The sequence below is a fragment of the Thermodesulfobacteriota bacterium genome, assembly GCA_040755095.1.
GTDB lineage: Bacteria > Desulfobacterota > Desulfobulbia > Desulfobulbales > JBFMBH01 > JBFMBH01.
Genome location: JBFMBH010000008.1, coordinates 1 through 56,535 on the forward strand (window position 1 = coordinate 1; position 56,535 = coordinate 56,535).

The window sequence follows — 56,535 nt, forward strand, 5'->3', positions numbered from 1 at the left end:
CCGATTCCGGACTAACGGCCCCTGGCCCACGGGTGCCAAAGAGCTGCACCGCCTCTCCTGTGTTGCCACGCAGGAGAGCAAAGGGAGAGGTGTTGCCGAAATCGGCCAGCGCGGCCGCGATTTCAGGCGATCAGGCTCAGACCACCGACTGTCGGGGCTCCCTTGGGCACGAGACAACGGGGATCTGGGCACTCAGACGGTCAACTCCCTGCTCAACTTGGCCAAATCGGGAATTGCTGGCCGAACCCAACCGAATATTGTGACCATAGGAAAAAATCCTCGACCTGGATCACGGCCATGGGCTTGAGGCCAGAAAGTTGCTATCCAGGCGGATGCCATCTTTATACCGGGTGAACACGGGTGACTTGGCTCTTCGAACGACGCATGTTGTCGGTACTGGTCTTCATCCTGCTGGCCACGTGCCCCGCGGCCGGGGCGGCTTCGCCGGCCGCGATCTACAGCTCGGCCCGCCAGCAGGTGGTGGCGGTCGAGGTTCTCGACGATGACGGCGAGATGGTCGCGGCCCTGTCGGCGGTGGTCGTTGCCCCGGAGCAGTTGGTCACTCTGTGCAGCCTGGTGGACGGCGCGGGTGGCCTGCGGCTTGTTTACGGCGACCACCGGGCGCAAGCGGTGGTGACCGGGCGGGACCCGGGCCGCGACCTGTGTCAGCTGGGGGCTGCGGAATTGCCGGATGTCACGCCAGCGGTGGTGGCGGCGGAGGATCCTGCAGTCGGTGCCTCGGTCTACGCGGTGGGCAATACCCTTGGCCTGGGAGTCGGTATCTCGGAGGGGGTGGTGTCGGCGGTCTGGAGCCAGCCGGCGGCGGGCGAGGCCGCCATCCAGTTCACCGCACCCATCGGCCCTGGCTCCGGGGGAGGCGGGCTCTACGACGCAGCCGGCCGGCTGGTGGGCATCGTCCAGTTCCGGAATCTGGACGGCCAGAACATCAACTTCGCTTGCCCGGCCCGCTGGATCCACGAGCTGTCGTCCCGGGCCGCGGCGACGGCGACCCAGCCGGCCTGGCGCGGGACGGCCATGCGGCTGGCAGCTGCCTCTGACTGGACCGCCCTGGCGGAGCATGGCCGGGCCTGGACCGCCGCCCTGCCTGACCACGCCGAAGCCTGGTACTGGCTGGGCACGGCCGCCAACGCCATGGAGGAGTGGCCGGCCGCCGAAAAGGCGTTCCGGATGGCCCTGGCGGAGAACCCTGCTGCCGTTGCCGCCGGTCATGGCCTTGCCGTGGCCCTTGTCCGGCAATCCCGGCCCGAGGAGGCACTGGAGGTGACGCGCGGTCTCTTGGCCTTTCGGCGGGAGGACGCCGCGGTCTGGCTGGACATCGGCCTCATCGAGATGGCCCTGGCACACCCCACCCAGGCCAAGCAGGCCCTGGCGCAGGCAGCCCAGCTGGCGCCGTGGGATCCGCGCCCCCAGGGCGGCCTGGTGGATATCGCCCGGGGCGAAGGCAACTGGATCGGCGTGGTGGCGGCCCTCAACCGAGTGACTCATATCGATCCCGGAGCCGTCCAGGTCTGGATCGAGCTGGCAGAAGCCTTGTGCAAGCTGCACCGGTACACCCGGGGGCTGGCGGCAGCCGACCGGGCGCTGGCTCTCGCCCCCGGCCAGCCCGATGCCCTCCTGCTCAAAGGTATGGCCCTGGCGGCGCTGGGGCGCATGCGGGAGGCCATCGACACCCTGCGCGCCGGGCTCGATGGCCAGCCGGCGAATCCGGCGTGGGGCTGGAACAGTCTTGGTCGCATCTATTCCTTCCTTGGCCTCTGGCCCGAAGCCATTGAGGCCTTCCGCGAGGCAGTACGACTGGACCCGGCCAACCTCGCCTGGACCGGAGAGCTGGGGGTCGCCCTCAAGGATGGCGGCCTTCGCCAGGAGGCGCTCTTTCTCTTCGAAAGGCTTGCCGACCAGAAGCCGGAGGACCCGTTTCCCTGGCGTCAACTTGGCTACACCAATGCCCTTCTCTTCCGGCCCGAGGCGGCTATCCCGGCCCTGGAGCGGTCCCTGGCTCTCGACCCCAGGGATCCCAAGGTCTGGAACGCCCTCCTGGAGATGTACCACGCGGCCGGCCGGACGGACGATGTCCGCCGGGGCTTCCAGCGCCTCTTTGTCCTGGATCGAGCCTGGGCTGACGACGCGTACCGCCGGCTGCTGCTGCCCTACGAGGCCCGGCCATGAAGGGCCTGGTGCTGCTTGTTCTGGGAATAGCCACGCCGGCCGCGGCCGGTGAGGCCGAGCTGGTCTTCGACCAGGTGCGGCGCTCCGTGGTGACCGTCACGGCCTTGGATGAGCGCGGGCAGGCGGAGTGGGAGGGCAGCGGTGTCGCCGTCGCCGAGGGCCAGGTGCTCACCAACTGCCATGTGATCGACGACGCCCAGGAGGTTCGGGTGCACCTGGCGGATCAGGATCTTCCTGCCCGGCCGCATCTCGCTGACCGGCCGCGGGACCTGTGCGTCCTTGCCGTCCCGGGCCTCGCCGCCGCCCCCGTTCGGACGCGGCCGTTCGCCGCCGTGTTTGTCGGCGAACGGGTCTATGCCGTGGGCAACCCTCTGGGGTTGGGCCTGGCGGTGAGCGCTGGTCTCATTGCGGCGCTGGACCAGGAGGAGCCAGGCATCTACACCACGGCTCCCTTGTCGCCCGGCTCCAGCGGTGGTGGTCTCTTTGACGCCCAGGGCCGGCTGGTCGGCATCACCACCCGGGTTCTGGCCTTTGCCCAGAATTTCAACCTCGCTCTGCCCGCCGACTGGGTGGCCGAAGTCGCCAGCCGCGGGGTCGTGGTGACAGACCCGCCGGCACCGCCCGAGCCGGACCCCAACTGGCTCGCCCGGGCCGAGGCCCTGCGTCTGGCCGCTGAATGGCCAGGGCTGGTCGACTGGGCCGCCCGCTGGCGCAGCGAGTATCCCACCTCAGCCGTGGCCGCCACCTTTCAGGGGCAGGCCCTGTCCAACCTTGGCCGCCCTGTGGAGGCCAAGGTCGCGCTCCTGGAGGCGGCAGGCCTTGAGCCCAGGAATGAGCTGGTCTGGCCGTACCTGGCGATCGTTCGCCGCACCCTGGGGGAAGAGGAGGCCGCCCAGGACCTTGGCCACGCCATGGCCCTGGCGCCAAAGCTCGGCTATCTCTGGCGGATTCAGGCCGAGTGGCAGCTGCAGGATGGCGACCTGCCGGCGTCTCTGGTCTCCCTGCAGGAATCCCTGCGGCGAGAGCCGGGTGACCCGGAGACCTGGGCGCTCCTGGGCCAGGTCCAATTCAGGCTCGGGGATCAGACAGCGGCGGTCGAGGCCTACCGGGCAGCGGTGCGCCTCAAGCCGGCCGATGCGGTTGCCCAGAGTGGCCTGGCCATGGCCCTGGCCGCCGCGGGACGCCTGGACGAGGCCCGCTCGGTGCTGGCGGCCGCCGCCGGGCTGCCCGAGCGCGATGCCAGGGTCTGGCTGCGGATTGGCGAGCTGCTGGAGCAGCAGAGCTCCCACGGGCAGGCGGAGGAGGCCTTCCGTCAGGCCTTGTCCCTGGATCCCGCGCTCGTGGAGGCGGCACACCGATTGGCTGGATCTTTGAGGAAGACCAGACGCCTGGCCGAGGCGGCCGCAGTGCTCCGGCAGGCCCTGGGCAGCCAGTCGGAGAACGCGTCTCTGTGGATGGACCTGGGCCGGACCCTCCTGGGGCAAGGGGACCCGGTCGCGGCCATGGCGGCCCTGGAACAGGCCTGCGCCCTCGACCGCAGCCTTGCCAGCGCCTGGCGTCTCCTGTCCGAGGTCCGATTCGACACCGGGGACCTGAGCGGCGCCTTGGCGGCCCTGGAGCAGGTGACCCGGCTGCGGCCCCAGGACGCCCAGGTGTGGGCCGAGCTGGGGCGGGTGCAGCAGCGCATGGGGCGGCCCGAGGAGGCCTTCGTGGCCTTCACCGAGGCCGCCCGTCTCGACCCGGAGAACGAGATGGCCCTGCAAGGACTGACCGCTCACCACGGCTCGCGCCAGGAGCATGAGCGGTCTTTGGCCTATGCCGAGCGGAGCGTGGCGCTGTCCCCTGGCTCACCTGCGGCCTGGAGCAACAAGGGCTATGCCCTTCTCAAGCTGGGGCGCTATGCCGAGGCCGCCGAGGCCTTGGAGACAGCGGTCAGGCTGCAGCCGGACAGGAGCAACAGCCTGATCAACCTGGGTGAGGCGTTCTTGCGCCAGGGACAGCTGGGCCAAGCCATCACCACCCTGGAGAAGGCCATCCGCGTGGCGCCTGCGGCCCCGGACGCCCGCCTCTTTGCAGCCCAGGCCTATGCCGCCAGCGGGCAGCTCGGCCCGGCAGCCCAGCATCTGACCGCCCTGACAGAGATCACCCCAGGCTTCGCACCGGGCTGGGCCATGCTGACCCTGGTCCTCCTGGACCAGAACCGGCCCCAGGAGGCGAAGACTGCCTACGGTCGCCTCCGGGACTTGAGCGCGGCCCTGGCCCAGGAGACACGGAGCCGGGCCCTGACCCAGGGCCTGCCCGGGGCAGCCGCGCTGGCGGAGTAAGAGACGTGGTAGCCAATGCCGGCGTGAGGTGCTATCATGATGGCATTCAGACGCCAGCACAGGAGGTGAGCCCATGCCCAATATCAGCATCCGCGGCATCGATGCCGAAACCGATCGTCTACTCAGACAGGCGGCGAATCGCCGTGGGAAAAGCGTCAATGCCCAGGTGATCGAGCTTATCCGTCAGGGCTTGGGGGTCGGGAATTCCGCCAAGGGAATAACCTTGCATACCGACCTGGACCATCTGGCCGGAACCTGGAGCCAGGAAGATGCCGACGAGTTTTCTGCGCGTATCACGACCTTGTCGGAAGTGGACGAGACCCTGTGGAGATGAGACAGGTGCTGTTGGACACCAATGCCTATGTGGCCTTCAAGCGAGGCATGCCGGAGGCCGTGAGCATCGTTCAGATGGCGGACAGGATCGGTCTGGCCAGCGTGGTCCTTGGTGAGCTGCTGGCCGGATTCTTGGGCGGGCGGCAGGAGGCCGTGAACCGGAGCGAGCTTGCCGAATTCGTGGCCTCCTCCCGGGTGCTTTGCTTGCAGGTGGGTGAGCGGACAGCCGAGTACTATGCGGCGGTCTTCCACAGCCTGCGTCGTAAGGGACGTCCCATTCCCACCAACGACTTGTGGATCGCAGCTACCGCACTTGAACACGGCTTCAAGCTCTTCTCCTTCGACAGCCATTTCTCAGCCATCGATGGGCTGTTGGTGGCCTGCCATCCCGAAGGCTTCCTCCCTTGACTCCCGCACCATCCTCCCGCCGTAGCTCCAGCCGGCCCGGAGGGCTCACCAAATCTTCTGGAGAATGATTCCATCCATCGGCTGGAGTGTACGTGGGACACCGGGCTGCCATCATTGTAGCGCCCTTGTGATTCGAGATTGACCGCGTCCGCGACACATGGCTTGCCGGCACAGCGCAGCCGCACGAAAGAATTCTCTGCTGGTTGCAGCGGCACCGTCGCGATCTGCTTCCAGCGATCACCAACTTGGGTCTGGTCGATGACCTTGGCCGCCAGCACCTGCCCTTCGCTGACGATCTCGTAGGCTGCCGCGGGATGCCATGTGGATGCCGCCGGCACGGCGGGAACCCAAGCCGACACCGTGTAATAATCAGCCTGCTCGCTGGGAAGCTGCCAGCGGGCCTCCCCGGCAGCGCTCACCAGCTCGTGCGGATCCGACACCAGTCGTGGTCGAAAGATCCCACTGCCTGACAATTCCGTCCCCTGCCCTTCATCCCTGTCTCCTCCCCGACACCCGCCGACTCCGACTTGGCCGCGAGGAAGGCCGCTACCAGCGGACCGTCGAGACAACACACCGTAATCACGCGATAAATCCAGGCAGAATCCTCTTGGCATGCGGGTTGCTCTTTCGGGATCGGCAACCACAACCCGAGCCCCGAGGAGCCAGCCATGGCCAAAGCCCCCATTCCCATCCTTGCCGAGCGTGCCCGCCAGATCATGGTCAGCGGCGATCCTGGCGCCGCCATGGACTGCAACAAGGACAGCCTGGCCGGGGCGGTGAGCCAGCGGGCCTGCGTCTTCTGCGGCTCCCGGGTGGTGCTCTACCCCATCGCCGATGCCCTCCATCTCGTCCACGGCCCCATCGGCTGTGCAGTCTACACCTGGGACATCCGCGGCGCCCTGTCCTCGGGACCGGAGCTGCACCGGCTGTCCTTTTCCACCGACCTCGCGGAGCGGGACGTGATCTTCGGCGGCGAGAAGAAGCTCTACCGCTCCCTCATCGAGCTCATCGACCGCCATCAGCCCAAGGCAGCCTTTGTCTACGCCACCTGCATCGTCGGCCTCATCGGCGATGATCTGGCAGCGATCTGCCGGCAGGTGGCCAAGGAGAGAGGCATCCCGGTGCTGCCCGTGCAGTCGGAAGGCTTCAAGGGCAACAAGCGGGCCGGCTACCAGGCGGCCTGCAAGGCGATGTTCCAGCTGGTGGGCACCGGCGACCCGGCCGGCATCAGCCCGCACAGCATCAACATCCTGGGCGATTTCAACCTGGCCGGCGAGACCTGGCTGATCCGGGACTACTTCGCCCGCATGGGGGTGGAGGTGGTGGCCAACATCACCGGTGATGGCCGGGTGGATGCCATCCGGCGCTGCCATGGCGCGGCCCTCAACGTGGTGCAGTGCTCGGGGGCGACCATGGAGCTGGCGCGGATGATGGAGGAGCGCTACGGGGTGCCGTCCATCCGGGTCTCCTATTTCGGCATCGAGGACATGAGCGATGCCCTGTACCGGGTGGCGGCGTTCTTCGGCGAGCCGGCGATGCTGGCCCGGACCCGGGAGCTGGTCCGCACCGAGACCGCGGCCCTGCTGCCGGAGCTGGAGCATTACCGCCAGGCCCTGGCCGGCAAGAAGGCGGCCATCTATGTGGGCGGCGCCTTCAAGGCCTTTTCCCTGGTCAAGGCCTTCCGGCTCCTGGGCATGCAGGTGGTGCTGGTAGGCTCCCAGACCGGCACCGCCGAGGATTATGCGGAGCTGGCCGCCATCACCGATCCCGGCACCATCATCGTCGACGACGCCAACCCCCTGGAGCTGTCCGGCTTCCTGGCGGCCCGGGGAGCGGACATCTTCGTGGGCGGGGTCAAGGAGCGGCCCATCGCCTACAAGCTGGGGGTGGCCTTCTGCGACCACAACCACGAGCGCAAGGAGTGCCTGGCCGGCTTCGCCGGTATGAGGAACTTCGCAAGAGAGGTCTACGCCTCGATCATGAGTCCGGTGTGGCGCCTGGTGCCCCGGCAGGAAACGGCGGAGGCCGCGGTGGCCAGCGAGGAGGTGCGGTGATGGCAACGATGGCAGTCAAGACTGGTGCGGCGGTCTCCACCACCAACGCCTGCAAGCTGTGCGCCCCCCTGGGCGCGGCACTCGCCTTCCGGGGCATCGAGGCCACGGTCCCCTTCCTGCACGGCTCCCAGGGCTGCGCCACCTACATGCGGCGCTACATCATCAGCCATTTCAACGAGCCCATCGATATCGCCTCTTCCGCCCTGGGCGAAAAGCAGGCCGTGTTCGGCGGCGGCCCCAACCTCATGCAGGGGCTGGCCAACGTCATCCGCAAATACCGGCCGCGCCTGATCGGCGTCGCCACCACCTGCCTCACCGAGACCATCGGCGACGACGTGCCGCGGCTCCTGAAGGATTTCGCCCGGGAGCAGGGGGACGATTCGGAGCTGCCGCTTCTGGTGCCGGTCTCCACCCCCAGCTACGTGGGCACCCACATGGAGGGCTTCCACGCTGCCACCCGAGCGGTGGTGGCAGCCCTGGCCGAGCCTGGGCCGCGGCATGGCGGCGTGAACCTGCTGCCCGGCCTGGTGTCGCCCGCTGACCTGAGGCATCTGACGGAGATCTTTCGGGAGATGGAGACGAAGGTCACGATCCTGCCGGACTTCGCCGCCACCCTGGACGGCCCAGCCCTGGCCCACTATCCCCTGATCCCGGCGGGCGGCACTCCGCTGGCCGCCATCCGCCGGTCCGGTAGCGCCGCAGCCAGCCTGGAGCTCGGCCGCACCCTGGCCGGCAAGGACACCGCCGGCGGCCTCCTGCAGCAGGCCTGCGGCATCCCCTGCCTGCGCCTGGGATTGCCCATCGGCATCCACGAGACCGACCGCTTCCTGGCCGAGCTGACCAGGATCTCCGGCCGGCCGGTGCCGGCCCGGATCAAGGAAGAGCGCGGCCGGCTGGTGGACGCCTACGTGGACGGCCACAAGTATGTCTTCGGCAAGCGGGCGGTGGTGTACGGCGAAGAGGATCTGGTGGTCGGGCTTGCCGCCTTTCTGGCCGAGATCGGGGTACAGCCGGTGCTGTGCGCCTCCGGCGGCACCAGCGGTCAGCTCGCCCAGGCGGTCGCGGCCGCCACCGCCGACCTGACCCGGGAGGCACCCGTGGTGCGGGAGGGCGTGGACTTCTTCGAGATCGAGGAGCTGGCCGCCGCCCTGGAGCCGGATCTCCTGGTGGGCCACAGCAAGGGCTATTCCCTGGCCCGGCGGCGGCGGATTCCCCTCATCCGGGTGGGCTTTCCCATCCATGACCGGCTGGGAGGGCAAAGGATCCTGCATCTGGGCTACCGGGGGGCCCAGGCCCTCTTCGACACCGTGGCCAATGCCCTGATTGCTGCCAAGCAGGACGGAAGCCCGGTCGGCTACAGCTACATGTAAACCCCATCTCCCCAGGAGACGGCCATGAACGAGATCAAGCGCGATTCCTCCCGGCACCCCTGCTTCAACCCGCAGGTGAAGGGCGAGTGCGGCCGGGTGCACCTGCCGGTGGCCCCCAGCTGCAACATCCGCTGCAACTACTGCAACCGGCGCTTCGACTGCGTGAACGAAAGCCGGCCCGGCGTCACCAGCGCCCTGCTGCGGCCGGAGCAGGCCAGGTCCTACCTGGCCGAGGTGCTGGCCCGGGAGCCCCGGATCACCGTGGCGGGGATCGCAGGACCCGGCGACCCCTTCGCCAACCCCCAGGAGACCATGACCACCCTGCGGCTGGTGCGCCAGGATTTCCCGGCCCTTCTCCTGTGCCTGGCCACCAACGGCTTGGGGATCATGCCGTATGTGGACGAGCTGGCGGAGCTTGGAGTGTCCCACGTCACCGTCACCGTCAACGCGGTCGATCCGGCGATTGGCGCCAGGATCTACGGCTGGGTGCGGGAGGGCAAGGTGATCTACCGGGGTGCGACCGGGGCCCAGCTCCTCCTGGCCCGCCAGGAGGAAGCCATCCGGCGCCTCAGCGCCCATGGCCTCACGATCAAGATCAACACCGTCATCATCCCCGGCATCAACGATCAGCATGCGCCGGCGGTGGCGGCCCGGATGCGGGAGCTGGGGGCGAGCCTGCACAATTGTATGGCCATGGTGCCCAACGCCGACACGCCGCTCGCCGAGGTCGTTCCCCCGGCCCCGGCGGCTCTGGAGGCGATTCGAGAGAAGTGCGGCCAGCATCTGCCCCAGATGCGCCATTGCACCCGCTGCCGGGCTGACGCCGTCGGCCTGTTGGGCGACGACCGGCAGCAGGAATTCGGTGCCTGCCTGGCCACCCATTCCCGCCGGGTGCCGGCGACCGCCGATCGTCCCCACGTGGCGGTGGCCACCATGGAGGGTATGCTGGTCAACGAGCACCTCGGCGCGGCGGGGCGCTTCCAGATCTGGACCCGGACCGCGGATGGCTTCCAGCTCCTGGAGGAACGGCCAGCGCCGGCCCCCGGTGGCGGTGAAGGCCGCTGGCAGGCCCTGGCCCGCACCCTCGGTGACTGCCGAGCCGTGCTGGTGAGTGGCATCGGCGACACCCCCGAAAGGATCCTGCGCGCCGCAGGCATCGAGCCGGTGACCATGGCCGGCTTCATCGCCAGCGGCCTGGCGGCGGTGTATGGCGGCGGCAGCGTCAGCCACCTGCGGGTACGGCGCGCCAGCGGTGCCGGCAGTGGCTGCAGCGGCAAGGGCGGCGGCTGCCTGTAACCGAACGAAACCTCCATCACCCGCGCCGCCCCCTCTCTTGCCGGAGGGAGCGGCCCCCAGGGAGAACGACCATGCGCATTGCCGTGGCAACATCCGACACCGTCCACGTGAACGAGCACTTCGGCCGCGCCGACCGCTTCCTCATCTACGACCTCGTGGGCCCGACCCCGCGCTACATCGAGACGCGGCCGGTCACCCGCCTGTCCACCGGCGACCCGGATCACCCCTTCGATCCCGCCCGGCTGGCCGCCATCGTCCAGGTGCTGGCAGACTGCAGCCGGGTATATGTGACCGCCATCGGCGAGCGCCCCGCCGCCGAGCTTGCGGCCCGCGGTATTACGCCGGTGCTCTACGAGGGTGCCATCGCGACCCTGGCCTGAGCCCCTGCCCGGACGGGGCCTGGCCGCGCTCGGCCCGATACCCGCCGCGGCGGGCCGGGCGCGGCACCCCGTGCGGGCCGTTGCCACCGGCGTCTCATCCGGCACCTGGTCCCAGACGATCCGGAGCAGGCCGAGAGGGCGTTCCCGCCCATCGACGGGGCTGTCCCCCCGGCGAGAGGATTTCCCTTTTCTGTAACATTCTTCCCCGCCGAGTCTTACAAGAATGTGCTAGGCCAGCAACACGGCCCTTCGCACCCCATCGAAAAGAAGAGCGTGATCACAGCCGGTTAGCATACCCAGCCAGGCCTGGCACGGCCGTTGCTTTTTGCCTGCAGCAGGACAGCAACCGGTGGCCAGCCGCTTCTGCGGCCCGGCCAACATCTTGTCGCTCAACTACGGGAGGAAGACCTCATGGACAAGGGAAACATCGCTTTCATGCTGGTGGCCTCGGCCCTGGTCATGTTCATGACCCCGGGCCTGGCCCTGTTCTACGGCGGACTGGTACGGGTCAAAAACGTCCTCGGCACGGTGATGCAGAGCTTCATCTGCCTGGGGATCGTCTCGGTGCTCTGGGTGGCCTACGGCTACTCCCTGTCCTTCGGCACCGACCTGGGCGGCTTCATCGGCAGCCTGGAATGGGCAGGTCTGGCGGGGGTTGGCCTGGCGCCCGGACCCTACAGCGACAGCATCCCGCATCTTTTGTTCTGCGCCTTCCAGCTCATGTTCGCCATCATCACCCCGGCCCTCATCACCGGCGCCTTTGCCGAGCGGATGAAGTTCTCCGCCTTCGTGCTCTTCGTGATCCTGTGGAGCAGCCTGGTCTACTTCCCGGTCTGTCACTGGGTCTGGGGAGGAGGCTGGCTGGCCAAGCTGGGGGCCCTGGATTTCGCCGGCGGGACGGTGATCCACATCAACTCGGCCGCTGCCGCCCTGGTGGCGGCCCTGGTGATCGGCCGCCGCCGGGGCTACGGCAAGGAGGCCTTCCATCCCCACAACCTGCCCATGACGGTGCTGGGCGCCGGCATCCTCTGGTTCGGCTGGTTCGGCTTCAACGCCGGCTCCGCCCTGGCTGCCAACGAGACCGCCACCCTGGCCTTCTTCACCACCCAGGTGGCCACCGCCTGCGCCGCCTTGTCCTGGGTCGTGGCCGAAAAGCTGATCCAGGGCAAGCCCACCACCCTGGGCGTGGCCTCCGGGGCGGTGGCTGGCCTGGTGGCCGTGACGCCCGCCGCCGGCTTCGTCTCGCCCTTGTCGGCCATGGCCATCGGCCTGGCGGCCGGTGTGCTGTGCTACCTGGCGGTGCTCCTCAAGAGCCGTCTCGGCTATGACGACGCCCTGGATGTGGTGGCGGTGCACGGCGTCGGCGGCCTGTGGGGGGCGCTGGCCACCGGCCTCTTCGCCTCCGCGGCCCTCAATCCGGCCGGGGCCGACGGCCTCCTTCTCGGCAACGCCAAGCTGTTCTTCGCCCAGGCGGCGGGGGCCGGAGCCGCCGTCGCCTACTCCATGACGGTCACCTTCATCATCCTCAAGATCGTGGACGCCGTCGTCGGCCTGCGCCTGAGCCCGGAAGACGAGCAGCAGGGATCGGACCTCAGCCAGCACAGTGAGATCGGCTACAACCTGTAGGCCACGCACCGCAGACGCCAACAACCAGGAACCCCCCATGGGAGGTGGGCTCATGAAGAAGATTGAGGCCATTATCAAGCCGTTCAAGCTCGACGATGTCAAGGATGCCCTTAACCGGCTCGGAGTCAAGGGCATGACCATCTCCGAGGTCAAAGGCTACGGCCGCCAGAAGGGCCACAAGGAGATCTACCGGGGCGCCGAGTACGTGGTGGACTTCATCCCCAAGACCAAGATCGAGGTGATCGTCGAGGCCGCTCAGACAGCGACGGTCGTGGATGCCATCCGGGAGGCGGCCCTCACCGGCAAGATCGGGGATGGCAAGATCTTCGTCCTGCCTGTGGAAGAGGTGGTGCGGGTGCGCACCGGCGAGAAGGGCCCGAGCGCTATCTAGCCTTCTGGCCACCGGCCAAGAGACCAAAGGCTCCCTGGGCAGCGCAAGACTCGGCCCAGGGAGCCTTTGCATTTCTGGCCACATGCCCGTAAGGTATGGCCACTGGAGGCTCCCATGACCGTTCGCAGCCAAAGCGGCATCGTGTTGATCCTGGACCAGGATGGCCCCTTCGCCACCCGGACCGCCCCGCCGGGCCATGCCCCCTTCGGCCGGGAGGCGCGCTCCTGGTGCCGCGCCATGGCCGCCGCCGACCTGGCCACCCGCTACCGGATCATCCGCAACCAGATCTTCGAGTTTCTCGACGTGCAGTCCTTCGCCGACATCCAGATCCTGATCCGGGACCAGCCCCGGCGGCGGCTGGTGAGCCAGCGGGCCAACCGCCTTCTGGCCAACCTGTTCGGCATCGAGGGCACGGAACGGGAGATTCTTTCCAAGATCGGGGCCTATTCCCGCACCGCCGACGCGGTCATCCGCTACCTGCAGGGCAAGGTGCTGTCCCGCTACGCCCCCCACATCGAGATGACCAACGAGATCGACGCCATGAGCTCGCCGGTGGATCTTCTGCTCATCGTCTTCGACGATCGCTACCACCAGAAGGCTCGCTTCGAGGCCAAGCGCAAGCTGGTTCTCATGAGCCTGGCCGGCTCCATCGACCAGCGGGAGCGGGAGACGGACATCGAGGCCAAGTTCTTGCAGTTTCTGGATTTTTTGAACGACCAGGTCTGGAGCCAGGAGGCGAAGATCGGCGAGCTGGAGGTCGCCTACCTCCTGTCCCACCACGACCCGGAGACCTTCGCCTGTCAGGAGGTCCGGGTGGTAAGCCTGGACGAGGGGCCGTCCCTGCGCCAGCCGGGAGCCAAGCTCACCCTCATCAAGCGCCGCCGCTTCCGGGCCAACGGCCGCCAGGTCCCCATCTACGTCAGCATCCGCAAGAAGGCACCGGAGGCCAAGGTGCTGAAGCTCCTCAGGAAGCGGGAAGAGAATCCGGCGGTGGCGGTGGACGACGAGCTGGGCCTGATGGCGGTCCTGGATTCACCCATGGAGGTGAAGCTCTTCCAGACGCATCTGACCAGAAGCGCCATCCGTGCCTCGTCCTTCATGACCCTGGAGGAGGTGGCGGACACCCTGGGCGGCGGCCGCTACGAGAGTCGGGCCGTGGGCAGCTCCGCCCACACGCCGATGTTCAAGTTCTTCGCCCGCATGGGCGGCATGCGCGTGGAGTTCATCGTCCACACCAACCGCTCCTACCTCAACTACATGTACCAGCGGGGCGTGGCCCACGACGAGTACGAGGTGCGGCGGATCTTCGACTCCGGGGTGGCCAGGCTCCTCTTTCCCCAGGCGATCTACGACCTGGACATGGACAGCCTCCGGGACGAAATCCTGGGCTGGTTCCGCCATCGCCTCGAACGGCCCTGACTGACCCTCCAAAAAGGATACGGCCGGCGGGACCCCCTGGTCCCGCCGGCCGCACGCGCACCGGACCGTCCCTCTCCCGGGATCAAGGCTTGTTGGCAGGCACGTTCACCGTCTGGGTCGCCAGCTTGGCCGCCGCCGGCACCACCCGCCGGCGCCAATCCACAGCCAGCAGGCGACGCCAGGACAACTGGGGCATGGCGTTGGCCAGGGAGGTGGCCAAGGCGCTGCCGTAGGGGGCCGACTGCACGATCAGCACCGCGCTCCACAGCACCGCTTCCGGGAAGTCCAGACCATAGCGGAAGAGGATGCACAGGGCCGACAGCCAGAGGATGCCAAAGAGCTCCAGCTCCTCCCAGGCCATGAGGAAGCCTTTGACCAGCGCCGGCTTGTCCTCGGCCTTGGGGGTGCGCAGGAAGGGACGGCCGTTGGTGGTCAGACCGGTCAGGACCGCCCGGGCGATGATATGGGTCAGCCCCATGCCCGCCACGGCTGCCCCCAGCCGCTGCTTCACCGTGCAGCGCACCCTGGCCCGGTAGAGCACCAGGGCGTGCAGCATCTTGCCCACAAAGACAGCAAAGAGCGGCACGGTGAAGACCGTGAGCGGGAACTCGAAATGCTTGGGCCACAGGAGAATGCCCACCGTCCAGAAGACGCCGCCCATGGCAAAGATGAGATGCACGGCATCGGCGAACCAGGGCAGCCAGCCGGCCAGAAAATGGAACCGCTGGCCAGCCGTCAGGCGCCCGTCCCGGCCGGAAAGCAGGCTCCGCCAATGCCGCTTCACGATCTGTACCGCCCCGTACACCCAGCGGAAGCGCTGGGTCTTGTAGCCGGCAAAGGTCTCCGGCGTAAGCCCCCGGCCGAACTCGTGGTTGACGTAGACCGCTTCATAGTGCTCGGCCATCAGCCGCAGCCCCAGCTCGGCATCCTCGCAGATGCACCACTCGCTCCAGCCGCCCAGCCTGTCCATGGCCGCCTTGCGGATCAGGGTCATGGTGCCGTGCTGGATGATGGCGTTGCGCTCGTTGCGCTGCACCATGCCGATCTGGAAGAAGCCGTTGTACTCCCAGTTGATCATCTCCTTGAAGGTGTTGCCCTCCCAGGCCCGGTTGTCCTGGGGGGCCTGGACGAAGCCCACCGAGGCCTTCTCGAAATAGGGCACCACCGCCCGCAGCCAGTTGGGCTCGACCACGTAATCCGAGTCGACCACCCCGAAGATCTCCGCCTCGGGACTCGTCTCCTTGAGGGCAAAATTGAGGGCGCCGGCCTTGTAGCCCGGCCACTTGGGCAGATGGAAGAAGCGGAAGCGGGGTCCCAGGGCGGCGCAATGCTCGGCCACCGGCTGCCAGAGGGCATCGTCCCTGGTGTTGTTGTCGATCACCAGGACCTCGAAGTTGGGATAATCCAGCCGGGCCAAAGCGCTCAGGGTCTCCTTGACCATCTCCGGCGGCTCGTTGCAGATGGCCAGGTGCAGCGATACCATCGGTGCCGCGCTCAGCTCATCGGTGCGGGCCGGGAAGAAACGGCGCCAGGTGCGGGTCCAGAGCATCTCGGCCAGCTCCAGGCCGTTGATGAGCACCACCGCCAGGAGCAGGAGCTGGGCGGGCAGCAGGAAGGCCCACACCACCTTGCCCACCGTGGTCAGGTCGTAGGTGAAGGGCACAAAGGCGCTCCAGACCACCAGGGAAGCGGTGGCCTGGATGAGAAAGGCCATGAAGAGCCGGCCCTGCTGCCGCAGGTTCTGGAAATGGATGAGAAAGAGCACCATGGGCACCACGGCCAGCAGGCCGGCGGCACCGGCCTGCCACGGCCACAGCGCCACCTCCACCACCTCGCCGACCATGGGGAACTTGGCCTGGCGGTTGACATCGAAGATGCCCCAGTGGCAGCCCACCACCCCTTCCAGGGTCCGCTTCCAGGGCTGGTCGAAGGCCTCCATGATGAAATAATCGTAGCCCCGCTCCTGGGCCAGGTTGAAGAAGGCGCGCAGGAACTTGGCCTCGCTGACCAGGCTGGCCCGGGCCTTGCCGAAGCGCTCGCCCTCGCTGGGCCAGCCCACCTCGCCGATCACCACATGCTTGCCGGGGAAGGCCTCTTTCACCCGATCGTACTGGGCGATGACCCACTCCAGGGCCTGGGGGGCCGGGATGGATTCCCAGTACGGCAGCAGGTGGATGGTGATGAAATCCACCTCCCGGGCCAGCTCCGGATACTTGAGCCACACGTGCCAGGGCTCGGCGGTGCTCACGTCCAGCCGGGTGGCCTTGCGCACCTTGCGGATGTGGCCGATGAGCTCCCGCACCGGCATGTCCGCCCGCAGCATCACCTCGTTGCCCACCATCAGCCGGTCGATGTTGCTGGTGCCCCGGGTGCTGGCGATGAGGTTTTCGACCTCCTTGTCGTTGCGGTCCTTCCGGCGGTCGAGCCAGGCCCCGGCGGTGACCCTGAGACCGTGCCTGGCCGCCAGGGCCGGCACCTGGTCAAAGCCGTCGGTGGAGGTGTACGTCCGGACCGACGCCACCTTGTCGGCCAGGAAGGCCAGATCCTGGTCGATCTCTTCCGCGCTGGGGAAGCGGTTGGCAAAGGGACTCTGGCCCTCGTGGTAAGGGCTGAAGGAGACACCGCGGATCGTGCCGGCCCAGGGCATGGCCGGCTGGGGGCGGTTGAAGAACGCCCAGACAAAGAGGTTGAGAGCCGCGACCACCGTGATGATGGCAATGGACGACTTGGAGCGCATACCGGTACCTGTCGAAGAAGAGGTGTTGGCGCAACGCCGGACGTTCGGCCGCGGGTGAAGACGCACTTCACCTTCCGGAGCTGGGGAGATCATGACGGCATGGGAAACAGGGCTGACCAGAACGGCCAATCCGTGGCAGAGGGCTCCGCAAGAGGAGGGGTGGGGGCTGACTTCTTCGCTTGTGACCGCAGCAAAGGGAACCAACTGCCAAAACAATGATGTTGGCAGACTATACCCCGAAAACCGCAATTGTCAAGAGCCAGCCCGCGGCCCCGATCGGGGACAACGCGGGGACGCCCGGCACACCTCCGCCCCTCGCCCCGCGGCCAGCTGGATGCGCTCCAGAAGGTCCCCGAAGTCGACCGGCTTCCGGCGGACGCCTTCCGCTGAGCCGCTCGGGATCAGGCCGCCTCTGTCCGGCTTTCTTGCTTCTGCCGGGGTGATAGGCTATGATGGGCTTACCGGTCAGGCCTCGGAAGCAGGGCGCAGGGCGCCAGCCGTCGCGGACTCTGCGGCCGGCCGTCTTGCCCCATGACCACACCCCCTCCCCCCCCTGACCTGCGACTCAAACGGCTCCAGGATGCCATCGACCGGATGCCAAGCCTGTCGACCACGGTGACCCGGGTCCTGGAGATCTGCAACAACCCCACCACTTCCCCGAACGATCTCAACCGGGTGATCTCCCTGGATCCGGTGCTCACCGGTCAGGTCCTGAAGCTCATCAATTCCGCCTATTACAGCCTGCCCAACCAGGTGACGTCGCTGACCCGGGCCATCATCATGCTCGGCCTCAATACGGTCAAGAACCTGGCCTTGAGCACCGCGGTGCTGCACAGCCTGGGGGGGGCCCGCTCGTTCCAGGCCCTGACCATGGATGAGTTCTGGACCCACTCCATCGGCGTCGGCGTGCTGGCCAAGGCGATGGCGGCGGCCCTGGGCGTTCCGGCCGCCGAGCGGGAGGAGTATTTCGTGGCCGGCCTGCTCCACGATCTGGGCAAGATCCCCATGAACAACCGCTTTGCCGCCGAATACGGCCAGGCCGTACAGCTCGCCCGTCTCGAACAGGGGGCTTTGCTCCGGGCCGAGCTGACCATCCTCGGCCTCGAGCACTGCCAGGTCGGAGGACTCATCGCCGACAAGTGGCAGCTGAGCGTCCCCTTGCGGGGAAGCCTGCGCCACCATCATGACCCGGCCCAGGCTGACCAGGCAGCGCGTCCCCTGGTTGCCGTGGTGGGCCTGGCCAACCTTTATATCAACGCCTTTGAGATCGGCTCGGCCGCAGATCCCCATCCCGACCCTTACCTCCTGACCGACCTCCTGGGGCAGGTCGGGGTGACCTGGAGCCAGCTGACCGACCTGCACCCCACCGTGCTGGCCCAGATCGACAACGCCAAGATCTTTCTCAGAATCGCCCAACGGGGGTAGCTCGATGCGGGTACGCTTCTGGGGGGTACGGGGCTCCATCCCCTGCCCTGGACCGACCACGGTGCGCTATGGCGGGAACACCCCCTGCCTGGAGCTCCGCCTTCCCGACCGGGACCGGCTGGTGATCATCGATGCCGGCAGCGGCCTCCGGGAGCTGGGCAATGCCCTCCTGGGCCGGGATCTGGCCCGGGGGCCCCTGGTCACCCAGCTTTTCCTCACCCACACCCACTGGGACCACATCATGGGCTTTCCCTTCTTCGTGCCCATCTACATCCCAGGCACCAGGCTGACGGTATACGGCCCGGCCACCTACGAGGACGAAAGCCTGGCGGACATCGTCGGCGGCCAGCTCACCTACCGCTACTTCCCGGTACGCCAGACCGATCTGGCGGCCAACATCCAGTACGTCCATCTCCGGGAGGGCCGCTACGACCTCGGGGAGGGCCTGGTCGTGTCCACCAAGTATCTCAACCATCCGGTGCTCTGCCTGGGCTACCGCTTCGAATACCGGGGGCTGACGCTGTGCACCGCCTACGACACCGAGCCCTTTGCCAATGTCTTCTGCACCGACCCTGGTGACCCGGCTTTCGACGAGGCCATAGCGGAGGAAGGGGCCCGGGCGGCTGCCGAGGAGAATGCCCGGGTTGAGGCCTTTTTTGCCGGCGCCGACCTGTTGATCTACGACGCCCAGTACACCCGGGAGGAATACCAGGCCAGCAAGCGGGGCTGGGGCCATTCGCCGATGGACCACGCCGTGGCCGCCGCCCGCCGGGCCGGCGTCCGGCGGCTGGCCCTCTTCCACCACGAGCCCCTGCGCACCGACGACCAGCTGGACGCCCAGGCCGCCATCCATGCCTCGGGTCCGGATGACCCGGGACCCGAAATCTTCTTTGCCCGGGAGGGGACGGAGATTGACCTCGCCACCGGCTCTTGAAACCGCTGCCGCCCCCCCTGTCGAGATCCAGGGGGTTCTGGAGCGGATCACCTTCCAGAACGAGGACAGCGGCTTCACGGTGGCCCGCCTGGCCGAGGCCGGGAAGCCCTCCCGGGACCTGACCACGGTGGTGGGCACCCTGGCCGGCGTGCCGGTAGGCTCAACCGTGGCCCTTTCCGGCTGGTGGGTGAAGGATGCCCGCCACGGCTGGCAGTTCAAGGTCAACACCTGGCAGCTGCTGACCCCCAACACCGTCAACGGCATCGAGCGCTACCTGGGCTCCGGCCTCATCAAGGGGGTGGGCCCCCGCTTCGCTGCCCGCATCGTCAAGGCCTTCGGCCTCGACACCCTCACCATCCTGGAGAACGAGCCCGAAGAGCTCCTCAAGGTGCCTGGCCTGGGAGCCAAGCGGCTGGCCGGCATCAGGGCGGCCTGGCAGGAGCAGAAGGCGATCCACGCCATCATGATCTTCCTCCAGGGCCACGGGATTCCTGCCACCTACGCGGTCCGGATCTGGAAGACGTACGGCCAGGAGGCCCTGGTCAAGGTCACCGAGAACCCGTACCGCCTGGCCGAAGACATCTGGGGGATCGGCTTTGTTACCGCCGACAGGATCGCCCAGGCCCTGGGCATCCCCAGCCAGGACCCGCGCCGGGCCAGGGCCGGCATCCTCCACGCCCTCAACGAGGCGGCCGGTGACGGCCACTGCTTCCTGCCCGCGGACGAGCTGCTGGCCAGCGCCGAGCAGCTCCTGGCCGTGCCGCGGCACCTGGTTGCCGACCAGATCGCGCCCCTGGCCGCCGATGGCCGGCTGGTCGTCGACCAGGACGCCGTCTATCCCGCGCCCCTGTACCATGCCGAGCGGGGAGCCGCCCGCAGCCTCGGCGCCCTGGTGTCTGGCGGCACCACCTTTGCCATCAACCCGGCTCAGGCCATACCCTGGGCCGCGACCCGTCTCAAGCTGGCCTTTGCGCCAGAGCAGGCGCAGGCCGTGGAGGTGGCGCTCAGCCACAAGGCGGCGGTCCTCACCGGCGGTCCGGGCACCGGCAAGACCACCATCCTCACCGCCCTGCTCCTGATCCTGGAGGCCAAGGGCGCCACGGTGCAGCTGGCGGCCCCCACCGGTCGTGCCGCCAAGCGGCTCGCCGAGGCCACGGGCCGGGAGGCCAAGACCATCCACCGGCTCCTGGAGTTCGATCCCTCAGTCCGCGGCTTCCGGCGCCAGGCCGACAACCCGTTGTCCGTGGACCACCTGGTGGTGGACGAGGCGTCGATGCTGGACATCGTCCTGGCCAACGCCTTGTTCCGGGCGATACCGCCGGCCGCCTCGCTGCTCCTGGTGGGAGACGTGGATCAGCTGCCCTCGGTGGGCCCCGGGGCAGTGCTCCGGGAGATCATCGCCTCCGGCCGCCTGCCGGTGGTGCGCCTGACCCGCATCTTCCGCCAGGGGGAGGGATCGCTCATCAGTGTCAACGCCGCCCGCATCAACCGGGGCGAGCCCCTGGAGCTGCTCCCGGACTTCAAGGGCGACAAGGACTTCTACGCCATCTTCCGGGACGAGCCGGAGGCCATCGAAGCCGAGATCCTCTCCCTGTGCCGAGACCGGCTGCCCCGGCGCTACGGCTTCGATCCGGTGGCTGAGATCCAGATTCTGGCCCCCATGCGCCGGGGGCTGGCCGGCACCGATCATCTCAACAGCCGTCTCCAGGAGGTGCTCAACCCCCGCGGGGCCACCCTGGGGGGCCGCTCCGTCTTCCGGGTCGGCGACAAGGTGATGCAAATCCGCAACAACTACGATAAAGAAGTGTTCAATGGTGATCTCGGCCTGGTGCAGGCCATGGACCGGGAGGAGGGTACCCTGACCGTGAGCTTCGATGGCCGGCGGGTGACCTACGAGCTGTCCGAGCTGTCCGAGCTGGTGCTGGCCTACGCCATCACCGTCCACAAGTCCCAGGGCAGCGAGTTTCCGTGCATCATCCTGCCCATCCACACCAGCCACTACCCGATGCTGCAGCGGAACCTCCTCTACACGGGGGTCACCCGAGGCCGGCGGCTGGTGGTCCTGGTCGGCAGCGCCAAGGCGGTGCGGATGGCCATCCGCAGCCAGCGGGAAGACTGCCGCCACACCCGCCTCGCGACTCGGCTCAAGGCCTGACCGCCGCAGCCCTGGCGACCAGGCGAGCCTGTCTCATGGTGGACTACCCGGAAATCCCGGTGCCGCCGCCGGTTGGCCAGACGCCGCTGGTGCTGCCGGGCCAGGTCCGGCTCCGGATCTTCCGCCGGCCCCGGGGCCAGGGGCAGCCAGCCGGGCCCCGGCCGGAGCGCCGCGGCCGCAGCGGCGCCGACCTGGCGGCCGAAGACCTCCGGGAGACCGTGCAGGCGCTCAACGCCGCCATGGAGGACCGGGGGGTGCCTTTGCACCTGACGCTGTTGGCAACCGCCAGCGGGCTGGTCCTGGAGATCTACGACTGCTCCGGCCAGGAGCTGTGCGCGGTGATCAAAGAGGAGAGGGTCGCCCTGGCCGAGCTGCCCGAGCTGCTGCGCCGTCTGGAGACCCGGGCCGGCCTGCTGGTGGACACCACGTCATAAGGCATACACGAAGGAGAGCACCCATGTCCTTTCATCCCCTTGGCATCCCCCTCCACCGGCAGCCGGTCTGCAGCCTTCTCCGGGAGCTGGCCCAGGAGCCGTTCGATCTCACCCGGCCCGGGGCCCTGTCGCCGGAGCGGATCGCAGGCCTCATCTGCCGCTCCGGGCCGGTGGACGTGCTGTACGCCTGCCAGCGGGTCGACGGCGCGGTGCTGGACGCCCTGCAGGAGCTGGCGGACAGCAGCCGGGCCGTGGACCAGTTTCTGCTCATGAAGGCCGGCGTGGTCATGAACCGCATCGAAGGGGTGGAGAGCGAGAACCGGCAGGTGCTGCACACCGCGGTCCGGGACATCTTCCAGGACCGGCCCGCCGAGCCGGCGGCCACGGCCAAGGCCCGGCAGCAGCTGTTCCGGCTGGCCACCTTCCTGGATCGCCTGGACTCCGGCGGCCTGACCAACGCTGCCGGCCAGCCCTTCACCGACCTGGTGCAGATCGGCATCGGCGGCTCCGATCTGGGCCCCCGCGCCCTCTGCCACGCCCTGGCCGCCTTCCGCCGGCCGGAGCGGCGGGTGCACTTCATTGCCAACGTCGATCCGGACGATGCCGCCGGAGTGCTCGCCAGCCTGGACCTGTCCCGGTCCCTGGTCCTGGTCGTCTCCAAGAGCGGCAGCACCCTGGAAACCCTGACCAACGAGGCGCTGGCCCGGGAGGCCTTCCAGCAGGCCGGCCTCGATCCGGCCCGGCATTTCCTGGCCGTCACCGGCCCCGGCAGCCCCATGGACGACCCTGGCCGCTACCTGGAATCCTTCCACATGGAGGAGTCGGTGGGCGGCCGCTTCAGCGCCACCTCCATGGTGGGCGGGGTGGCGCTGGGGTTTGCCCTGGGCTACGACGCCTTTCTCGATATCCTGCGCGGGGCCAACGACATGGATCTGGCCGCCGAGGAGCGGGACCTCCGCCGCAATCCGGCCCTGCTGCTGGCGCTTCTGGGCGTCTGGAACCGCAGCTTCCTGGGCTGCGAGACCCTGGCGGTGCTACCCTACAGCCAGGCCCTGCACCGGTTCACCGCCCACCTGCAGCAGTGCGACATGGAGTCCAACGGCAAGGGCATCACCCGCCAGGGCCAGCCCGTGGTCGGGGGCACCGGACCGGTGGTGTGGGGGGAGCCGGGCACCAACGGCCAGCACGCCTTCTACCAGCTCCTCCATCAAGGGACAACCCTGGTGCCGGTGGAATTCATTGGCTTTCGCCACAGCCAGCGCGACATTGACCTCCTGGTGCAGGGCACCACCTGCCAGGACAAGCTCCTGGCCAATCTCCTGGCCCAGGCCCAGGCCATGGCCTGCGGTCAGAAGAGCGCCAACCCCAACCGGGCCTTTGCCGGCAACCGGCCAAGCTCCATCATCATGGCCGAACGGCTCACCCCTTACACCATGGGCGCGATCCTGGCCCTCTACGAGGCCAAGATCGTCTTCATGGGCTTCATCTGGGATATCAACTCCTTCGACCAGGAGGGCGTGCAGCTGGGCAAGAAGCTGGCCTCCCGCCTGCTTGGCCATCTTGAGGCCCGGCGCCAGAATCCGCGCCACGATGGCGCGGCCGGAGACCCGGTGGGCTGGGCCCTGCTGGCCGCCGCCGATCTCGTGCCCCCCTCCAGCCAACCTAGCCCGACACGGGAGCCTTGACGATCCATGGGCGACGAAAACGTCATCTCTTCGACCAAGAAGGAACTGCCGCTGGCCATCGGCCTGGCCTTGAGCCTCAGCCCGATGAAGCAGCAGAACATCCGCGGCCAGACCCTGGTCATCGGCGCCAAGGTCAAGGAGTTCATCCTGGTCGAAACCCCGAAGATCGGCTTCAGCGAGCGGCTGGTGATCCCCATCGAGGAGGATTTCCTCCACTGCATCTTCACCAATGGCGGCTGGTCCTACAATTTCATCAGCAAGTATGTACGGACGTTGGACGATGAGCGGCTGACCCTGATCGAATACCCCAGCCGCTACACCGCCAGCCGGCTCCGCAAGCACGACCGGATCCCCATCCATCTCAAGGGGCAGGCCGTCTTCCCCAACCACCGGCCGGTGCCGATCACGGTCCGGGATCTGTGCGAAACCGGCTGCGGGCTCACGGCGGCAGGACTTCTGGCCGTGACCAAGAACATGGACTGCCAGCTGGATTTTCCCCTGCCCAACGGCCGCAAGGTGACCGGCATCCCGGCCAAAATCCGGAAGATCGAGCGATCGGATCTCAAGAGGACCACAACGGTGGGCGTGGAGTTCGTGGCCGGCCATGAAGAGCTGGAGAAGGTGATCGGCTTCTGCCAGCTCTACCGGACCTTCTTCGAGGCCGGGGAGTGAAAAAGACTGTTGGGAGGCCTATTCCCGGCACGCCTCCTCGAAGCGCGACCAGAAATCAGGGAAGGACTTGGCCACACACGCGTCGCCGGTGATCCGCACCCCGGGCACGAAGAGGCTGGCCACCGCGAAGCTCATGGCAATGCGGTGATCGTTGTAGGTCTCGATGGTCGCCCCGGCAAGGGGGGTGGCACCACCGGCACTGCCCTCGATCACCAGGCCGTCCGGCAGCTCCTCCACCCGCACCCCCAGCTTGCCCAGCTCCACCGCCATGGCGTGCAGGCGGTCGCTTTCCTTGATCCGCAGGTGGGCGACATTCCGGATCACCGTCCGGCCCCGGGCCCGGGCTGCCACCACCGCCAAGGTGGGGACCACATCCGGCCAGTCCCCCATGTCCACATCGATCCCCCGCAGGACCGGCGGCCCGAACACCGTCACCCCCCGGCCCTCGTGCATCACCCGGCAGCCCATCCGGGCCAGCAGGCGAGTGAAGGCGGCGTCGCCCTGCAAGGACGGCTCCGGCACGTTGGCCACAGTCACCCGGCCACCGCTCACCGCCGCCGCAGCCCAGAAGTAGGAGGCGCTGGAGGCATCGCCCTCGATGCAGTAGTCCTGGGCCCGATACGAGGCCGGCTCGATCCGGAAGAGGTCGAAGGCGGGCCCGGCCTGCACCTGCACCCCGAACTGCGCCATCACCGCACAGGTCATGGCCACGTAGGGACGGGACAAAACCTCCCCTTCCACCACCAGCTCCGAGGCCGTCCGGGCGCACGGCGCCACCAGGAGGAGGGAGGACAGGTACTGACTGCTCCTGCCGGCCGGCAGCACGGTCCGGCCGCCGGCCAGTCCCTGGGCGCGGATCTCCAGAGGCGGGCAACCGGTGCCCCGGAGCGAGCGGATGTCCACCCCCCAGCCGGCCAGGGCTCGCAGCAGGGGGCCAATGGGCCGCTGGGCCATCCGTTCGTCCCCGGTGATGGTGACGGTGCCTGAGCTCAAGGCCGCCACCGAGGTCAGAAAGCGGGTGGCGGTACCGTTGTTGCCGAGGTAAATCGCCTCGGCCGGAGCCGTTAAACGGCCCCCCTGACCGTGCACCCGCCACAGCTGCGGCTCCTGCTCAATGGCGACCCCAAAGGCCCGGAGCGCGGTTACCAGATGGGCGGTATCCTCGCTGGCCAGGGGGCCGTGCAGGCTGGAGACCCCGTCCGCCAGGGCGGCAGCGATCAGGGCCCGCTGGGTGATGCTCTTGGAGCCAGGCACCGACACGGTGGCGTCGACGAAGCGGGCAGGGGTGATCTCCTTCATGGACTTCTTCTGGCCTCTTCCGGTTTCTGTTGGGTCCCATGGGACGCCATGGACGGAGCACGGACCCGATGGACAAAACGGGCCTCTCCCCGGTCCATGCCGTCCATCGTGTCCGCACCGTCCAGGCCGTCCATCCACAGCCTGATGCAATCGCGGTTGCCTGCGGTCGGGGGGGGGGCGGTCAGACCCCAGCCGCCCGGGCCGCGAGGCCGTCCTCCAGGGCCTGGCGCATCACCGCCACTGGCGCCGCCAGACCGGTCCAGAGCTCGAACTGAGCCACGCCCTGATACAAGAGCATGCCCAGACCGTCCACGGTGCGGCAGCCCGCCCGCCCGGCCTCGGCCAGCAGGCGGGTCTGACGGGGTGCGTAGACGATATCCATCACCACCGGGAAACGGTCCAGGAGCGCTGCCGGCACCGGGCTCTCCTCCTGCCGGGGCGCCATGCCCACCGAGGTGGCGTTGACGAGGCCATCGGCAGCCAGGCTCCCCACCTGGCCCAGGGGGCACCATTCGGCCTCCAGCTGTCGGGCCAGATCCTCGCCCCGCTCCCGGGAGCGGCTGGCCAGGACCACCTGGGCGCCGGCGGCTCGGAGTCCGAAGCCCACCGCCCGCGCCGCTCCCCCCGAGCCCAGCAGGCAGAAGCGCTTGCCCGCCAGGGCCGTGACCTCGGCCAGGGCGCGATTGGCTCCCAGCCAGTCGGTGTTGGCCCCCAGGATGCGCCCCGCCTCCAGGCAAAGCGTGTTGACAGCGCCGATCCGCGCCGCCACCGGCTCCAGCTGATCACACAAGGGGAGGATGGCCTGTTTGTGGGGCACGGTCACCGAGACGCCGGCAAATCCCAGGGCGCGCAGCCCGGCCACTGCCGGCGCCAAGTCACGGACCGCCAGGGCCACGTAGAGCTTGTTGAGCCCCAGGGCCCGGAAGGCGGCGTTGTGCATGGCCGGGCTCAGGGAGTGACCCACCGGTTGGCCGATGATGGCGTAGACCTCGGTATGGCTGTCCGGGATCATGACGGGAAATGGGCCAGCAGCGCCAAGAGGGCATCCACCGTCAGCTGGCCAGGGGCGGTGGCCCGTTCCGGCGTTGGCGCGGCATAGGTCATGGCGCTGCCCAGTCGCAGGCAGGCCAGGCGGCTGATGGCGCCCAGCGGCCCCATGGCAAAGGCAATGAGAGGAAAGCCCAGGGCGGCGGCCTCGGTCTGCAGGCCGAGGACGCGCAGCACATCCAGATGGTGGCAGGCCATGGTCACCACCTTGCCCAGGCTGGCACCGGTGGCCTGCTGCCGGCGGAGGATGGCGGCCAGCGCCTCCTGGCCCGGGGTGCTGGCAAAATCGTGCCAGGAGACGATGACCCGGGTGGCGCTGCCCGCCGCCGCCTGCACCAGCCGCTGCCGCACCGGCTCCCCGCATCCCAGCTCCACATCCACGTAGGCCGCGCCCAGCGCAATGGCCTCATGGAGCGGCGCCAGCCGCTGGGCATCCGGCAAGGGGCTTGCCCCCCCTTCCCAGTTGGGCCGGTTGGTGAACAGGAGCGGCCGGGCAAGGCCGGAGACGAACGGCGCCACCGCCGGCTGGTCCAGGGCGTCGAGGCGGATCTCCAGCAGGTCCGCCCGGTCCTGGACCGCGCGGGCTGCCGCCAGGGCGGCGGGCACCGTCGGCTCGGCGATGGAGACGCAGATCATGGGCTGAGCCAGCGCGCTACCGCTCCTGGATCGTCTCCTGGACCTGGAAGCCGAAATGGCGACCCGCCGCCTCCCGGGCCACCAGGATCTCGTCGCCAGCGACGAGCTCCACCACCGAGATCGGCTGGCCGTCCGGCCTGGTGAGGCGAATGGTCTCGGCGTTCTGCAGGATGGTGGCGCAGGGGGTCCCTTCCACCTCCGCCTCCACCAGAAGCAAAGGCCGGCGCTCGATCTTCACCCGGCCCACCACCACCGGCAGGGCGCGGCCGGTGTGGTCCACGGCCAGCACCTCGTCGCCGGCCGCCAGCTCGCTCAGATACCGGGTCCGGTCGCCCGGCACCCGGATATAGGCGTGCACCGCGCCGGCATTGACCCGGAAGGGCCGGGTGGCCACGTACGGGTTCTCCACCGTCTCCGCATGCACCAGAAACAAGGTCTGGCTGGAGTTGCCCACGAGCATCCCCTGCCCTTTCCTGAGGTTGGTGCAGGTGTCCACGCAGACCCGATCCCCCATCCCCAGGGCGCGGACCCGGAGCACCCGGGCGCAGGTCAGGCCGACCTGGCCGCCCATGCCCTTGAGGCTGGCCAAGTCGCGCTTCAGGGCTCCCGGGCTTTCGGCGGCGAGGATCACCCCGGCTACCCCCTGTTCCAGGATGCCCAAAGCGGTACGCGCCTCATCGGCGGAACGGACCCGGGTGAAGACCGCCGCCCCGCGGGCGATGAGGTTCTCCAGCGGGATGATCGTCCAGTCGAAAGCCTCGACCACCACGGTCTGCTGCCGCGCCAGGCGCACGATCTCGTCCTCGTCGGCGCTGCCGGTGATGGTGTGGATGATCACATCCCGGCCCGGCACCAGGTCGCCGTCCGGGGCCACCACCGTAATCCGGCCCAGGGCCTTGGCCTCCTCGGCGTGGCCGTCCGGCAGAACCAGGGCATCAGCGCCACCCTCCAAGGCGGTGGTGACGAGCTTCTTGTCCCAGGGGTCGATCGCAACCCAGATCGGTCTGTCCATTAAGCGTGCCTCGCACACTGGGCGCCGCTCCCCGACTACCGCCGGCCGGTGCTGGCCAGGTAGCCCAGGGCGTCGTCAACGCTGGCTTTGCGGTTGATGATCCGGGACATGGCGCCGATCATCCGGGCAGGATCCTCGTGCTGGAAGACGTTGCGGCCGATGGACACCCCGGCGCTGCCGGCGGCCATCGCCCCGTGCACCATCTCCAGGATGTCCCGGTCCGAGGTCATCTTCGGGCCGCCGGCGATCACCACCGGCACGTGGCAGCCCTCGATCACGGTGCGGAAGCTGTCCGGGTCGCCGGTGTAGGGCACCTTGACGATGTCGGCTCCCAGCTCCGCCCCCAGACGGGCGGCGTGGCGGATCAGCTTGACGTCGTATTCGTTAGTGATGTTCTTGCCCCGGGGGTACATCATGGCCAGCAGCGGGATGCCCCAGGACAGGGCGCTGCCGGCCGCAGCCCCCAGGTCGTTCAACATGTCCCGCTCGGTATCGTCGCCGATGTTGATGTGCACGGATACGGCATCGGCACCCAGGCGGATCGCCTCCTCCACGGTGCAGACCATGGTCTTGGCGTTGGGGAAGGGGGAAAGGGTGGTGCTGGCCGACAGGTGGATGATGAGGCCGACGTCCTTGCCCCGGCCCCGGTGTCCGGCCTGGACAATGCCCTTGTGGATGACAATGGCGTTGGCACCGCCGGCGGCCATGGCATTGACGGTGGTCTTCATGTCGATCAGGCCCTGCACCGGGCCGATGCTCACCCCGTGATCCATGGGCACGATGATGGTCTTGCCGGTATTGCGGTTGAAGATCCTTTCCATGCGAATCTGTTTGCCAACCATAACGAGCCTCCTGACGGAGCGGGCCGAAAAAGGTTTTGTGCTCGCCCGGGAAACGAGCTAGAAAGGGCCTGAACTGGCGCAACCTAGTCCACTCGGGCCATCATTGTCAAGCGCGGCCGCCGGCCGCCACCACCGTTGAAAGGGTTGTCCCCATGCCAAGACTGTTCGTGGCCATCGATCTGCCGAAGGCCGCCAAGGAAGAGCTGGCCGGCCTGGCCCAGGGGCTGCCCGGCGTCCACTGGGTGGAGACGGAGCAGCTGCATCTGACCCTGCGCTTCGTAGGCGAGGTGGACGACCCGATGTTCCGGGCGTTGCGGGCCCGGCTGGCCGAAATCCAGGCCCCGGCCTTCTCCCTGGGCCTGACCGGTCTTGGCACCTTTCCGCCCCGGGGCACCCCCCGGGTGCTGTGGGTGGGTCTGACGCCGGTGCCGGAGCTGTTCGCCCTGCAAGCCCAGATCGAGGCCATGGTGCAGGCCGGTGGCCTGCCAGCCGAGGAGCGACCGTTCACCCCCCATATCACCCTGGCCCGCCTGCGGCCAGAGGAAGGCCACGGGCAACCTGGCCGGCGGGAGCGCTTCCGCCCACCCCGCCGGGAGCGCAGCCGGACCGCGGAGCTGGTTGCCAGGCTCCTGGCGCGCCACCAGGCCTTCGGCAGCCCCCCCTTTCCAGTGGCGGAGCTCCACCTCTACTCGAGCCTCCTGACCCCCCGTGGCGCCCTGCACCGCCGAGAAGCCAGCTACCCCCTGGCCGAGCCCCCGTCCTCCCCGGAAACCGGCTGAGCGTCCCAGGGCCAGCTCACCCCTTGACTGGCCGTTTCGAACCGCGGTATGAAGGCACATGCAGGTCACGGACCGGGCCGTGGCCACCCGGAAGCAGGCTCGGCCCCCGCCACCGAACCCAGGAAGCCTCTGACCCGGGAGGGACGACCATGGGCCATACACGTGAGCACCCCCGCCTGGCCACGCCACCCAACATGATCGTCTTCCGACAAGTCGCCCGCCGCGGCCGCGGCGAGCTGGCCAACATCTCCCTGGGTGGCCTGGGCATGCGCACCTTGGACCGGACCGAGCTGGGGGCCATCGACATGACCTTCAAGCTGCCAGCCACCCGGGAGCCCCTGGCCGTAACCGGCGAGGTGGTGCGGGTGCAGGAGCGGCCCTCGGGGGAGCTCGAAGTGGGGATCCGCTTCCATCTGGTCAATCCCCCGGCTCGGGAGGGTATCTCCCAGTTCATGGCCTGGGCGCGGTCCTCCGACCGATGACGACCCGGCCAGGGGGGCAGGACGAACAGCCTGATCACACGAGACAGGAGGGGTTGTCATGAAACGATTTCCGATCTTCCTGGTAGGAATGCTGCTGGCAACAGCGCCGGTGGTGACGGCAGCCACGGCCGACAGGGCCGGCAAGCCGATGCCGCGCCTGTTCGGCACCTTCGCTCCGGAGCTGGGGGTGTGGGCCGAGTACGACATCGCCGACAAGGCCACCAGCCATCACGCCAGCATGCGCATGGCCATTGTCGGCCAGGAGGGGGAGGCCTTCTGGTACGAAGTCACCAACCAGGAGGGGGACGCGAAGAACATCGTCAAGATGCTGGTCAAAGGCGATCCCAACGAGCCGGACAACATGCAGCGGCTGATCATCAAGAGCGGCGATGCTCCGCCCCTGGAGATGCCCAAAGACCTGTTCATCATGGGCCGTCGCATGGCCCAGGCCATGTTCGAGCGCCGTAGCGGCGTGCCAGCCCAGCCGGCCATGGAGCTCAAGACCGAGGAGCTGGGCAAGGAGTCGGTCAACGTGCCCGCTGGCACCTTCGAGGTTTCGAAGCGCCGGATCGTGGATGGGAGCGGCAAGGTGTACGGCACCTACCGGTTCTCGCCGGCCGTCCGCCCCTTCGGGGTGATCAGCTCCGACACCGACACCACCACCATGACCCTCACCGCCCATGGCAAGGACGCCAAGACGGCGATCACCGAGGAGCCGGTGGCCCTGGAAGCTCCCCCGGGGATGCCGGAGGGCATGCCGCGGGGCATGCCGCCGGGCATGATGGCGCCGCCCCGGGGCATGCCGCCCGACATGGCGCCGGGCATGATGGCGCCGCCCCAGGGTGGGTCACCGCCGGCTCCGCCTCCTGCTCCGCCGGCCAAGTAGGACCCGGAGTCCCTCAGGAGGGCGGTGGGGTGGTGAGGCCTGGCGCCGGCTGCGGCGCCAGGCCTTTCTTATGGCCGCCCCTCCCCGGCACAGGGGATGCAAACAATGCGGCCCTCCCGCACCCGGGCGCGGGTCTCCATGACCTGCTCGCCGCAGCGCTGGCAGGTGCGGCTGGGCAGGATGACCGCGGGCGGGGGAGGGTCGGCGACCACAGTGCGGACCGTCAGCAGCTCGGCCTCGCTGGCGGCCAGGATGGCGGCCAGCTTCCGGGATTTGCGCTGCTGCACGAGGTCCGTGACCGCCGGCGAGCGGTCACCGGCGGCGTAACGGACCCAGGCCTCGGTCTCGGCCGCCGACTCGGGAGGCGGCTGCCAGGAGACCACGATCCGGAGGGCTTCTCCCTGCGGGCGGGAGAAGAAGGTGTAGACCTGCTTGCCCAGGTCCCGGAAGATCAGGTTGCCCTTGCCGAAGGTGCAGCCGGTGAGAACCTGGATGGCGTCCACCGCGCAGGAATTGTTCTCCACCACCGCCACCAGCTCTTCGTCCCGGGGCCGGGGACCCAGCCGGCCGAGCGCCAGCAGCCCCACCCGGAAGCCCAGGGCCAGCCCCGGGCAGGCATGGCCGTGAAAGCGCACCACCTCGTCGAAATCGGGCATGGCCACGGGCTAACGGCGCTGGTAGGTGCCCATCAGCTCGGCCTGCGCGAGAATCCGGCCCTTGATGGCCGACAGCACCTCGCTCCGGGTGGCACCCGGGGCCAGATCCAGGAGGCTGTCCAGGGCATAGAGCCGGAAGAAGTAGCGGTGAGACTTGCCCCGGGGGGGGCACGGCCCCCCGTAGCCGATCCGCCGGAAGTCGTTGAGGCCCTGGCGGGCCCGGTTGGGCAGCTCCTTCTTCGCCGGCACCCCCTCCGCCAGCCCGACCTCTGTAGCCGGCAGGTTGAAGAGCAGCCAGTGCGTCCAGGTGCCGGCCGGCGCATCCGGGTCGTCCACCACCAGCACCAGGCTCTTGGCTGCTGCCGGCACCCCGGCCCAGGTCAAGGCCGGCGACTGGTCGGCGTCGTCGCAGGTATGCTTCTCGGGAATCTCTCCGTTGGCGACAAAGGCGGTGGTGGTCAAGCTCAGCTTCATGGCCTTCTCCCTCCTGTCCAGATCGGGACTGACCGCGACCGCCTCCGGGGGAGCGGTCGCGGCAGCACCTGTCCGGGAGCCGGGCGCAGGGGGCCGGTCCCCGGGCAGGGTCGCCTCGCCACCGGAGGCCAGCTGAGGGCCGACAACCAGCGTCAGGCCCAGGAGCAAGCCTGGCAGCCCCGGCCAGCGCCGCCGGCCCCAGGCTGCCAGGGCCTCGGGGAAATGCCGTCTGTCCACCAAGTCCGTCATCACTCGCCTCATGAGCTACTTGCTGGTAGCGCTGGCCCCCGGGGCCAGGGACCATTCGGAAAGGGTGAACATCTCCGAAAAGGAGAAGCCGGGCAGCCAGGAGCGCCAGGAGCGGGACGGCGGGTTGCCGGCCTTGAGGTCGGCCAGCAGGTCCCTGGCCAGGGGCGCCACCGTGGAGTCGGGATAGTTGGCCAAGAGGGACTCGAGCCGGGCCTCGGCCTGGGTGTGGCTGCCGGTGCGTACGTAGAAGCCGACCACGTACATCTCATGGCTGGCCAGGTGATCCCGAGCCGCGGCCAGCCCCTCCCGGGCCTCCGCACTGTACGGCGAGTCGGGATAGGTCTTGAGGAGACGGCCGAAGGCCTGGACCGCCTGAGCCGCAGCGCCGGTGTCCCGATCGATTGTCCCGATCTGTTTGGCGTGCGAGAAGGCGATCTGGAAGAGCACGTAGGGCATGGCCTCGTTGGCCGGATGCCGCTCTTCGAATTCCCGGTAGAGGCTGCGGGCCTCTTCGTAGTGCTCCTGGTAGAAGTGGCTGTCCGCCGCCTTGAGCTCGGCCATCATGGCCAGGGGATGAAACGGGTAGGAGGATTTGAGGTCCTCGAAGACCTTGGCCGCCTCGTAGTAGCTGCCCTGGGAAAAGAACTCCATGCCCTCGTCGGCCATGGCCTCGGCCGATGGCGTCGCCCGCTCCCCATCTTCCCAGATCTCGGCCCACCAGCGATCCGCCGTGGCGCAACCGGACAGGGCGACCAGAAGGATGAGACCGACGAGGGCGGCAACAGGCTTGCCAAAGGGACAGGTGCGCGGAAGCATGCCGGAATCTCCGGTAGGGTCAGGGGGTCTTGGGGGAGACAGACCGGGCCAGAGCGTGGCCTTCGGCGGCCAAGGCTGCCACCGCCGCCTCGCCGACCGCGGTACTGATCTGACGAACATTCTTGCTGCGGATGTCCCCGGCGGCGAACACCCCCGGCACACTGGTCTGCATCTCGGCGTCGGTGATGAGAAAGCCCCACGGATCCACGGCCAGCGCACCGGACGGCAGGAACTCGTTGTTGGGGCGGATGCCGATGAACACGAACACCCCGTCCGCCGGCAGGATGGAGCGTTGGCCGGAGGGAATCGCCTCCAGTTCCACCCCTTCCACCTCTGTGGAGCCCAGGATCCGGATGACGCGGCTGTTCCAGCAAAAGGCGATCTTGTCGTTGGCGACGGCCCGCTCCTGGAGGACCTTGGCGGCCCGGAGGCTGTCCCGCCGGTGCACCACCGTCACTCGGCGGGCAAAACGGGTGAGGAAATGGGCCTCCTGGACGGCCGTGTCGCCGCCGCCCACCACCACGATCTCGCGGTCCCGGAAGAAGGGGCCATCACAGGTGGCGCAATAGGAGACGCCGCGGCCCCGCAGCTCGGCCTCGCCGGGCACGCCCAGGGCGGTTGGCCGGGCGCCGCTGGCGATAATCAGACTGCGGCAGGCCAGTGTCTCGGCCTCGGCCAGCCGGATCTGCGGCTGCGGCCCGGTCAGATCCAGGCCCTCCACCTCGGCCTGCCGGATGGCGAGCCCGAAGCGCTCGGCCTGGGCCCGCATCCGTTCCACCAGATCGGGACCGGCGATCCCGTCCGGGAAACCGGGGTAGTTGTCCACCCATTCGGTGACCAGGACCTGGCCCCCCACCCCGACCTTTTCCAGAAGCACTAGCTCCAACCGGGCCCGCGCCCCGTAGAGCCCAGCGGTGAGCCCTGCCGGGCCGCCGCCGATGATGACCAGGTCGAGCACCCGCTCCGTCATCGCGACGGCCGGCTACAGGGCCTTGTTGAGCATGGCCACCAGGGCGCTCTTGCCCACCACCCCGGTAACCTGCTCCAGCACCTGCCCCTTCTTGAACAGGATCAGGGTGGGGATAGCCCGGATGGAGTACTTGCCTGGGGTGGCCGGGCTCTCGTCGACATTCATCTTGGCGATCTGGATGCGGCCTGCATACTCGTCGGCCAGCTCCTCGACCACTGGCCCGATCGCCCGGCAGGGGCCACACCACGGGGCCCAGAAGTCCACCAGGGTGGGGAGGTCGGCATCGAGAACCTGGGCCTGGAAGCTTGCATCCGAGACAACGACTGCCTTGCCTGCCATGGCTGTCCACTCCTTCAAGATCGATGAGGTGAGATCAATATGGGGCCAAGCTCACCGGGCCAGCGAGGGGGGGCACGGAATCCTGAAGCCCTCTTCCAGCGCCGGACACGGGGCCGCACGAGGCTGCCCCATACTACCGGCTCCCGGGAGGGCTGACAAGGGAAATTGGCCTATCGCTCCCGCTTGCCTCCCTGCGCCTTGTATGGTACCGTGCCCCTCTTAGGCGCTGCCGGCCGCTCTGGCTCCGGCCGCTTGGAGCGCTTGCAAATGCACGCCCAGGGGATGCCCGGCATCCCCCCATTGGCGACCACGACTGACCGTCCGGCATGAGGAGAGGAATGGCCTTGAAGAAGAGAATCCTTGTCGCCAACCGCGGAGAGATCGCCCTCAGGATTATCCGGGCGATCCAGGAGCTGGGGCACACCGCCGTGGCCCTCTACGAAACGCCAGACAGCGAGGGCCTGCACATCCGCAGTGCCGATGAGGCGGTTTGGCTGGGGGACGGACCGCGGGTGGACTATCTGAATATCGACAAGGTGATGAAGGCGGCCAAGAAGACCAAGGCCGACGCCATCCACCCCGGCTACGGCTTTCTGGCCGAGAATCCGGCCCTGTCCCGAGCCTGCGAGGAGGCGGGCATCATCTTCATCGGCCCCACCTCCGAGGTGATCCACAACCTGGGCAACAAGGTGATCGCCCGCCGGCTGATGCGGGATGCCGGCATCCCGGTGGTGCCGGGCACCGAGGACCTGGTCCATGGCGAAGAAGGCCTGATGCAGGCCCGGGCCTTCATATCCCAGCACGGCTTTCCGGTCATGCTCAAGGCCACCGCCGGCGGCGGCGGCCGGGGCATCCGCCGGCTGGACAGCGACGCCCAGCTGGTCGCCGAGCTGCCGGTGGCGCGCAACGAGGCCCGGGCGGCCTTCAACGACGATTCCGTCTATCTGGAAAAGATGGTGGACAAGCCCAAGCATGTGGAGGTGCAGATCCTGGCCGACAAGTTCGGCAAGATCGTCCACCTGGGCTCCCGGGACTGCTCCATCCAGCGCCGCAACCAGAAGCTGGTGGAGATCGCACCCTCCCTGGTGGGGGACCAGGAGGTCGTCGACCGGATCTGCGCCACCGCCGTCAAGGCGGCCCAGGTGGCCGGCTACACCAACGCCGGCACCGTCGAGTTCCTGTTTGACCGCACCACCAAACAGTTCTACTTCATGGAGATCAACACCCGGCTGCAGGTGGAGCACACCGTCTCCGAGATGGTGACCGGCATCGATATCGTCCGCGCCCAGATCAAGCTGGCCCTGGGCCGTCCTCTCGCCTTCGGCCAGGCGGATATCAACATCCGCGGCTATGCCATCGAGATGCGGATCAATGCCGAGGACCCCAAGAACAACTTCATGCCTGAAGGCGGCAAGACGGTGACCGTCTACCGGTCGCCGGGTGGCTACGGCGTCCGTCTGGACGGCTTCGTCTACCAGGGCTTCACGGTGCCCCAGGTCTACGACTCGCTCCTGGTCAAGCTCACGGTGCACGGCTTCTCCTGGAATGAAACCGTGGACCGGCTGCGCCGCTGCCTCAGGAACTTCGTCATCATCGGCCCCAGGACCACCATCCCCTTCTATATGAATCTGGTCCAGGACAAGGACTTCCGGGACGGCAACTTCGACACCTCCTATCTCGACACCCACCCCCACCTCCTGAACTACCGGGAGCACAATGTCGAGGTGAACAAGCTGGCGAGCCTCATCGCCGAGATCCACCACAAGGGCTTCAACCCCCACGGCATCTGACCTGTGGCTCCGGCCTTGCAGCCGGGCGGCCATCACCCTTTCGAGGAGCAGCCATGGAGCGTATCGTCCCCGGCATGGGCGCCAGCGAGGTGTTGGCTCGCCTGCGCGCCGCAGACGGCTACTTCGTCACCAACACCATCCGCGATCTGTCCCAGGCCGACTTCAAGAATCGGATCCTCCTGCACACCGATTTGTTGGCGGCCCCCAGCCGCGATCGCGTCGGTCTCTTCTCTCTGGAGATCACCGGCGGCGCCTCGGTGCACGTGGACATCCTGCGCAAGCAGGTGGATCCGTTCTTGAAGCTGGAACTGCTCCGCAAGGAGATGCCCCACACCATGTTCCAGACCCTGTGCCGGGGGGTCAATCTTTTCGGCTACCGGCCCTATCCCCAGAACGTCATCCGCCTGACGGTGCGGGAATTCGCCCGCTACGTGGACGTCTGGCGGGTCTTCGACTTCCTCAACCACGTGCCCAACATGCAGGCTGTATTCGAGGAGGTGCAGCGGGCCGGCAAGATCCTGGAACCCAGTATCTGCTTTTCCACCGGCCCCGAGCACACCGATGCCTATTACGTCAAGAAGGTGGCCGAGATCCTGGCCGTGACCGGCCCGGAGATCACCCTGTGCATCAAGAACCACGGGGGGCTGGGCTCCCCGCAACGGATCGGCGAACTGGTGGCGGCCCTGAAGCAGGCCTATCCGGATCTCGTCATCCACTACCACGGCCACAACACGGACGGCAACGACATCGGCCGCATCACCGCCGCGGTGCTGAACGGCGCCACCATCATCGATGCCTCCGATCATGCCTTCACCGGCTACTACGGGCCGCCGCCGCTGCTCACCGTCATCCAGACCCTGAAGGCTTACGGCAAGAAAGCGGTGGGCCTGGACGAGAAGGCGGTGATCGAGACCTCGGAAGTCCTGCGGCCGGAGCGGGAGCACTACGCCTATTTCGAGTCCCAGTTCAAGGGCTTCTCGCCCACGGTGCAGATCCACAAGCTGCCTGGCGGCGCCATGGGCAGCTCCTTCGAGCAGGCGGTGAAGGGCAGGTTCCTGCATCTTATGCCCCAGATCCTCCATGAGGAGCTGCCCAAGGTCCAGGTCGAGCTGGGCAACTGGTGGAGCGTCACCCCGGGCTCCCAGATCCTGTGGACCACGGCGGTGACGAACGTCCAGACCGGCGATCGCTACGCCAATGCCTCCGGCGATCTCCGGAACCTCCTGCTGGGTCGTTATGGACCGTTCCCCTTCTACCGGCCCGCAGACTGGATCTACGAGAAGGTCTTCGGTCCGGACTGGGAGAAGGTGGTGGGCGCCGAGGGCGGCATCGCGATCATCGAGGACGTGGATCTGGACAAGGAGTGGCAGGCCCTGGCGGAGAAGCTCAACTTCGAGCCGACCACCCAGCAGCTGGTCACCTATCTCCAGCATCCCAACGACGCGGTGGCCTTCTTCAAGTTCGAGGAGCAGTACGGCCGCAGCTATGTGCTGCCGCCCAGTGTCTGGTTCCGGCGCGGCGGCTTCCGGCTCGGCGAGACCCTGGCCTTCGATGATCACTTCGGCAAGTCCCACCTCCTCGAGATCGGTCCCAGCCACCAGGCGGAGAACGGCCAGTGGCTGGTCTACCTCAAGGTGGACCACCACCAGGAGATCTTTGGCCTGGAGCCGGAGGAGAAGGTGGGCGGTCCCGCCAAGCAGCCGGCCCTGTCCAAGGAGGAGATCGCCGAGCTGGCGGCGGTGGGCGACATCCGGGCGCCCTTTGCCGCCACCGTCTGCCAGATCGACATCCTGGCCGGCAAGGAGATTGCCCGGGAAGACCGCCTGCTGATCCTGGAGGCGATGAAGATGCAGACCCCCATTGCCAGTCAGATCAGGGGCAAGGTTGGCCAGGTCTTCGTGAAGCTGGGCCAGAGCGTCCAGCCGGGGGACAAGCTGGTGAAGATCATCCCCGCCGCGGACTAGCCAGGGGAGAGAGAAACCGCGAAGGCCCGCCCTCCCCCGAGGGAAGGCGGGCCTTCGCGCTTGACCGGGCGGGGCCGGAGTCGCCCCCCGTTCTAGCCTGCCATCTCCACCAGGGAGTTTTCGGTGCCGAAGGTGTTGCCGATCCGGTTGGGGTTGGCGGGATCGGTCCACCAGACGCCGTCCACCACGAACTGGTACTCGTAGCGGCCCGGGGCCAGCCTGATCTTCTTCTTCCAGACCCCGCCCTTGTACTTGCGCATCCGCGAATGATCGTCCAGGGCCCAGCCGTTGAACGTCCCGGCCACGTAGACCTCCTGGGCGTCAACTGCCTGCAGGACGAACTCGTGGGATGAATCCGTTGCCTTCTTGGCGGTGCTGGCCCTCTTGGTGGTTGCTGCCTTGGTCCCTTCCTTCCCGGCCATGTGTGCTCTCCTCACGTATGTGGACGCCCATGATTGGCCACTTGCCCAGCAGCCGTTTCTCCGTTCCCCGAAGCCCCACCTGTTGGCGAGATCCTTGACAGGATGAGGAAAACCCGGATCCCTTGTCAAGGGGATTTCATGCCGAACTCCAGCCGGCTGAACTGCAGGGCCTCCTGCCAAGGCCGGCCAAGATCGATGCCAACCACCTCGACGATGCAGACCTCCAGCACCAGATAGACCGTGGTGTCCTTGCGTACACAGCCGGTCAGGGTCTCCCCGTGCAGTCCCAGGGCCGCGTGCAGATGGATGCGGGGCTCGTCGCCCTCCCAGGCGATGCTGCCAAAGCCCAGCACCTCCCGGGAGCCGTCCAGATGGCGCCAGACCGGGTCCGGCGGCACCACCGGCTCCCGCGGTCCGGTCACCACTGCCGCCTGGCGGATCCCGCCCAGGATGTGCAGCCAACCGCCACGGATCCGCTCGGCCACCACCAGCTGCTTGATCTCCTGCCAGAAATCCTCGCCGTCATCCAGGCGAGCCACCACCACCCGACCGATCTGTCCTACCCGGTAGTCCATTGCGCCCTCCCACTGGCCAGCCCCTGGCCGCGCCTGGTCTTTTCTCTTGAGCGTTCCGGAGCGAGCCCCGTATACTGGCCACCGGTCAGAAGGACAGAAACTGCCCCGCCCTCCCTGCCACCGGACGGATACCGTCATGCAGCTCGCCAGTGCCGAAGAGATGCGGGCCATCGACCGCGCCACCATCGAAGAGATGGGGCTGCCGGGGGTGGTGCTCATGGAGAACGCCGGCCGGCAGACCGTTGCCGCCATGGGCCGCCTGTTCGACCCCTTGGCCGGCAAACGGGTGAGCCTGGTGATCGGCCCCGGCAACAACGGCGGTGACGGCCTGGTCATCGCCCGCCTGCTCCAGCAGCAAGGCTGCCGGCCGGAGGTGGAGCTCCTGGTGCCCGGCGAGCGCCTGACCGGCGACGCCGGCACCAATCTGGCCATCGTCGAGGGCCTGCCTGTCCCCATCCGGCTGGTCCTGGGCGAGGAGGCCATCCCGGCCCTGGCCGAGCGACTGGGCCGCAGCGACCTGGTGGTGGACGCCATCTTCGGCACCGGCCTGACCCGCCACGTGGGCGGCCATTTTGCCGCCGCCATCGAGGCCATGAACAGCTGCGGCCGGCCGGTGGTGGCAGTGGACATCCCCTCCGGGCTGGATGCCGACAGCGGCCAGCCCCTGGGGGTGGCCGTGCGGGCGACCCTTACCGTCACCTTCGGTCTCGCCAAGCCAGGCCTGGTGGTCACCCCCGGCTGCCTCCTGGCCGGCCGGCTGGAGGTGGCCGATATCGGCCTCCTGCGGGAGGCGGTGGCCGCCGTCGGACCCCGGCGGCGGCTGCTGGACGAGCCGTGGGCCGGGTCCCTGGTACCGGCCCGGCCCGAGGACGGGCACAAGGGCACCTTCGGCCACCTTCTCGTTGTGGCCGGCTCCCAGGGCCACACCGGTGCCGCCCTTCTCGCCGGCCTGGGCGGACTGCGAGCCGGCGCCGGGCTGGTCAGCCTCGCCGTGCCCTCCTTCCTCAACCCGATTTTCGAAACCCGCCTCCTGGAGGCGATGACCGTGCCCTTGCCGGCCGCTGGCGGCGGACTGGCCGCCGAGGCCCTGCCGGAGATCCGGGCCGCCCTGACCGGCAAGTCCGCCCTGGTGATCGGTCCCGGGCTGGGCACCGGGCCGGCCATCCGCCTTCTTCTGGCCGGCCTCCTGGAGGATCTTGCGCTGCCGGTGGTCCTGGACGCCGACGCCCTGACCATCCTGGCCCAGGAGCGGTCCCTCCTGGATGGCCTGGCTCGGCTGGCGGGGCGGGTGGTTCTCACCCCCCACCCGGGCGAGATGGGCCGCCTGACCGGTACCAGTGCCAAGGCGGTGCAGGGGGCCCGGATCGCCCAGGCCGAGGCCTTGGCCCGGCGTCACGGTGTGGTGCTGGCGCTCAAGGGCAGCCGGACCCTGATCGCGGGTCCGGAGGGCGACCTGGCCGTCTGCCCGGCCGGCAACCCCGGCATGGCGTGTGGCGGCATGGGGGACGTCCTGGCCGGCATCATTGGCGGGCTTCTGGCCCAGGGCGTCCCGTCCTGGCAAGCGGCCTGCCTGGGGGTATACGCCCATGGCCTGGCCGGCGACCGGCTCGCCCGGCGGCTGGGCGGCCACCGCGGCCTCCTGGCCTCGGAGCTGGCGGACGAGCTGCCCGGGGTGCTGGAAGGGCTGGCGACGGCCGCCGATCAGTTGCGACCCACCCCCACGTAGGTGAAGCCCAGGCCCTTGAGCCGGGCCGGCTCGTAAACGTTGCGCAGGTCGATGAAAACCGGCGTCCGCACCAGGGCCCGCACCCGCTCCAGGTCCAGGGCCCGGTACTGGTTCCACTCGGTGAGCAGCACCACCGCATCCGCCCCCCGGCAGGCCTCGTAGGGGTTGGCCACATAGGTCAGGTCCGGCAGGTACTTGGCGGCCTCGGGCATCCCCTGGGGGTCGTGGGCCTGGATGACCGCCCCCCGCTCCTGGAGGGCCGGCAGGATGGTCAGGGCCGGGGCGTCCCGCATGTCGTCGGTCTCGGGCTTGAAGGTGAGCCCCAGGACGCCGATGGTCTTGCCCGCCTCGACGCCGCCCAGGGCGTCCCGGATCTTCTTGGCCATCCGGGCCTTCTGGGCCGCGTTCACCTCCACCGCCGCCTCCACCAGCCGCACCGCCACCCCATTCTCCTGGGCTACCCGCATCAGGGCGACCGTGTCCTTGGGAAAGCAGGAGCCGCCGTAGCCCGGGCCGGCGTGCAGGAACTTCCTGCCGATCCGGCCATCGAGCCCCACCGCCTTGGCCAGGGTCACCACATCCGCCCCCACCGCCTCGCACATGGCCGCCATCTCGTTGATGAAGCTGACCTTCATGGCCAGAAAGGCGTTGGCCGCGTACTTGATGAGCTCTGCCGTTTCGAGGTTGGCGATCACGAAGGGGGTTTCGATGAGGTAGAGGGGCTTGTAGATCTCCTTGAGGAGGACGATGGCCCGCTCCGAGCTGGAGCCGATCACCACCCGGTCCGGCCGCATGAAGTCATTGATCGCCGCTCCTTCCCGCAGAAACTCGGGATTGGAAGCGATATCGAAGCTGGCCCCGGGGCTGGTCTCCTGGATGATCCGCGCCACCTGCCGCCCCGTACCCACCGGCACCGTGCTCTTGGTGACCACCACCGTGTAGCCATCGAGATGGCCGGCCAGCTCCCGGGCAGCGTCGTAGACGAAGGACAGGTTGGCGTAGCCGTCTCCCCGGCGACTGGAGGGGGTGCCGACCGCGATGAACACCGCCTTGGCGCCCGCCACCGCCTGCCCCAGATCGGTGGTGAAAAAGAGCCGCTCCTCGCCGCTGTTCTTGCGGACCAGCTCCGCCAGCCCCGGCTCGTAGATGGGGAGCCGGCCGGAGGTCAGGATCTCGATCTTGGCCGCGTCCTTGTCCACGCAGGTGACCCGGTGGCCAAGCTCGGACAGACAGGTGCCGGTGACCAGCCCCACGTAGCCGGTGCCGATCATGCAGATGTTCATGGGCTTCTCCCCGGGTCAGACCCGGTAATAGGCGCGGTACCAGTCCACGAAGCGCCGGATGCCGGTCTCCACCGAGGTGGCGGGCTTGAAGCCCACCGCGGCCTCCAGATCCTGGACATCGGCATAGGTGGCTGGCACGTCCCCTGGCTGCAACGGCAGGAAGTTCTTCTGGGCGGTCCTGCCCAGACACGCCTCCAGAACCTCGATGTAGCGCATCAGCTCCACCGGCTGGTTGTTGCCGATGTTGTACACCCGGTGGCGACAGGAGCTGGTGGCCGGATCCGGGGCCTCACCGGTCCATTCGGGATTGGGCGCCGGCAGATGATCGATGACCCGCACCACCCCTTCGACGATATCATCGATGTAGGTGAAATCCCGCCGCATCTGGCCGTGGTTGAAGACATCGATGGGGCGGTCTTCCAGGATGGCCTTGGTGAAGAGGAAGAGAGCCATGTCCGGCCGGCCCCAGGGGCCGTAGACGGTAAAGAAGCGCAAGCCGGTGGCGGCCAGGCCATAAAGTTGGCAGTAGACATGGGCCATGAGCTCGTTGGCCTTCTTGCTGGCCGCGTACAGGGAGACGGGGTGATCGACGTTGTCGTGCACGGAAAACGGCATCCTCGTGTTGGCGCCGTAGACCGAGCTGGAGGAGGCGTAGACCAGATGCCTGACCCCGGTGTGGCGGCAGCCCTCGAGGATGTTGACGAAGCCCACCAGGTTGGTATCCACATAGGCGTGGGGGTTGACGAGGGAATAGCGCACCCCCGCCTGGGCCGCCAAGTTGACCACGGCGTCGAAGGCCTGCTCCTGGAACAACTGCGCCATGCCCGCCCGGTCGGCCAGGTCCAGACGCACATCGGTGAAGGCCGGATGGGGCAGGAGCTGATCCAGCCGCGCCTGCTTGAGGCCGGGATCGTAGTAGTCGTTGAGGTTGTCCAGGCCGACCACCTGCCAGCCGTCGGCCAAGAGCCGCCGGCTGAGATGGAAGCCGATGAAGCCGGCAGCGCCGGTGATGAGGATTCGGGGCATGGCGGGCACTCCTGGGTCAGGCCGACACCACCTTGGCTACCGCGCCAGGGCGGCCGGCAAAGGCGTTGCGGGTATCGATGATGAGCGAGGCGTGCTGGAGGATGAAGTCGTAATCGTAGGCGGAATGATCCGTGGCCAGCAGCACGCAGTCGAAACCGGCCAGGGCCTCGGCGGTCAGGGGCACCGACTCCCAGTCGAAGGCGTAGTGGCGGCCCGGCCACAGCTTGGGGATGTGGGGATCGTTGTAGGCAACCTGGGCGCCCTTGGCCAGGAGCAGCTCGATCAGCTTGAAGGAAGGCGACTCCCGGGGATCATCCACGTCCTTTTTGTAGGCCACCCCCAGAAGCAGCACCCGGGCGCCGTTGAGGGCCCGGCCCCGGTCGTTCAAAGCCTCCATGGCCCGCTGCACCACGTAATACGGCATGGCCGAGTTCACCTCCCCGGCCAGCTCGATGAACTTGGTGGGGAAATCGAACTCCCGGGCCTTCCAGGTCAGGTAAAAGGGGTCGATGGGGATGCAGTGGCCGCCCAGGCCAGGCCCGGGATAGAACGGCATGAAGCCGAAGGGCTTGGTGGAGGCGGCCCGGATCACCTCGAAGACGTCGATGCCCATGCGGTGGCACAAGAGCTTGAGCTCATTGACCAGGGCGATATTGACGCTGCGGAAGATGTTCTCCAGAAGCTTGGTCAGCTCCGCCACCTGGGTGGAGGAGACCGGCACCACCTGGTCGAGGCCGCTTTGGTACAGGCGCACCGCCAGATCGGTGCACCGGGGGTCGATGCCGCCCACCACCTTGGGGATGTCGGCGGTGGCGAAGCGGGGATTGCCCGGATCCTCCCGCTCCGGCGAGAAGGCCAGGGCAAAATCGCTACCAGCCGTAAGCCCCCCCGCCTCCAGGATCGGCTGTACCACCTCGACAGTGGTGCCCGGATAGGTGGTGCTCTCCAGCGCCACCAGCTGCCCGGGCCGCAAGCGCATGCTGATGGCGCGGGCGGTGTCCTCGATGTAGGACAGATCCGGCTCCCGGCTCCTGGTGAGCGGGGTAGGCACACAGATGACGATGGCGTCCGGCTCCCCCAGGCGGCCGAAATCGGCGGTGGCGGTGAAGCGGCCCTCCTGCCGGAAACCGTCCAGCTCGGCAGCGGGCACATGCTTGATGTAGCTCTCCCCGCGGTCAAGCTTGGCCACCTTGGCGGGGTCGACATCGAAGCCCAGCACCCGCACCCCGCGGCGCAGGAAGGTCAGGCTCAAGGGCAGACCCACATAGCCCAGGCCAACCACCCCCAGAAGATGGGTCCGGGAATCGATCCGTTCCTGCAAGGTATCGAGCGCGCTCATCGTGGCCTTCCTCAAGAAGAATAAGGGGATTCAGGACAGCCGCCAGTCCAGGGTCTTCGCCAGGCCTTCCTCCAGGCTGGTCCTGGCCTGCCAGCCCAGTCCCGCGGCCGCCGCCTCGACCTGGAGGCAGCTCCGGGACAGGTCCCCTGGCCGGGCCGGCTGGCAGGAGAGATCGGCGAGGCCCGCCGGCAGATCCGGCCGCCGGCGGCGCACCGCGGCAAGGATGGCGTTGAAAAGCTCCCGGGTGCGGGTGGGCCGGCCAGTGCCGATATTGAAGGCCTGGCCGCTGCCTTGCTCCAGGGCGGCCAGATTGGCGGCGGTGACGTCGCCGACAAAACAGTAGTCCCGGGTCATGCCCGCCGGCTCGCCGGCGAAATGGAACAGGGTGCAGCCCTGACCGGCCAGGAGCCGGTCCATGAAGATGGCCACCACCCCGGCCTCGCCGTGGGGCACCTGCCGGGGGCCGTAGATGTTGGCGTAGCGGAGCACCGTGTAGTCCAGACCGTACTGGTGCCGGTAGAAGGCCAGGTACTGCTCGGAGACCGCCTTGGTGATGGCGTACGGCGACAGGGGCTGGGGCGGGCAGGCCTCGGAGGTGGGGTATTCCGCTGCCTCGCCGTAAATGGCGCCGCCAGAGGAGATGAAGATCACCTTCCGCACGCCGTGCCGCCGGCTGGCCTCCAGGAGGTTGATGAAGCCCCGGACATTGACATCGGCGTCGAAGGCCGGATCCGCCACCGAGGCGGGCACCGACATCTGGGCCGCGTGGTGGTTGACGAGGTCGAACCGCTCCCGGACAAAGAGCTTGTCGACCTCGGCGGCCCGCACGTCCATGAGAACGAACCGGGCCTGCGGGTGCAGGTTCTCCCAGCGGCCGGTGAACAGGTTGTCCACCACCGTCACCTCATGGCCCGCCGCGACATAGGCGTCGACGACATTGGAGCCGATGAAGCCGGCCCCACCGGTAACCAGGATCTTCATGGGCGGTCTCCTATTCCACGGTGACGCTCTTGGCCAGATTCCGGGGCTGATCCACGTCGCAGCCCCGGAGGGTGGCGATCTCGTAGGCCAGGAGCTGCAACGGGATGGTGGCCAGGATCGGGGTCAGGGCCTCCTGGATCACCGGCAGGAGGAGGACGTGCTCGCTGATCCGGGCCAGGGCGGTGTCGCCGGCCGAGCCGATCAGGATAATCCGTCCGTGGCGGGAGCGCACCTCCTCAACGTTGGAGATCACCTTTTCATAAACCGCATCCCGGGGCGCCAGGGTCAGGACCGGCATGTCCCGGTCGATGAGGGCAATGGGGCCGTGCTTCATCTCGCCAGCGGCATAGCCTTCGGCGTGGATATACGAGATCTCCTTGAGCTTCAATGCCCCTTCCAGGGCAATGGGGAAGTGGAGCCCCCGGCCCAGGTAGAGAAAGTCCCGGCTGTCGGCGAAGGCCCGGGCCAGGGCCTGGCTTTCGGCCTGGATGCGGGGCAGCTCCTGCTCGAGGATGGCTGGCAGCTCGACCAGGCCGTGCACCAGCACCCGTTGCTCCTCCCGGGACAAGGTGCCCCGCACCTGGGCCAGCTGGAGGGCCAGAAGGGCCAGCGCCGCCAGCTGGCTGGTGAAGGCCTTGGTGGAGGCGACCCCGATCTCCGGACCGGCGTGGGTATAGAGGGTGCCATCCGCCTCCCGGGTCATGGTGGAGCCGACGACATTGCAGATGGCCAGGATCGGCGAGCCCAACCTCTTGGCCAGCCGCATCCCGGCCAGGGTGTCTGCCGTCTCGCCGGACTGGGAGATGGGCACGGTGATCACCCGCTCATCCAGGACCAGCGAGCGGTAGCGGAATTCGGAGGCGATATCCACCTCCACCGGCAGCCGCGCCCAGCGCTCGATCCAGTACTTGCCCACCAGGGCCGCATGCCAGGAGGTGCCGCAGGCGACGAAACAGACCCGCTCCGCCCGCTGCCAGACCTCGGCCGGCAGGCCGATCTCGGACAGATCCACCAGCCCGGTCTCCGGATTCAGGCGGCCCCGGAGGGTGCTCTGGACGGCCTGGGGCTGCTCGAAGATCTCCTTGAGCATGAAATGCTTGAAGCCGGCCTTCTCGGCCATGGCAGCGTTCCAGTCGATGTGCTGCACCGGCTTGTCCACCGGTATCCCATCCGCCAGCCGGCTGACCGCGATGCGATCGGCCGAAAGCTCCGCCATCTCCTGGTCGTCCAGGTACAGCACCTCCCGGGTGTACGGCAGCAGGGCCGGGACGTCCGAGGCCATGAAGGCGCCACCGCCCTCCTTCACCCCCAGCACCAGGGGGCTCTGGTTGCGGGCTGCGATCAGCCGGTCCGGCGCGCCCTGCCACAACACCCCCACCGCGTACGAGCCGTCCACCCGGCCCAGGGCCTGCCGCACCGCCGCTGCCAGCGCCAGCCCCTGGGCCAGGGCCTCCTCCACCAGATGCGCCACCACCTCGGTGTCCGTCTCCGAGGCAAAGACATGGCCGCGGCCTTTCAGCTCCTCCCGCAAGGAATGGTAGTTCTCGATGATGCCGTTATGGACCACCACCAGCCGGCCGGTGCAGTCGCTGTGGGGGTGGGCATTGGCCTCGGTGGGCGCGCCATGGGTGGCCCAGCGGGTATGGCCGAGCCCGATGTGGCTGGCCAGATCCTGGCGTCCCTCCAGGGCCTCCTCCAGATTCACCAGCTTGCCCTGGCAGCGCTGCCGCACCAGCTCACCGCCGTGCAGAAAGACCACCCCTGCCGAGTCGTAGCCCCGGTATTCCAGCCGCTTCAGGCCCTCCACCAGCACGGGCACGGCCTGCCGTGGCCCCACGTAGCCAACGATCCCACACATAGTGCCTCCTTGTCGCTCCACAGGACTGGATCTCGATATCGGGCGCGCCGGCCGGCGCGCCCGATCGTTATAGCCTATCGGCCACCTTTTTGAAACAGGATGATCTTGCCGTGCAAAACGAACCGCAGAATGTCCAACAAGGGATTTCGAAGGTTGAAGGGAGCGGTTGGACATTCCTTGTTCGGTATTCTGCATTCGTTGTTGGAGCCCTACGTCAGCCAGGCGCGGCCCCTGGCTCCTCCCATCGAAAGGCCCATGACTTGCCCCGGGGCGGCCAGGGCCGAAGGTTGACACTCCCTGGGCCCGTCCGTATAATGCGGTGGCCTTCTTTGACCCCAGCGGTCCGCCCCTCAACCTGGTGCCCCACCCATTCATGACCACCAACGACCTGGGCTCGTTCTTTGCCTCTGTCGGCCTCCTGGTCGAGCCCGCCTACGTGGCCGAAGGCGCCTGCATCCGGGCCGCCAACGACGCCCTGGCCCACCTGCTGGGCTACCGCCGCGAGGAGCTGACCGGCCGCCCTCTGGCGGACATCGCCCCGGCGGCCCACCAGGAAGTCGTCGTCCGCACGCAGGCCGCAGGCGAAGACGTGGAGGGCTTCCGCACCCACGCCATCCATCGGACCGGCGCCCTCATCGACGTGGTCCTGGGGCTGCAGCCCGTGGAGATGCCCAACGGTCGGGCGGTGCAGGTGGCCTTCAAGAAGGCCTGCATGCTCAGCCTGCCGGAGACGGTGACCGCTGCCGAGGCCAGGGCCGATGTGGAGCGGGTGAGCGCCGAGCTGGCCCGGGCCCGCGAGGAGACCCAGCGCCTCGCCCTCCACAAGGAGCAGCTGCTGGGCGCCATGCGGGAGATGGTGTTTCTGATCAGCCAGGACCACGTCATCGAGTACATGAACCCGAGTGCCCAGGCGGCCTTCGGGCCCATGCGCGGCCAGCTCTGTCACGTCGCGCTGCACGGCCAGGCCGAGCCCTGCCCCGAGCCCTGCCCGCTTACCCTCATCGACTCCGAGGCCCGGGGGGCCGAGCTGGTGGAAACGTGCCTCGGCGATCGGGACGTGGAGTATTCGGCGGTGCGCTTCGAGGGCTACCGGGGGGATGTGCTGGCCCTGGTGGTCATGCGGGATGTCACCAAGCGCAAGCAGATGGAGCGGGAGATCGAAGCCTTCAACAGCAACCTGGAGGAGGTCATCCAGAAGAAGATCAGCCAGCTCAAGGAGAGCGAAAGCATCCGCCTGCAGCTCGCCCAGGAGGTGAACGTCCTGCGCAGCCAGTTGGATGCCGAAGGTGAGCAGGATGGGCTCATCGGCAACAGCAGTGCCATCCGGGAGATCCGGGAGATCGCTCGCAATCTGGCGGCCACCGATGCCACCGTGCTCATCACCGGCGAGTCCGGCACCGGCAAGGAGCTGGTGGCCAACCTCATCCACCGCAACAGCACCCGGCGGGATCGGGTGTTCCTGAAGTTCAACTGCGCGGCGGTGAGCGAAAGCCTTCTGGAGAGCGACCTCTTCGGCTACGAGCGGGGGGCCTTCACCGGCGCTACCGCCCGCCGCAAGGGGAAGTTCGAGTTCGCGGACGGCGGCTCCATCTTTCTGGACGAGATTGGCGACATCAGCCCCCGGATGCAGGTGGCCCTCCTGCGGGTGCTCCAGAACGGTGAGATCCAGCGGGTCGGCTCCTCGGAGACGGTCCTGGTGGATGTCCGGGTGATCGCCTCGACCAATGCCAATCTGCCGGTCAAGGTGATGCGAAACGAGTTCCGGGAGGATCTCTACTACCGCCTGAACATCATCAACATCCACCTGCCGCCGTTGCGGGATCGCAAGGACGACATTGTTCCCCTCGCCTCACACTTCGTGCGCAAGTACCGGAAGGACTTCAGCAAGAATATCGATTTCGTCCCCATGGAGGTCATCAACCGCCTCCTGGCCTACGACTGGCCGGGCAACATCCGGGAGCTGGAGAATGTCATCCAGCGCGCCCTGATCCTGGCCCGCGGCAGCACCCTCACCGAGCGGGATCTGGTCTTCTCGCCACCGCCCAGCGCTGCGGCCAGCCGTCCAGCCGTGCAGATGGACGATTCCGAGCTCCTCTCCCGGCCCCTCAAGACCTCCCTGGGCGAACTGGAGAAACGGATTCTGACCGCGGCGATCACCAAGTGCAGCGGCCGGGTTCACACCGCGGCCGAGATGCTCGGCATCGGCAAGACGGTCCTCTACGACAAGCTGAAACGGTACAGCGTCAAGTGGTAGCAACCGGCATGGCACTTGCAAACCTTGTTGACCCAGACAAACGTCGTATCGCCACCATGGCGATGACAGGCCCGCCGCCACAAGAGCGCATGCCGTGCCGCATTCCACCGGGGGACCGACCATGAAGGACTGCTGCCCGTACTGGGACCTCCGCCGCCATGACTGTATGATGACCGGTGCCGGGGTGTTCATCCCCCTGCCGGACCACATCGACGCCTTCTGCCGCACGCTCGAGTTCGCCTCCTGCAAGCATTTCCGCCGCAGCTGTGAGCTGCAGCGGGCCCGGGCCGAGGAGCGGGGCATCCTGTTCACCGACGGCCGGCGCCGCTACCCCCGGCTGCCCAGCCGGGTGAGCGTTGCTCTTGCCGCCGCCAATGGGAACGGCCAGGGCCAGATCCTCGCTGACCAGGCCCATACGGTGGATCTGTCCATCGGCGGCATGCGGGTCGAGACCCCCACCTCGCTGCCGGCGGAGAAGATGGTGCTGTTCACCTTCGGTGAGGGGTTCGCCCGGCCTGCCTTCCAGGGGCTGGGGCAGATCCGCTGGGCCGATCGGGTCCCCGACGGTACCTTCCAGGCCGGGGTGGCGTTTCTGGACTATCAGACCAGCCAGGCCGTGAGCCAGCACCTGGGATTGGCCAGCTGATTCAGAACGTTCCGGATTTCAGGAAAATCTGTTCAGCAATCCGGAAATCCTCCGGGTTGACGAACAGCCGCCCCCGCGCCCAATCAAGGGCAAGCCTACTCAACCCAGCCAACAGCTCGGTCTTTCTGCGCTGGCGGCGGCCCGCCACCGGGCGAGCCGGCGGTGCCCCGGATCCTCCGCCCAGGACCGGCCTGCCCTCGGCTCAGAACCCCATCCCGGCCAGCATCCGGTTGACGGTGTCCTGGTCCAGGATCCCTTTCTCCCCCACGGCCTCGCCGGACAGACCGCCCATGAGGTCGTCCACGTCCTTCTGGGCCAGGGCCTTGCTCTCCTCCACGGTCAGGCCCCGGTTCTGCTCCCGGTTCTTGAGCTGGGAGCCGAAGGAGACGACGATGGCCAGGAGCTGGACCTCGAAATCGGTCAGCAGCTTGATGATCTTCATGATCTGCTGGCCGGACAGATCCTGAAAGCTCAAGGTCTCGAGGATGCGGGCCACATCCTCGCTGATGCCGGCCACCATGCCGAAGGCCGCCCCCACCTTGTCCAGGATCTCGTCCCGCGCCTCCCGCGTCATGGGCGCGTAGGCGAAGGTGGCGGGAGCCGACTCGCTGCCCACCGCCTCCCGGTCGATCATGCCGGCCAATCGCTTGAGGCTGCGCCCCAGAAGGTCATCCAGGTCCTGGAGGCGGCTGTCCGAGGCCTGGATGCCCTCCTCGGCTGCCGCCGCCATCTGGCCGGCGGCCGGCACCAGGGGCGGCATTTCGATAGGCAGGGTGCTGTCCAGGAAGATGGAGGCCCGGTTCTCCTTCATCTTGCCCACCAGCTTGCGGAAGGCCTCCGCCTGGCAGGCCTCGGCCAGCACATCCAGCAGGCTGTCCAGGGGGATGTTCAGAAAGTTGTCCCCGTCGGGAGCCATTCCTGCGGCCACGGCATTCATGCCGCCCTGGAAGGTCTCCGTCACGAAGATCTCCGCCGCCTTCTGGCGGGCGGTGCTGAGATGCTTCTTGACCCCCTCGTTGGTGCAGAACTCGTACAGGGTCTGGAAGATGACATCCAGCTGGAAATCCAGGCGGTCGGCGGCGGGCATGGGAGCCGCCGGCTCGCCGGGGGTGCGCAGGGAGGCGATGATGCCCCTGGCTTCCTGCGCCAGGCCCCGCAGCTCCGCCAGCTCCGTCCCCAGGGACGATGGCACCGGTGCGACGGCATAAAGCTCGCCCTCGGGCAGCTCCTGATCCCGGAAGGCGTGGTGGTCCTTGAGATGGGAGAGCAGATCCCGGGCCGCGATCGTCTCCCTTTGGATCTTCTCCACCGAGTCCATGATCTCCATGGTGGCCCGCTCGGTCATCTCGACGATGTCCTTGAGCTGGCTCTTGGCGGTCTCCAGCTTGTCACCGGCCTCGTCCAGCTGGGCCCGCTTCAGCCGCCGGTCCTCGGCAGGGATGGTCATGAGGGTGCTGGAGAGCTTGCGCGCCAGGCCGCCGATGTCCCGGTAGAGATCGGTGGAGATGTCCTTGTAATAGGACTCCTCGGCAAAGCCGGTCGGCTCGGGCTCGGGAGCCGGAGCAGGCGGCGGTGGCGGTGGGACCGGCGGCGGCGCGGCCGGGGGCTCAGCGGCCAGGATCCGCTCCACGACGCGGGTGGCGCTGGACTCCTGCTCGGCCACCACGGTGATGTGGTAGATCACATCGGTGGTCGCGATCCGGAAGGAGCCGGAGGTGATCTCCAGGAAGACCTCGGGCTTGTTCGCCGCAGGCATGTTCTGCACCCTCCCCCCTCGGGTTGTCTCCCCGCCCATACGCCTCGATGGCTTACAGCCGGATCCGGCCGGAAAAGCGCACCGCCACCTCGGCGTGACCATTCTGCTGCCCGCTGGCCGTCACCCGCAGGACCTGGCCGATAACCTTGAGAACGCCGATCTCGGACTGGCTTGGCCGCGGCTGCCAGTCGTCCTCCTGCTCGGCCCAGCCGGGAAACTCCATCCGGAGAATGAGCTGCATGCCTTGCCGGACATCCCGGGCGGTCAGGAAGCGCAGGCCCCCGCCGCCAAGATCGACGACCACCCCCTCTCCTGACCAGGACTCGGCCCCAAGGTCCCACAAGGGCGAAAAACGAACCTTGAGATCCTTGCGCACCCGGGTGTGCCGCCGTCGCTCCTCGGGTCCTCTTTCCGGCTCCTGGGAGATCTTCATGATGATCGCACCTGTAACCCACTGAGTTTGCAGTCAAAAGCTTTCAGAGTATTCTTGCTACCTTAACAAGATCCACCGCAGCTTGCCAAGGATGAAATGCGGCCCCGCCCCCCGGGCATGCTCAGCCGCCATCTTGGCGCCCGCGGCGGCACATCGAAACCTCTGGTCGGCCTCCCCATGTCCCCTACCCCGTCCCAGGATTCCCGCACCACCACGGCCCTCGGCGGCGGTCCACCGCCGGTCTCGCCCGGCCGCCGGCGGACCCCGAACCGCCGCATCCGCCGCCATCCCTGGCACCGGGGCCTTTCCGTAGCCGCCCTTTTCGTCCTCCTGGCCGGGCTCGGCCTTCTGGGCCTGGGCCTCGCCGTGCCCTGGCTCCTGACCCAGGCCGGGCCGCCCCGGCTCGCAGGGCTTCTCCGGCAGCCGGTGTCCCTGGACTACGCCGCCTTTGATCCTCTTGCCCTGCGCCTGCGGCTCACGGGCGGCCGGATCGGCGCCCCGGCGGCCGCCGGCCGCATGTCGGCCCTCGCTTTCCGGTCCCTGGTCCTGGAGCTGGACTGGCGCTCGGTGCTTGCCGGCCGGCCCCGTACCCGGCTTGAGCTGGACGACCTGCGCCTGGCCTGCCAGCAGCAGCCCTCCGGGACGATCCTGCCTGCCATCCGGCTGCCATCCGGCCAGGACCGCTTGCCTCTGCCCTGGCCGCTGCCGGCCCTGGGCGAGCTGGCGGTCCGCCACAGCCGGCTGACCGTGCTGCCCGCCCAGGGGCCGGAGGGCCTGGTGCTGGAGATTGAGGAGCTGGCCCTGGCCGGCCTCGGCTCCCGCCGGGCCCAGGGCCGGCTTGCGGCCAGCCTGGCCGGCCGGCCCCTGACCCTGACCACCCTGCCGGCCGAGCCGGCCGATCCCCAGCATCTCCTCTTCCGCGGTGGCATCACCGGCCTCGATCTGGGCCTCCTCTCCCCGCTGCTGCCGGCTGGCCGCCGGGAGTCCGGCTCCTGGACCGGCCAGGCCGACCTGGATCTGGTCTGCCGGCTGCCGCTGGCGCCCGGGCGCCTGGGCTCCCTGTCCCTGGCGGTGCGGGCCCGGCTGGGTCGCACCGCCATCAGCGACCGCCAGGGCCGGCCCTGGCTCACAGCGGCGGCTGGCCAGGCGATGGTGGATGACTGGCGGCCATTGGCCGCCGCCTGGCGTCTTGCCAGGCTGGACTGGCAGGAGCCGCAACTGCAGCTGCCGGCCGCCGCAGCCGGCGACCAGACCGCCCTGGATGCGGCCCACAAGGCCCTGCCGGCTGCCGTCCTGTGGGCCGGGACGGTGGCCGATGAGGTCCACCTGCAGGACGGCTCCCTGCTCGATCCCGGGGGCCAGGCCATCCTCTCTCATCTCCACCTGGGCCTCCGGGGTCTGCGCGCGGACCCGGCCGCCCCGGCCGAGGTGACGCTGGCGGCCGGCGCGGAGGCCGGCCTGGCCGTGACCCTGACCGGTGAGGTCCGCCGGCAGCCGTTCCGGCTGGCGGCCGACCTCGCCGCCTCCGGTCTGCCTCTGGCCATGCTGGTGCCGGGGCCGGATGACGCCGGCCCCCGTGTCACCGGGGCGGCCACTGCGACTGGCCACCTGACCATGACCGCTGGCAGCGATGGCCAACCCTTCTGGCAGCTGGCCGATCTGACGGCAGACCTCGCGGACCTGACCGCGACCAGGGCCGGCCAGGCCTGGCTGCACCTGCCGGCGGCCCGGATGGAGAACGGCCGCCTGGGCAGCGACGGGATCCTGGACCTCGGGGACTTGGCCGCCCAGGGCGGCGATCTCACCCTGGACTGGCGGCCGGCCGCCGGCAGCCTCGCCTCAGGGGAAGATCCATGGCCAGCCTGCATCCTGCCCGGCTGGCGTCTGCAGGGCCAGTCCCTGACGCTGTCGCCGGCCGCTATTCGGGTCCTGGTGAGCGATAGCGAGAGCCTCCCACCCTGGTTCCTTGAGGCGGCGACCCTGGAGCTGGGCCCCCTGTCCGCGTCCGGCGGGACCCCCATGACCCTGCGGGTGGCCGGCACACTGCAGGGCGGCCGCCTGCGCCTGGAAGGCGAGACCGACCCGTCCCTGGCCAGCGGCCGCTTCCGGCTCGAGGTGGCGGACCTGGATCTGGCGGCGCGGCCGGAGCTGTTCGCCGGCTGGTGGCGCCCGGGGATCAGCCAGGCCCGACTCGATGCCCAGGGCGAGCTGTCGGTTTCGCCCGCTGCAGCCGGCGGCCGGATCTGCGCCTTTGCCGGCCAGGCCCGTCTCGGTCCCACTGCCACGGCAGCGGCGGGCCCGGACGGTCCCCTCCTCGCCTGGCAGGAAGGCGTGGCCGAGGGGATCGTCGTCCACAGCCGACCGCCAGCCCTGGCTATCAGCCGTCTGGCCATCCGTGCCCCCCGGCTGCAATGGCCGGCCAGCACCACCGGCAGCGCGGCGACCGGGCTCTTTCCTCCGCCAGCCGCTGCCCCCCAGCTGCCGGTGACCGTCTCCCACCTGGAGGTGGAGGACGGCACCCTGACCGTGACCGACCAGCGCCTGGAGCCGGCCTTGAAGATGACCGTGGAGGGCCTTTCGGCCTCGGCCGACAACCTGACGCGCCAGCCTGGGGCGGTCACCGGCTTCTTCGCCCAGGGCCGGCTGGCCCCCGGGGCCGCACTCCGGTGCCAGGGCCAGATCACCCGGCCGGAGGGTGGACCGGAGCTGGCCGGCCGCCTGGAGGTAACGGACTGGGACCTCGCTGCCCTGGCACCCTGGGTGGAGCGGGAGCTGCCGCTGGCCGTTGCCGGCGCGCGGGCGGAGATGACAGTTTCGTTCGGCGCGCGCCCGGACGGCTTCTGGCGGGAGCTGTCCATCGCCGCCACCGGCCTGGAGCTTCACCCCAGCGATCACCGGGGCCACGCCCTGCCCCTGCCGCTGGCCCTGGCCCTTTGGACCGATGCCGAGGGCGTGACCCGGATACCAGTCGCGGTCCGGACCATTGCCGGCCAGGAGCCGCTGCCCCTGGTCCAGGCTGCCCTCAGGGCCGCCCGCAGCCAGGTGCTCAAGGCGGCCGTGTCGCCCTTCGCCCTCCTGCCGGCCGGCGGCCTGGACAGCGACGATCCATCGGCCCGCCAGCGGGTGGGCTTCGCCCCGGGCGCGGCCCTGCTCGATGACATCGCCCTGGCGCAGCTGACCTGGCTGGGCGAGATGCTGGCCGGCCGGCCGCGTCTTCTTCTCACCGTCCGTGGCCTGGCGGATCCGGAGCAGGACCGCGCCGCCCCTGCCGCCCAGGAGGGGCCAGCGCCCCGCCGGCGGCCGATCGGCGAGCCGGAGCTGATCCGCCTGGCCGAGGACCGGGCCGAGGCGGTACGCACCTTCCTGCTGGAGGTGTCCGGCCTGCCGCCGGAGCGGCTGCGACGGCTGCCCGCGCTGCTCGCCGCCACCGCCACCGGCGGGGTGTCCGGCTGCCGGGCCGAGCTGGTCCTGACCCTGACCGAAGGCCCCTGATCCGTTCCCCGGCCCTTGCTCGCCGGCCGCCCCCGGGGTATGCTGCCGGCCGCGCCTGGCCGTGCCGAGCCGAGCACCGTTTCCGGCGTCATCGAGAGCTCTTCGCCATGCTCCGTCCACCCTACGAGCGCTACCAGCGCCTGCACATCTCCTTTCTGGACCGGATCGGCCTGCCGGCGGTGGACGATCCGGACCTCATTGGCGTCTGGGAGGAGGACGGCCACACCGTGCTCTTCTTCCACCAGCCCAAGGAGGCACTGGTCGAGGCCCTGTGCCAAGCCAGCGGCGCGGCCGTGACCTACCGCGCCGACCTGGACTACCAGGACTGGGAGGCGGGCCGGCCCCTCACGCCATTCTCGGTGGCTGGCCTTGCCATAGCGCCGGTCTGGGCCGAGGGGCCGGCGGATATCCGGCTCGATCCGGGGGTTGCCTTCGGCAGCGGCAGCCACCCCACCACCCGGTGCTGCCTGACCCTGGTGCTGGAGCTGCTCGCCGATCCCGGCTGCGGGGTGCGACGCCTGGCCGATCTGGGCACCGGCACCGGCATCGTGGCCGTGGCCGCTGCCTTCCGCCACCCCGACCTCACGGTGGAGGCCTTCGACCACAACCCCCTGGCCTGCGCCGTGGCCCGGGCCAACGCCGCCCGAAACGGCGTCGCCGGCCGGGTCCGGGT

The 56,535-nt window shown here is 68.5% G+C and carries 47 protein-coding genes (1 of these 47 only partly in view); 27 read left to right on the top strand and 20 right to left on the bottom strand.

Features of this window, described 5'->3' with window-relative positions; all coding sequences use genetic code 11:
• Positions 1–360: 360 nt before the first annotated feature.
• From AB1634_02640 to AB1634_02690, 11 genes are all read left to right on the top strand, one after another.
• A complete protein-coding gene (locus AB1634_02640; protein MEW6218413.1) occupies positions 361–2,187 on the top strand; it encodes a tetratricopeptide repeat protein in 1,827 nt (608 codons plus the stop codon).
• Complete coding sequence (locus AB1634_02645) at positions 2,184–4,511, top strand: tetratricopeptide repeat protein (protein ID MEW6218414.1); 2,328 nt, start codon at positions 2,184–2,186, stop codon at positions 4,509–4,511. Before AB1634_02640 ends, AB1634_02645 begins: the two co-directional genes overlap by 4 nt.
• A 73-nt stretch (positions 4,512–4,584) precedes the next feature.
• On the top strand, positions 4,585–4,845 hold the full coding sequence (locus tag AB1634_02650; protein MEW6218415.1) for a hypothetical protein: 261 nt from the start codon (positions 4,585–4,587) through the stop codon (positions 4,843–4,845).
• Positions 4,842–5,252 (top strand): type II toxin-antitoxin system VapC family toxin, encoded by a 411-nt coding sequence (locus tag AB1634_02655; protein MEW6218416.1) that lies wholly within the window; start codon positions 4,842–4,844, stop codon positions 5,250–5,252. The genes AB1634_02650 and AB1634_02655 overlap by 4 nt, the downstream gene beginning before the upstream one ends.
• Before the next feature lie 668 nt (positions 5,253–5,920).
• On the top strand, positions 5,921–7,306 hold the full coding sequence (gene nifE, locus AB1634_02660) for a nitrogenase iron-molybdenum cofactor biosynthesis protein NifE (protein MEW6218417.1): 1,386 nt from the start codon (positions 5,921–5,923) through the stop codon (positions 7,304–7,306).
• Positions 7,306–8,676: a nitrogenase component 1 gene (locus AB1634_02665; GenBank protein ID MEW6218418.1), complete on the top strand. Its 1,371-nt coding sequence runs from the start codon at positions 7,306–7,308 to the stop codon at positions 8,674–8,676. Before nifE ends, AB1634_02665 begins: the two co-directional genes overlap by 1 nt.
• Before the next feature lie 24 nt (positions 8,677–8,700).
• Entirely contained in the window at positions 8,701–9,972 is a 1,272-nt protein-coding gene (gene nifB, locus AB1634_02670) for a nitrogenase cofactor biosynthesis protein NifB (protein ID MEW6218419.1), read from the top strand.
• A gap of 71 nt (positions 9,973–10,043) precedes the next feature.
• Positions 10,044–10,352 (top strand): NifB/NifX family molybdenum-iron cluster-binding protein, encoded by a 309-nt coding sequence (locus AB1634_02675; protein ID MEW6218420.1) that lies wholly within the window; start codon positions 10,044–10,046, stop codon positions 10,350–10,352.
• Positions 10,353–10,763: 411 nt separating this feature from the next.
• The gene (locus tag AB1634_02680) at positions 10,764–11,978 is read left to right on the top strand and encodes an ammonium transporter (protein ID MEW6218421.1); all 1,215 of its coding nucleotides are present in this window, start codon (positions 10,764–10,766) and stop codon (positions 11,976–11,978) included.
• Positions 11,979–12,030: 52 nt separating this feature from the next.
• Positions 12,031–12,369, top strand: coding sequence for a P-II family nitrogen regulator (locus AB1634_02685; protein ID MEW6218422.1), 339 nt, complete (start codon positions 12,031–12,033; stop codon positions 12,367–12,369).
• 114 nt (positions 12,370–12,483) lie between these two features.
• Positions 12,484–13,788 carry a hypothetical protein gene (locus AB1634_02690; GenBank protein ID MEW6218423.1) on the top strand — a complete coding sequence of 435 codons (1,305 nt, stop codon included), beginning with the start codon at positions 12,484–12,486 and terminating at the stop codon, positions 13,786–13,788.
• 82 nt (positions 13,789–13,870) lie between these two features.
• Here the strand turns inward: AB1634_02690 and AB1634_02695 are convergent, their stop codons facing one another.
• Positions 13,871–16,525 carry a glycosyltransferase gene (locus AB1634_02695; GenBank protein ID MEW6218424.1) on the bottom strand — a complete coding sequence of 885 codons (2,655 nt, stop codon included), beginning with the start codon at positions 16,523–16,525 and terminating at the stop codon, positions 13,871–13,873.
• Between the two features lie 594 nt (positions 16,526–17,119).
• Here AB1634_02695 and AB1634_02700 point away from each other — a divergent pair.
• Genes AB1634_02700 through AB1634_02725 form a run of 6 tightly spaced genes read left to right on the top strand, consistent with a single transcriptional unit; the run spans position 17,120 to position 23,830 of the window.
• Entirely contained in the window at positions 17,120–17,950 is an 831-nt protein-coding gene (locus AB1634_02700; GenBank protein ID MEW6218425.1) for an HDOD domain-containing protein, read from the top strand.
• A gap of 4 nt (positions 17,951–17,954) precedes the next feature.
• Positions 17,955–18,884, top strand: coding sequence for an MBL fold metallo-hydrolase (locus tag AB1634_02705; protein ID MEW6218426.1), 930 nt, complete (start codon positions 17,955–17,957; stop codon positions 18,882–18,884).
• On the top strand, positions 18,862–21,039 hold the full coding sequence (locus tag AB1634_02710) for an ATP-dependent RecD-like DNA helicase (protein ID MEW6218427.1): 2,178 nt from the start codon (positions 18,862–18,864) through the stop codon (positions 21,037–21,039). The genes AB1634_02705 and AB1634_02710 overlap by 23 nt, the downstream gene beginning before the upstream one ends.
• Before the next feature lie 35 nt (positions 21,040–21,074).
• The gene (locus AB1634_02715) at positions 21,075–21,473 is read left to right on the top strand and encodes a hypothetical protein (protein MEW6218428.1); all 399 of its coding nucleotides are present in this window, start codon (positions 21,075–21,077) and stop codon (positions 21,471–21,473) included.
• Between the two features lie 23 nt (positions 21,474–21,496).
• Complete coding sequence (locus AB1634_02720) at positions 21,497–23,158, top strand: glucose-6-phosphate isomerase (protein MEW6218429.1); 1,662 nt, start codon at positions 21,497–21,499, stop codon at positions 23,156–23,158.
• Positions 23,159–23,164: 6 nt separating this feature from the next.
• Positions 23,165–23,830 (top strand): PilZ domain-containing protein, encoded by a 666-nt coding sequence (locus AB1634_02725; GenBank protein MEW6218430.1) that lies wholly within the window; start codon positions 23,165–23,167, stop codon positions 23,828–23,830.
• A gap of 18 nt (positions 23,831–23,848) precedes the next feature.
• Here AB1634_02725 and aroA read toward each other — a convergent pair whose 3' ends face one another.
• The 5 genes from aroA to AB1634_02750 all read right to left on the bottom strand — a co-directional run bounded on the left by aroA (position 23,849) and on the right by AB1634_02750 (position 28,666).
• Positions 23,849–25,129: a 3-phosphoshikimate 1-carboxyvinyltransferase gene (gene aroA, locus AB1634_02730; protein MEW6218431.1), complete on the bottom strand. Its 1,281-nt coding sequence runs from the start codon at positions 25,127–25,129 to the stop codon at positions 23,849–23,851.
• 181 nt (positions 25,130–25,310) lie between these two features.
• On the bottom strand, positions 25,311–26,141 hold the full coding sequence (locus tag AB1634_02735) for a shikimate dehydrogenase (GenBank protein MEW6218432.1): 831 nt from the start codon (positions 26,139–26,141) through the stop codon (positions 25,311–25,313).
• The gene (gene aroD, locus AB1634_02740; protein ID MEW6218433.1) at positions 26,138–26,812 is read right to left on the bottom strand and encodes a type I 3-dehydroquinate dehydratase; all 675 of its coding nucleotides are present in this window, start codon (positions 26,810–26,812) and stop codon (positions 26,138–26,140) included. Before aroD ends, AB1634_02735 begins: the two co-directional genes overlap by 4 nt.
• Positions 26,813–26,828: 16 nt before the next feature.
• Positions 26,829–27,824, bottom strand: a complete 996-nt coding sequence (locus AB1634_02745; protein ID MEW6218434.1) for a 3-dehydroquinate synthase II — start codon at positions 27,822–27,824, stop codon at positions 26,829–26,831.
• Between the two features lie 35 nt (positions 27,825–27,859).
• The gene (locus tag AB1634_02750; GenBank protein MEW6218435.1) at positions 27,860–28,666 is read right to left on the bottom strand and encodes a 2-amino-3,7-dideoxy-D-threo-hept-6-ulosonate synthase; all 807 of its coding nucleotides are present in this window, start codon (positions 28,664–28,666) and stop codon (positions 27,860–27,862) included.
• A 152-nt stretch (positions 28,667–28,818) separates the two neighbouring features.
• On the opposite strand from AB1634_02750, the gene thpR reads away from it, so the two are divergent.
• From thpR to AB1634_02765, 3 genes are all read left to right on the top strand, one after another.
• Entirely contained in the window at positions 28,819–29,445 is a 627-nt protein-coding gene (thpR, locus tag AB1634_02755) for an RNA 2',3'-cyclic phosphodiesterase (GenBank protein MEW6218436.1), read from the top strand.
• A 149-nt stretch (positions 29,446–29,594) separates the two neighbouring features.
• Positions 29,595–29,927: a PilZ domain-containing protein gene (locus tag AB1634_02760; GenBank protein ID MEW6218437.1), complete on the top strand. Its 333-nt coding sequence runs from the start codon at positions 29,595–29,597 to the stop codon at positions 29,925–29,927.
• A gap of 58 nt (positions 29,928–29,985) precedes the next feature.
• Entirely contained in the window at positions 29,986–30,813 is an 828-nt protein-coding gene (locus AB1634_02765; GenBank protein ID MEW6218438.1) for a hypothetical protein, read from the top strand.
• Positions 30,814–30,881: 68 nt separating this feature from the next.
• On the opposite strand, the gene AB1634_02770 is transcribed toward AB1634_02765, so the two are convergent.
• Genes AB1634_02770 through trxA form a run of 5 tightly spaced genes read right to left on the bottom strand, consistent with a single transcriptional unit; the run spans position 30,882 to position 34,317 of the window.
• Entirely contained in the window at positions 30,882–31,469 is a 588-nt protein-coding gene (locus AB1634_02770) for an FmdE family protein (GenBank protein MEW6218439.1), read from the bottom strand.
• A 9-nt stretch (positions 31,470–31,478) separates the two neighbouring features.
• Positions 31,479–32,192: a YbhB/YbcL family Raf kinase inhibitor-like protein gene (locus AB1634_02775; protein MEW6218440.1), complete on the bottom strand. Its 714-nt coding sequence runs from the start codon at positions 32,190–32,192 to the stop codon at positions 31,479–31,481.
• 15 nt (positions 32,193–32,207) lie between these two features.
• A complete protein-coding gene (locus tag AB1634_02780) occupies positions 32,208–33,008 on the bottom strand; it encodes an outer membrane protein assembly factor BamD (GenBank protein MEW6218441.1) in 801 nt (266 codons plus the stop codon).
• Between the two features lie 19 nt (positions 33,009–33,027).
• Positions 33,028–33,978 carry a thioredoxin-disulfide reductase gene (gene trxB, locus AB1634_02785; protein ID MEW6218442.1) on the bottom strand — a complete coding sequence of 317 codons (951 nt, stop codon included), beginning with the start codon at positions 33,976–33,978 and terminating at the stop codon, positions 33,028–33,030.
• 12 nt (positions 33,979–33,990) lie between these two features.
• The gene (trxA, locus tag AB1634_02790; GenBank protein ID MEW6218443.1) at positions 33,991–34,317 is read right to left on the bottom strand and encodes a thioredoxin; all 327 of its coding nucleotides are present in this window, start codon (positions 34,315–34,317) and stop codon (positions 33,991–33,993) included.
• Positions 34,318–34,655: 338 nt separating this feature from the next.
• On the opposite strand from trxA, the gene AB1634_02795 reads away from it, so the two are divergent.
• Entirely contained in the window at positions 34,656–36,107 is a 1,452-nt protein-coding gene (locus AB1634_02795) for a biotin carboxylase N-terminal domain-containing protein (GenBank protein ID MEW6218444.1), read from the top strand.
• A 53-nt stretch (positions 36,108–36,160) separates the two neighbouring features.
• Positions 36,161–38,071 carry a biotin/lipoyl-containing protein gene (locus AB1634_02800; protein MEW6218445.1) on the top strand — a complete coding sequence of 637 codons (1,911 nt, stop codon included), beginning with the start codon at positions 36,161–36,163 and terminating at the stop codon, positions 38,069–38,071.
• A gap of 92 nt (positions 38,072–38,163) precedes the next feature.
• Here the strand turns inward: AB1634_02800 and AB1634_02805 are convergent, their stop codons facing one another.
• Both AB1634_02805 and AB1634_02810 read right to left on the bottom strand, forming a co-directional pair.
• Positions 38,164–38,493 carry an isoamylase early set domain-containing protein gene (locus tag AB1634_02805; GenBank protein MEW6218446.1) on the bottom strand — a complete coding sequence of 110 codons (330 nt, stop codon included), beginning with the start codon at positions 38,491–38,493 and terminating at the stop codon, positions 38,164–38,166.
• 125 nt (positions 38,494–38,618) lie between these two features.
• Positions 38,619–39,068, bottom strand: coding sequence for a PPC domain-containing DNA-binding protein (locus AB1634_02810; GenBank protein MEW6218447.1), 450 nt, complete (start codon positions 39,066–39,068; stop codon positions 38,619–38,621).
• 136 nt (positions 39,069–39,204) lie between these two features.
• On the opposite strand from AB1634_02810, the gene AB1634_02815 reads away from it, so the two are divergent.
• A complete protein-coding gene (locus tag AB1634_02815) occupies positions 39,205–40,794 on the top strand; it encodes an NAD(P)H-hydrate dehydratase (protein ID MEW6218448.1) in 1,590 nt (529 codons plus the stop codon).
• Here AB1634_02815 and AB1634_02820 read toward each other — a convergent pair.
• Genes AB1634_02820 through glmS form a run of 5 tightly spaced genes read right to left on the bottom strand, consistent with a single transcriptional unit; the run spans position 40,770 to position 47,281 of the window.
• On the bottom strand, positions 40,770–42,077 hold the full coding sequence (locus AB1634_02820; protein ID MEW6218449.1) for a UDP-glucose/GDP-mannose dehydrogenase family protein: 1,308 nt from the start codon (positions 42,075–42,077) through the stop codon (positions 40,770–40,772). The genes AB1634_02815 and AB1634_02820 overlap by 25 nt on opposite strands.
• Before the next feature lie 15 nt (positions 42,078–42,092).
• Positions 42,093–43,103 carry an NAD-dependent epimerase gene (locus AB1634_02825; protein ID MEW6218450.1) on the bottom strand — a complete coding sequence of 337 codons (1,011 nt, stop codon included), beginning with the start codon at positions 43,101–43,103 and terminating at the stop codon, positions 42,093–42,095.
• Between the two features lie 16 nt (positions 43,104–43,119).
• Positions 43,120–44,442 carry a nucleotide sugar dehydrogenase gene (locus tag AB1634_02830; protein ID MEW6218451.1) on the bottom strand — a complete coding sequence of 441 codons (1,323 nt, stop codon included), beginning with the start codon at positions 44,440–44,442 and terminating at the stop codon, positions 43,120–43,122.
• A 30-nt stretch (positions 44,443–44,472) separates the two neighbouring features.
• A complete protein-coding gene (locus AB1634_02835; protein MEW6218452.1) occupies positions 44,473–45,423 on the bottom strand; it encodes an NAD-dependent epimerase/dehydratase family protein in 951 nt (316 codons plus the stop codon).
• Between the two features lie 10 nt (positions 45,424–45,433).
• The gene (gene glmS, locus AB1634_02840; GenBank protein MEW6218453.1) at positions 45,434–47,281 is read right to left on the bottom strand and encodes a glutamine--fructose-6-phosphate transaminase (isomerizing); all 1,848 of its coding nucleotides are present in this window, start codon (positions 47,279–47,281) and stop codon (positions 45,434–45,436) included.
• Positions 47,282–47,654: 373 nt separating this feature from the next.
• Here glmS and AB1634_02845 point away from each other — a divergent pair, with 373 nt between their 5' ends.
• Both AB1634_02845 and AB1634_02850 read left to right on the top strand, forming a co-directional pair.
• A complete protein-coding gene (locus AB1634_02845) occupies positions 47,655–49,535 on the top strand; it encodes a sigma-54-dependent Fis family transcriptional regulator (protein MEW6218454.1) in 1,881 nt (626 codons plus the stop codon).
• Positions 49,536–49,656: 121 nt separating this feature from the next.
• The gene (locus tag AB1634_02850) at positions 49,657–50,181 is read left to right on the top strand and encodes a PilZ domain-containing protein (protein MEW6218455.1); all 525 of its coding nucleotides are present in this window, start codon (positions 49,657–49,659) and stop codon (positions 50,179–50,181) included.
• Positions 50,182–50,383: 202 nt separating this feature from the next.
• Here AB1634_02850 and AB1634_02855 read toward each other — a convergent pair whose 3' ends face one another.
• Positions 50,384–51,937, bottom strand: coding sequence for a protein phosphatase CheZ (locus AB1634_02855; GenBank protein ID MEW6218456.1), 1,554 nt, complete (start codon positions 51,935–51,937; stop codon positions 50,384–50,386).
• A 52-nt stretch (positions 51,938–51,989) separates the two neighbouring features.
• Positions 51,990–52,370 (bottom strand): PilZ domain-containing protein, encoded by a 381-nt coding sequence (locus AB1634_02860; protein MEW6218457.1) that lies wholly within the window; start codon positions 52,368–52,370, stop codon positions 51,990–51,992.
• A 177-nt stretch (positions 52,371–52,547) separates the two neighbouring features.
• Here AB1634_02860 and AB1634_02865 point away from each other — a divergent pair, with 177 nt between their 5' ends.
• Positions 52,548–55,862, top strand: coding sequence for a DUF748 domain-containing protein (locus tag AB1634_02865; GenBank protein ID MEW6218458.1), 3,315 nt, complete (start codon positions 52,548–52,550; stop codon positions 55,860–55,862).
• Positions 55,863–55,969: 107 nt separating this feature from the next.
• On the top strand, positions 55,970–56,535 hold the 5' portion of the coding sequence (locus AB1634_02870; protein MEW6218459.1) for a 50S ribosomal protein L11 methyltransferase. Its footprint extends 262 nt past the window's final position; 566 of the gene's 828 nt are visible here — the first part of the coding sequence; it begins with the start codon at positions 55,970–55,972; the stop codon falls past the right edge of the window.

What these genes read in the sequence shown, in the direction of transcription:
- AB1634_02835 (MEW6218452.1), bottom strand. Translation starts at nt 45,423, where the DNA reads ATGAAGATCCTGGTTACCGGTGGGGCCGGCTTCATCGGCTCCAATGTC.
- aroA (MEW6218431.1), bottom strand. Translation starts at nt 25,129, where the DNA reads ATGAAGGAGATCACCCCTGCCCGCTTCGTCGACGCCACCGTGTCGGTG.
- AB1634_02775 (MEW6218440.1), bottom strand. Translation starts at nt 32,192, where the DNA reads ATGACGGACTTGGTGGACAGACGGCATTTCCCCGAGGCCCTGGCAGCC.
- AB1634_02715 (MEW6218428.1), top strand. Translation starts at nt 21,075, where the DNA reads ATGGTGGACTACCCGGAAATCCCGGTGCCGCCGCCGGTTGGCCAGACG.
- trxB (MEW6218442.1), bottom strand. Translation starts at nt 33,978, where the DNA reads ATGACGGAGCGGGTGCTCGACCTGGTCATCATCGGCGGCGGCCCGGCA.
- AB1634_02810 (MEW6218447.1), bottom strand. Translation starts at nt 39,068, where the DNA reads ATGGACTACCGGGTAGGACAGATCGGTCGGGTGGTGGTGGCTCGCCTG.
- AB1634_02665 (MEW6218418.1), top strand. Translation starts at nt 7,306, where the DNA reads ATGGCAACGATGGCAGTCAAGACTGGTGCGGCGGTCTCCACCACCAAC.
- AB1634_02705 (MEW6218426.1), top strand. Translation starts at nt 17,955, where the DNA reads ATGCGGGTACGCTTCTGGGGGGTACGGGGCTCCATCCCCTGCCCTGGA.
- trxA (MEW6218443.1), bottom strand. Translation starts at nt 34,317, where the DNA reads ATGGCAGGCAAGGCAGTCGTTGTCTCGGATGCAAGCTTCCAGGCCCAG.
- AB1634_02725 (MEW6218430.1), top strand. Translation starts at nt 23,165, where the DNA reads ATGGGCGACGAAAACGTCATCTCTTCGACCAAGAAGGAACTGCCGCTG.
- AB1634_02780 (MEW6218441.1), bottom strand. Translation starts at nt 33,008, where the DNA reads ATGCTTCCGCGCACCTGTCCCTTTGGCAAGCCTGTTGCCGCCCTCGTC.
- AB1634_02645 (MEW6218414.1), top strand. Translation starts at nt 2,184, where the DNA reads ATGAAGGGCCTGGTGCTGCTTGTTCTGGGAATAGCCACGCCGGCCGCG.
- AB1634_02830 (MEW6218451.1), bottom strand. Translation starts at nt 44,442, where the DNA reads ATGAGCGCGCTCGATACCTTGCAGGAACGGATCGATTCCCGGACCCAT.
- AB1634_02655 (MEW6218416.1), top strand. Translation starts at nt 4,842, where the DNA reads ATGAGACAGGTGCTGTTGGACACCAATGCCTATGTGGCCTTCAAGCGA.
- AB1634_02685 (MEW6218422.1), top strand. Translation starts at nt 12,031, where the DNA reads ATGAAGAAGATTGAGGCCATTATCAAGCCGTTCAAGCTCGACGATGTC.
- AB1634_02805 (MEW6218446.1), bottom strand. Translation starts at nt 38,493, where the DNA reads ATGGCCGGGAAGGAAGGGACCAAGGCAGCAACCACCAAGAGGGCCAGC.
- AB1634_02845 (MEW6218454.1), top strand. Translation starts at nt 47,655, where the DNA reads ATGACCACCAACGACCTGGGCTCGTTCTTTGCCTCTGTCGGCCTCCTG.
- AB1634_02865 (MEW6218458.1), top strand. Translation starts at nt 52,548, where the DNA reads ATGTCCCCTACCCCGTCCCAGGATTCCCGCACCACCACGGCCCTCGGC.
- AB1634_02695 (MEW6218424.1), bottom strand. Translation starts at nt 16,525, where the DNA reads ATGCGCTCCAAGTCGTCCATTGCCATCATCACGGTGGTCGCGGCTCTC.
- AB1634_02690 (MEW6218423.1), top strand. Translation starts at nt 12,484, where the DNA reads ATGACCGTTCGCAGCCAAAGCGGCATCGTGTTGATCCTGGACCAGGAT.
- nifB (MEW6218419.1), top strand. Translation starts at nt 8,701, where the DNA reads ATGAACGAGATCAAGCGCGATTCCTCCCGGCACCCCTGCTTCAACCCG.
- AB1634_02675 (MEW6218420.1), top strand. Translation starts at nt 10,044, where the DNA reads ATGCGCATTGCCGTGGCAACATCCGACACCGTCCACGTGAACGAGCAC.
- aroD (MEW6218433.1), bottom strand. Translation starts at nt 26,812, where the DNA reads ATGATCTGCGTCTCCATCGCCGAGCCGACGGTGCCCGCCGCCCTGGCG.
- nifE (MEW6218417.1), top strand. Translation starts at nt 5,921, where the DNA reads ATGGCCAAAGCCCCCATTCCCATCCTTGCCGAGCGTGCCCGCCAGATC.
- AB1634_02765 (MEW6218438.1), top strand. Translation starts at nt 29,986, where the DNA reads ATGAAACGATTTCCGATCTTCCTGGTAGGAATGCTGCTGGCAACAGCG.
- AB1634_02800 (MEW6218445.1), top strand. Translation starts at nt 36,161, where the DNA reads ATGGAGCGTATCGTCCCCGGCATGGGCGCCAGCGAGGTGTTGGCTCGC.
- AB1634_02770 (MEW6218439.1), bottom strand. Translation starts at nt 31,469, where the DNA reads ATGCCCGATTTCGACGAGGTGGTGCGCTTTCACGGCCATGCCTGCCCG.
- AB1634_02735 (MEW6218432.1), bottom strand. Translation starts at nt 26,141, where the DNA reads ATGATCCCGGACAGCCATACCGAGGTCTACGCCATCATCGGCCAACCG.
- AB1634_02760 (MEW6218437.1), top strand. Translation starts at nt 29,595, where the DNA reads ATGGGCCATACACGTGAGCACCCCCGCCTGGCCACGCCACCCAACATG.
- AB1634_02720 (MEW6218429.1), top strand. Translation starts at nt 21,497, where the DNA reads ATGTCCTTTCATCCCCTTGGCATCCCCCTCCACCGGCAGCCGGTCTGC.
- AB1634_02815 (MEW6218448.1), top strand. Translation starts at nt 39,205, where the DNA reads ATGCAGCTCGCCAGTGCCGAAGAGATGCGGGCCATCGACCGCGCCACC.
- AB1634_02680 (MEW6218421.1), top strand. Translation starts at nt 10,764, where the DNA reads ATGGACAAGGGAAACATCGCTTTCATGCTGGTGGCCTCGGCCCTGGTC.
- AB1634_02820 (MEW6218449.1), bottom strand. Translation starts at nt 42,077, where the DNA reads ATGAACATCTGCATGATCGGCACCGGCTACGTGGGGCTGGTCACCGGC.
- thpR (MEW6218436.1), top strand. Translation starts at nt 28,819, where the DNA reads ATGCCAAGACTGTTCGTGGCCATCGATCTGCCGAAGGCCGCCAAGGAA.
- AB1634_02700 (MEW6218425.1), top strand. Translation starts at nt 17,120, where the DNA reads ATGCCAAGCCTGTCGACCACGGTGACCCGGGTCCTGGAGATCTGCAAC.
- AB1634_02750 (MEW6218435.1), bottom strand. Translation starts at nt 28,666, where the DNA reads ATGGTTGGCAAACAGATTCGCATGGAAAGGATCTTCAACCGCAATACC.
- AB1634_02850 (MEW6218455.1), top strand. Translation starts at nt 49,657, where the DNA reads ATGAAGGACTGCTGCCCGTACTGGGACCTCCGCCGCCATGACTGTATG.
- glmS (MEW6218453.1), bottom strand. Translation starts at nt 47,281, where the DNA reads ATGTGTGGGATCGTTGGCTACGTGGGGCCACGGCAGGCCGTGCCCGTG.
- AB1634_02795 (MEW6218444.1), top strand. Translation starts at nt 34,656, where the DNA reads ATGGCCTTGAAGAAGAGAATCCTTGTCGCCAACCGCGGAGAGATCGCC.
- AB1634_02855 (MEW6218456.1), bottom strand. Translation starts at nt 51,937, where the DNA reads ATGCCTGCGGCGAACAAGCCCGAGGTCTTCCTGGAGATCACCTCCGGC.
- AB1634_02860 (MEW6218457.1), bottom strand. Translation starts at nt 52,370, where the DNA reads ATGAAGATCTCCCAGGAGCCGGAAAGAGGACCCGAGGAGCGACGGCGG.
- AB1634_02825 (MEW6218450.1), bottom strand. Translation starts at nt 43,103, where the DNA reads ATGCCCCGAATCCTCATCACCGGCGCTGCCGGCTTCATCGGCTTCCAT.
- AB1634_02650 (MEW6218415.1), top strand. Translation starts at nt 4,585, where the DNA reads ATGCCCAATATCAGCATCCGCGGCATCGATGCCGAAACCGATCGTCTA.
- AB1634_02745 (MEW6218434.1), bottom strand. Translation starts at nt 27,824, where the DNA reads ATGGACAGACCGATCTGGGTTGCGATCGACCCCTGGGACAAGAAGCTC.